This is a genomic window from Paenibacillus sp. FSL L8-0708 (assembly GCF_038009325.1).
In the GTDB taxonomy this organism is placed as follows: Bacteria; Bacillota; Bacilli; order Paenibacillales; family Paenibacillaceae; genus Paenibacillus_AQ; species Paenibacillus_AQ odorifer.
Map to the genome: position 1 here is coordinate 519,043 of NZ_JBBPBC010000001.1, position 56,917 is coordinate 575,959.

Genomic DNA, 56,917 nt, shown 5'->3' on the forward strand with positions numbered 1-56,917 from the left:
CGTCTATGCGGTGCCGCCGGAGTTGCTCTCCGGCGAGGCCGCCCTGCAGCGCGATGCGGCTGCAGCCATGGGCCTGCCTGCCGTAGTATACGGCAGGGATCGGCTGGACCTTGCCGAGTGCAGCGGCATCCTGGATGCGCTGCTCGGCACCGGCGGCGCGGGAGCCCCGCGCGGCGCCTATGCGGAGCTGATTGCCTCAGCGAACAGCAGCGGCAAGGTCATTGTGTCCGCGGACATCCCCAGTGGTCTGAACGCGGACACAGGAGAGACGCATGAGCCTTGCATTCATGCGTCAGTGACGGTATGCCTCGCGTTTCTCAAGCGAGGCCTCCTGCAATACCCCGGTGCAGGCGCAGCGGGGCATGTCAAGGTACGGGCCATCGGCATTCCGACTGCTCTGGCTCTTAACAGCGGTGTGCAGACTCATCTGCTGACACCGGAAGTGCTGCATGCCCATTTGGGTGTCGATCTGGCCCGGCGGCGGTCGCCAGAAGGCCATAAGGGAACTTATGGGCATGTACTCCTTGCTGCCGGCACCTTACGGATGAGCGGCGCCGGACTACTGGCAGCCCGTGCTGCGCTGCGCACGGGCTGCGGACTGGTGACGTGGGCGCTTCCTAAGAAGCTGTTACCTTCCGTCATCGGTGTTGTTCCTGAACTCATGCTGGCTGATGTAAGTGGCAGTGAAGAGGGAAACTGGGAGTCTGAGACCGCGTCTGAGCTACTGAAGTTAAGCGAAGAGCGAGATGTAATCGCTGTGGGACCAGGTCTTGGACGGTTCCCGGGTGATACAGATTGGCTTTGCAGTCTTTGGGAAGGCAGTGATTGCCCGCTGGTTATCGATGCGGATGCTTTAAATATTCTGGCTGACTCCGATTATAAGATTTGGGCGCGGCGGAGTCATTCTGTAATTCTGACACCTCACCCAGGCGAAATGGCTCGCCTGGCTAACCTAACTACGGCTGAGGTCCAACGTGACCGAATCGGTCTGGCTATGGACTATGCCAAGGAGCATGGGGTTACGCTTGTGTTAAAAGGAGCACATACCGTGATAGCAACTCCTGAAGGGCAAGCTTATGTAAATACCACAGGCCATCCCGGCATGGGCACTGGTGGAGCTGGTGATGTGCTAACGGGCATGATTTCCAGCCTGCTGGCTCAGGGACTTCATGCTACGCAGGCAGCAGCTTTTGGGGTATACTTGCACGGATTAGCAGGAGAGGGAGCAGCCCGTCAGCGGAATAATCCGGCGGCTATTATTGCCGGAGATATCATTGAAGCGCTTTGAGTATCCCTAATAAGGCTTATGACAGCAGTAAGCAGAGCAGTGGCAGAAATAGGGCGAATACTGGCAGCAACAGAGGAAACCTTTCTACACCAAGCTGGGTCACTCTGAGAAGGAGTAGTCCAAGGACTCCACCCAGACCCCATAGCAGATACTCTGCACCTTGTTCCGCTGCCAGCCATAGACCTGCACCAAAACCCGTGACGACATATACAGCAAGGGGCAGGATAGGGGATTTGGAGCGCAGAATACGCAGCAGTACATCTGCTACTAACGCCGCAGGCAATCCATAAGCATAAATGGCATAAGGAATCGATAGTGGCCAGCCTTCAGGAATTCCATCGGATTGTGGAAATCCAAGCATAAGTAAGGTAATAAGGACGTAAGTTAGCCCTGCGCAGGCTAATTTGGTTAATGCGTACATGCCACTGCTTAGGCGGACAGAAGAGATATCATAATCATTTATCTTATTCATTTGATATACATTCCTCTCGTGGTGTAATGCATCAGCTGGTGACCATGTCTCCACCATTGACATGAATACATGTCCCGGTAACATACGAAGAATCCGGTCCCGCTAAATAAAGATAGGCTCCTGCTAACTCATATGGCTGTGCGGCACGTTTAAAGGGTGTATCCGTCCCAAATACACTAACCTCATCTGCAGAGTAGCTGGAGGGAATTAGTGGTGTCCATACAGGTCCGGGAGCTACGCTATTGACACGAATGCCAGAGTCTACGAGTGATAAGGCTAAAGAGCGGGTAAAGGAGACGATCGCGCCTTTAGTTGAGGAATAATCTATAAGCTCTTTATTTCCTTGATAGGCAGTAATGGAAGCAGTGTTGATGATGGCTGCGCCTTTTTTTAAATGTGGAAGTGCGGCTTGTGTCAGGTAAAAGAATGGAAATATATTCGTCTGAAACGTTTGGTAGAGCTGTGCTTCCGTGATATCCAGAATACTTTTTTGCGGATACTGGACGCCATGATTGTTGACGAGGATGTCCAGCTTGCCAAAAGTGCGAAGGGTATGCTCCACAGCCTTGAAGCAGTTTTCCTTATGGCGTAAATCAACTTCGATCCGCAAACAACGTTGCCCTAATTCTTCAATTCGCCGCTGAGTGACCTCTGCATCTGAAGCTTCGTATAAATAAGCTATAGCGACATCTGCGCCTTCCTTTGCAAAAGCAATGGCCGCCGCTTTACCAATTCCGCTGTCGCCTCCGGTGATGAGCGCAATTTTTCCTTTTAGCTTTCCGCTGCCGGTGATCTCCGGATTTTCACTGATGGGGCGAGGATTCATTAGACTCTCTAGACCAGGCTGACGGTCTTGGTGTTGTGGGGGAAAAGCAATAGGCTGTTCCTTACATATCGTTTGTTCCCCATAATAGGGGTAGGTGGGGTTCATTTTTACATACACTCCTCCTTGCCTTCTATCTTCCGTATATTTCTATGCATGCGCCTAGAAAAGCGTGCGCTGTTATCCGGTCATGCCTGTGTTTATAACCTAGTCGGGGGAGCGTTTGTCAGAGATGAATGATTGGCGAAACATAGATTATCTTAATCGTGGAACTCCAGTGCAAAAAGAGGTCTATACCCTGTTAAGAAAATTAAATATTATGAGTTTGCTGGCCGACTATAACCCGGTGCTGGTTGGCACAGTGCCGCTTGGAATTCAGGTGAAGGGCAGCGATCTGGATATTATTTGTGAGGTGCATGATTCCGTAAAGTTTACGGACATTGTTAGTCGATATTTCGGAGCCATGGATGAGTTTACTAGTGTATCGCGTGTGGTTGATGGGGTCCCACGAACGAAAATTAACTTTATGGCCGGTGGCTGGCCTATAGAACTGTTTGGGCAGCCGCGACCCACAGCTTTGCAGAATGGTTACTTACATATGATCATTGAAGCGGAAATTCTAGCTCAGCTGGATAATGATTTTCGCCAGCAGATCATTACAATGAAAACAAACGGGTGGAAGACCGAACCTGCCTTCGCGCAAGTGCTGGGCTTGGAAGGTGACCCTTATGAAGCGCTGCTGATGCTGGAAAAGCTTCCGCGGAGTGCTCTTTATGCTCTTTGTCATTCTATACAAGCGAGGGGATAGACATGAATTATCGAGAGATGATTGCGGATGATTATGAAGCTGCCTACCAGCTATGGGAAAATACAGAGGGAATGGGACTTAGTGAAGCGGATTCGAGACTGGAGATTACGTGTTATCTGGAGCGTAATGCTGGCTTCAGCCAGATCTGCGAGAATGAAGACGGCCGGATTGTAGGAACTGCATTGTGTGGACATGATGGGCGAAGAGGTTATATGTATCATGTTGCAGTTAGTAATGACTGCCGAGGCATGGGCATCGGGCGTGAGCTTGTAAAGCGTTGTCTCGGTAATTTACATGCAGCTGGTATCGCAAAATGTCATCTGATGGTGATTGGAACCAATGAACAAGGAAGAGGATTCTGGGAAGGGATAGGCTGGCAGTATAGAGGTGGAATTATGTTATACTCCCAGGATATCTTGTGATACATAAGATGCGAAATGAAAATACTATCTAAGTAAAATATCATTAGATTAGAAGTGGATATATCACAGCAAATGTAACGGTGAACTCCGACTGCCAGTGCAGTATACTATATATGAGTTTGATAATTGCCTATTTGCAGGCAGGAGGTCTTTTATGCGTTTCAAAGATGTGTTTTCAATTATTGGTCCGGCCATGGTCGGGCCTTCAAGCTCGCATACAGCCGGTGCGGCACGGATCGGAAGGGCTGCAAGGCAGGTGCTGGGTGAAGTGCCGCGTGTGGCAGAAGTGACGTTTTTTGGTTCTTTTGCAGCTACTTATCAGGGCCATGGCACAGACAGGGCTATTGTCGGAGGACTTTTGGATTACGCTACCGATGATCATCGGTTACCCGACTCTCTGGAGTTAGCGGCTGAAGCTGGGATGGACGTATCTTTTGAGCAAGGAACGGGATTGTTTCCTCATCCTAACACAGTTAAACTGCATCTTATCGGACAAGAGACAGGAAGTGAGCTGACTTTAACGGGGACATCCATCGGTGGTGGAAACATTGAGATCGTCGATGTGGATGGTTTTGGAGTAAAGCTTACGGGAATGTATCCGACGGTATTGATTCATCATATGGATTATTTAGGTGTTCTGGCGAGTGTTACAGAAGTGATGCGTAACGGACAATTTAATATAGGGCATATGTCTCTGGATCGGAAGAATCGCAGCGGTGCAGCCTTAACGGTACTGGAGCTGGATGAAGCTGCTACTCCAGAGCTTATTGAAGCGCTTAAAGCGCTCACTGCGGTGAAATCGGTGAAATTGGTTAATTTAAACGAGGGTAAGCAAGATGAGAAGGGGAAGGAAAGCTTAACATGAATTTTCAAACACTTAGTCAACTGGCTGTATTATGTGAGGAACGTGGTCTTACCATTGGAGCCCTTATGCTTGAAGAGCAAAGCGCGGAATCGGGACGTTCCAGTGAACAGGAATTTGCCACTATGCGTGAATATTATGGGGTGATGAAAGAGGCTGTTCATCGTGGGATGCATGAAGATACCACTTCGCGCAGCGGTCTTACGGGAATGGATGCCCAGCGTGTAGGAGCCTATAACGCAGCAGATGAACCATGCCTAGGTGAACCCGCTGGTCAAGCAATGGCCTATGCCTTGGCTGTGTCCGAGGTTAATGCCTCAATGGGCCGCATAATTGCTACACCTACCGCAGGTTCATGCGGAATTATTCCGGGTGTATTTCTCAGCTGCCAGGAACGGTTTGGCTGGGATGATGACTATATGGTTTCCGGTTTGTTCGCTGCAGGAGCGATCGGTTATGTCATTGCCAACAATTCGTTTGTATCTGGTGCAGAGGGTGGCTGTCAGGCGGAGGTCGGGTCGGCCATCGGGATGGCGGCAGGAGCTTTAACCGAACTGCGTGGAGGAACGCCTGCACAAGCAGTGCATGCTGTTGGACTGGCGCTTAAGAACACCTTAGGACTGATTTGTGATCCGGTGGGAGGACTTGTAGAGATTCCTTGTATCGTTAGAAACGGATTCGGTGCAGTGACCGCGCTCGCCGCCGCCGATATGGCACTAGCTGGCGTACGTAGCGTGATTCCTTCAGATGAAGTAATCAAGGTCATGCTTGAGGTAGGCTCAGCTATGCCAGAAAAACACCGCGAGACCGCAGGTGGCGGATTAGCACAGACACCTACCGGCCGCAAGATCATGCAGGATTTACGTAAAAAGAAGTGATTTTAGAGCATTTTGAAACGTTCCAACTGTTCCCATAATCCTTCCTTCCGAAGGATTTCTGCTTGTTTGGGTCCCAAAAGGTCAAAGTGGGGGAATGGCGAACGATTATGAATATATTTAGCCGGCAGTCCATTTTCCTCACACCAATATGTTAGTCTGGTCAGGTCACTACAGCCGACCTTGGTGACAGTAGTCATGCCGGGAAAACGCGGGTCTAGCCAGTAATGGGTTAAGAAAGCGATCTCTCCTGCGGAGACAGCCTTTTTCCAGCGGGTTAATTCTTCTCTGTTGATGCCAAAGGCCATTACGTCTCCTCCTTATGTAGTATAGTTGACAACATTATAACCCATTGAAAGGGGATTACATCATGAACGGACAGGTAAGAGCCGATATTCGTCCTGGGCTTGAAGTGGATATTGTGCTTAAGCAGGATCAGCCGACGGGTAAGCTAACACATGGAACGGTAAAGGATATTCTCACGAACTCACCTCGACATCCGCATGGCATCAAGGTGCGTTTAACCAGTGGACAGGTAGGACGAGTTAAGAATATTGTTGCTAACTAACAATAATAAACTTTACCTTTGATTTTTATAAAAAAGCGCCCCTAATCAACAGAAATTGGGGCGCTTTTCTTTTTTATCTGCTCATAAAATCCTCAACGGACTGATCGGCTTTGGTCTGATTACATAACGTACAAGCGCAAACGCAATTATCCGGAGTAGTATGGCCACCTTTAGCACGGGGGAGCAAGTGATCTATAGTGTCTCCATAGGAGCCACAGAAGTAGCAAGTATAGTTGTCTCTGGTCAATATATAAGCACGGAAATCCTTATTGCTGTAAATCCGGCGGATGGTTCGGCGATTCACTACGATAGCGGCATGTTCTCTGACTAGAGTAACTGCAAGCTCGTAGTCAATTTCCTGATGCCAGCGCCGTCCTTTATCACTGTGGCCACGCATTAGAATTTTCCCTTTGGCAGAGGGAATCAATTGCGTTGGATCTTCGGGACTCAGTTTCGCGCCTTGAGAATGAGAATGTTTCCTTCGTTGTTCCAAGCCCCGTATGCGCTGATTTGGGTTGGATTGCGGTGAAGAAGCAACCGTGGAAGAAGGCTTTCCTTGTTTGGAGCGTTCCTTGACAGCCAAAGAAGGGGATTGAATGGTATAAGGTTGTACTGGAATGGGACCTGCTGCAAGAGTGAGATCTATGTTTTGTCGTTGTTTGCGGCACTCCCGACAAGCGCCACGGCGAGACTGACCTTTGGAACGTTTGCCGGTACGTTTAAGAAATTCAGAGAGCGGCTTCTGTTGCTGGCAATAGGTACATTGTTTGGTGGATAAAAGATGGGTATCGTTCATAGATATGTTAGGTTCAGCGCAACTTAGCGCCCGTCCTGTCTCCTTGTTTTTTAGGATCCAATGTATTTTATTTATTAGATTCAATCGGCAGGGTTAACATTTCGTTCTAATCTTAGTATAGCGTAAAATACAATCGTTCACATCGCACTCAAAAAAAGCTTAAATACGGCTTTTTGTGTGATATCTGTCTTGGTGACATTCAGGAAAAACATGTAAAATCGAAAAGAGCTATAAGGAATGCTCTACTTTTTAAACATGGGAAGGGGAACTGAAATGAAGCCAACCAAAAGAAGGCCGTTTACGGTAACATTGCTTTATATTCTTCATATATTTTTGGGGGTTGGAGCGTTAGCAGGAGGCGGGTCAATGGTCATAGATCCTAGTGGTGATCTGATACACATACCCACATCTATGCTGGAAAGATCGCCATTTTCAGATTTTTTAATTCCGGGTATTTTGCTATTCATCGTATTTGGTATCCTGCCTATGTTCGTGTTATATGGGTTGATCAAGAGACCAGAATGGCATTGGGTGAATACTTTGAATCCCTTTAAGAAATTATATAGCTTCTGGGCATTGTCCCTATATATCGGCTTTGGTCTAATTATTTGGATTATGGTACAGACGTATATGCTCGACAGTGTGGTAATCATACATCTGGTCTATATGAGTCTAGGGCTTTTGATCCAAGCTGTTACGCTGCTTCCTTCCGTGCAAAGTTACTTTTTGCTGGACGGCGGTACCGAAAGACGTTAAAATTGCAGTGAACAGAAGGTATTTCATTAGTCTGGGCAAGGAGTGAACCGGATTGACAACTATATACGATATTGCCAAAAGAACCGGTTACTCTCCTACAACGGTATCCAAGGCGTTTAATAATTATTCCGATGTACGGGAGAAGACTCGCCAGGAAATTTTCCGGGTTGCCCAAGAAATGGGATATTTGCCGAATTCCCATGCCCGTACACTGACTACTAAGAAATCATGGACCATTGGTGTATTGTTTGTAGAGAATACGGGATTTGGTATTCGCCATCCCTTTTTTAGCGCTGTGATTGAGAGCTTTAAGAAGGTTGCTGTGGATAAGGGGTATGCCCTCATGTTTATTTCCAAGGATGTTGGGGGTAAACAAAGCGGGTATTTGGAGAATTGCCGAATCCGTGGTGTAGATGGTGTTGTCGTTTTCTTGTCTGATTACGAGGACCCCTATTTCCGTGAGCTGCTAGAGAGTGATATTCCTACTGTGATTCTGGATTTTGAGACTAACCAGTCGCATACGGTATGTTCGGATAATACGGCTGGAGCTCAGCTTGCGATAGAGTATTTAATTTCTTTGGGTCATCGCAAGATTGCTCATATTTCCGGGGGGATGAACACTTTTCCCGGTAAAACTCGGGAGTTAGGGTATAAGAACGCTATGAAGCAGCAGGGGCTTGAAGTGCCGGCGTCCTATGTTGTGAATGGAGCTTTTTATTCTCGTGAAAGTGGTTATAACGCGATGCTGGAGCTTCTTAAGCTACCTGATCGGCCAACCGCTGTTTTTGCTTCGGGTGACATGTTAGCTTTAGGGGCTATTATGGCGGCAAAAGATAGTGGACTTTCCGTACCGCGGGACCTTTCAGTTGTGGGTTACGATGATATTGATCTAGCTGAGTATGTTACACCTGCATTGACAACCATTCGTCAGGATACGGCACTTTTAGGAAGCCGGGCAGCGGACATTCTTTTAGCATCGATTGAAGGGAAACAGTTGGATAAGGAAGCGGTTTTAGTTCCGGTAGAAGTGATCGAACGGGAATCCTGTGCACCTCCGGCTAGCGGGGATTAGGGCTGTATCAAATTCCATAACTACAGAGAGCGGGCTGCTATCCACAGGATAAATCTTGACGTAGAGAAAAGAGTCCTGATAAAGTAGAGGACATCATAGCTTGAATTTTTTCTATGCGGTATTTGCTACAGCGTATTCAGAGGAATAGGGCTATAATGGGCATATTGTTATGCCACTTTTTACCTGCTCTCGTTAGATCATTTTTTTTCGTTATAATCGAAACCGGTTTCGATTATAGGTTTCGAATTGAGAATGAAATCAAAGTTTACCGAGGGTTTCCTTGAATTTTCTCAAACGTTTCAGTGGCCCATCGCTCCGAACCTTAACATCGGATGGTGATCCAGTAAAGACAGTGCTTGTTGTTAGTAACAAAACAATTAGAGGAGATGGATGAAATGGCAAAAGTTCAAACTGTAGTAACTGCAAAAGATACAGGGGAACGCTTAACTCCGAAAGAGGCAATTGTTTTTAGCACAAGAGTAGATTCTGGATCTGCCGATGTAGAGCTTAAGCCAGAGCAGGAGTTCCAAAAGATGATCGGATTTGGTGGCGCTTTCACAGAAGCTGCGGCTTATACGTTGTCACGGCTCAGTCCTGAGAAACGGGCAGAGGTTATTCACAGCTATTTTCATCCGGTAGAGGGGTTAGGCTATAACATGGGTCGTGTTCATATCCATAGCTGTGACTTTGCTCTTGGAAATTATACTTATGTCGCTGATCATGATACGGAGCTGGCTACCTTTGATATCTCTCATGATCATAAGTGGGTGCTTCCGCTGATTAAGGATGCAATGCAGGTAAAAGGCGGGCCGTTCACGATGTTGGCGTCTCCTTGGAGCCCTCCGGCATGGATGAAAACAAATGGTGAAATGAATAATGGAGGATCACTCAAGCCAGAATACGCTGAAGTTTGGGCACGCTATTATACCAAATTTATCGAAGCTTATGGGAAGGAAGGCGTACCTATTTGGGCGGTTTCCGTGCAAAATGAGCCGGCTGCTGTTCAAGTCTGGGATTCTTGTATTTATAGTGCGGAAGAGGAACGCGATTTTGTTAAAAATCATCTCGGTCCAGTGATGCAGCAGGCAGGCCATTCCGATGTGAACATTGTCATCTGGGATCATAACCGCGATATTATGGTCGAACGTGCTTCGGTTGTGTTGTCTGATCCTGAAGCTGCACAATATGTGTGGGGTACAGGCATCCACTGGTATGGTGGTGAGGAGTTCGACAAGGTAGAGAAGGTACATGATCTATTTCCTGACAAACATCTATTGTTTACTGAGGGCTGTCAAGAGGGCGGCGTCAAGCTTGGCGAATGGTTTACAGGTGAACGTTACGGCAGAAATATGATTGGGGATCTCAATGCATGGACAGAAGGGTACCTGGACTGGAACCTGGTACTGGATGAGACCGGCGGGCCCAATCATGTAGGGAATCTCTGTGATGCCCCAATTATTGCAGATACAACAACAGACGAATTGCACTATAACAGCTCTTATTATTATATCGGGCATTTCAGTAAATTTATCGCGCCAGGTGCGGTACGGATTGGCTTTACTTCTGAAGCGGAAGGAATCCTATCCACAGCATTCCGTAATCCGGACGGCAGCATTGCTGTCATATTGATGAATGAGAGCGAAGAAGTTCGCACGGTAACCCTGGGGCTTGGCGAAGAGATTGCCAACTGCGAGCTATCCCCTCATTCTATCGTAACGCATCTGATTTCATAAATAAGTAACAGTTTAGGAGGACATTAACGTGAGTAATTATTATTTCGAATCAGGTAACTTTGTAATGGAGCAGTTTGATACAGGAAAGCCTTTCTCTAGTTTCCTGCCAGGTCTTGCAGGTCTTAAGGGAATTCCAATGTGGACTTTTTATGTGAACCGGGGGCAAGCGATTTGCAGCTTTGGGGTACGCGACAAGAACTCGCCAATCATGGAATTCTCTCCAGCAAATATCTCTTATAAAGACGTAGGAACCACCGGATTCCGAACCTTTATTAAAATAAAAGGCGAGCAAGAGATTTATGAGCCATTTCAATCGGCACGTCCAGATCCTGCCGCCAAGCGGATCATGACCATTTTGCCTAACGGACTGACCCTTGAAGAAAGCCATGCCGGGCATGGGCTGAAGACGACTGTACACTATTTCAATCTGCCTAATGACGATTATGCCGCGTTGGTACGTCGGGTGGAGATTGAGAATATCGGTGGCAAAGAGATTGAGCTGGAGCTGATGGATGGTCTGCCTGAGATCTTGCCTTACGGAGTAGAAAACAGCGGCTACAAGGAGATTGGTAACCTGCTGCGCAGCTGGATGGACGTATACAATCTGGAGAACGGTATTCCGTTCTATAAGCTGCGTTCCAGCACCAATGATAGTGCACAGGTTAGTGAAATCACAAATGGACATTTCTATCTGTCGTTTACTGGAGAAGGAGAAAAAGTCGCGCCAATCGTTGATTTCGAACTTATTTTCGGCGGCAATACCTCTCTTACTTACCCAGACCGTTTTGCGGAATCAACGCTTTCGGAGCTGAGTGAGCTTCCACAATATCCAGTCAATAAAGTTCCTTGCGGCTTCAGTGGTGTGGGTAGACGTTTGGCACCCGGCAGCAGCTTGACCCTGAATACTTTGGTTGGACATGTAAATGACATCGACAAAATCAATAAAAAGGCGGAGCAGTTATGCCGGGATGAATATATCCTGTCCAAATCCCAGGAAGCCGCAGGTCTGACAGAGGAATTAACAGAAGACATTGCCACGCACACTTCATCGGCTGTGTTTGATGCTTATTGCCGTCAGTCCTATCTCGATAACTTCCTGCGCGGAGGCTATCCTTTTATTTTTGACAATGGCGGAGATGGCTTTGTAGTTCATTTATATTCCCGCAAGCATGGCGATTTGGAGCGCGACTATAACTTCTTCTCACTTGCCCCAGAATATTATTCACAGGGGAATGGTAACTTCCGTGACATGAATCAGAACCGCCGGAATGATGTGTTTTTTAATCCGAAGGTGGGCAGCTTCAACATCAAAATGTTCTATAGCTTGATTCAAGCAGATGGCTACAATCCACTAAGTGTTCAAGGAACAACCTTTGAAGTGAAGCCAGACAGCAAAGCGAAGGCTGCGGAATGGATCGGAGAAGCGGCTGCGGATCATCAAGCTGAGCTTGTTAAGCTATGCAACAGCCGGTTCACCCCAGGCAGCCTGATCAATTACATTGCGGATCAAAACGTTACGCTGAAGGTTAGTGAGCAGGAGTTTCTGTCGGGTCTGCTGGCTCTTTCACAGCAAAACATTGAGGCTGCTTTTGGCGAAGGCTTCTGGTCTGATCACTGGACATATAATTTGGATCTCGTAGTAGGTTATTTGGACATTTTCCCTGACAAGAAGCAGGAGCTTTTATTTGGGGATAGTACTTATGCGTTCTATGACAGCCCAGCATATGTGCTGCCCCGTAGTGAGAAGTATGTAATTAGTGACGGAAAAGCCCGGCAATATGGCGCCCTCCTTGAGGATGAGGAGAAGCTGCATAAGCTGAAATGGAAAGCTGGAGATACCCATTGGCTGCGTACCAAAGGTGGGCAAGGTGCTATTTACCACACCAATCTGTTCGTGAAGATGTTGTCTCTTGCTTTGAATAAATTTGCTACGCTTGACCCTTACGGCATGGGTGTGGAGATGGAAGGCAACAAGCCGGGCTGGAACGATGCTATGAACGGTCTGCCGGGATTGTTTGGCTCCGGAATGAGTGAGACATTTGAGCTGAAGCGTACTGTAGTCTTTTTGCTGGATGTGCTGAACGGTGCTGAGAATGTACAGGGAGCTGTAAAGCTGCCAGAAGAAATCGCGGAGCTGCTTGAAGCGGTATATCACGCGGTAACTGCTGTCCTAGCAGGAGAAGTGGAACAATTCAACTATTGGGATACAGTAGCTTCAGCCCGTGAAGCTTATAGAGCAAGTATCCGGTTTGGAATTACGGGTGCTGAAACTGAAGTAACCTTGGAACACATCCGCGAAGCCCTTTCCAAGTTCCAGGTTAAAATTGATGAGGGGATCAACAAGGCGGTAGAAATGGGCAATGGACTTACCCCAACCTATTTCCGTTTTGAAGCGGAGAAATTCCATCAGGTAACAGATGCTGAGGGTCAGCCAGTCATTAGCGGATACGGATTGCCAAAGGCTGTGGTAGAGGAGTTTAAGGCTTATGCCTTGCCTTATTTCCTTGAAGGACCTACCCGCTGGTTGAAGACGATGAAGAACCCGGTGCAGGCAAAAGAAATCTATAATCTGATTAAGCAAACAGAGCTGTATGATCAGGCAACATCTATGTATCAGACCTCTGTTAGTCTAGATGGTGAATCGCATGAAATCGGACGGATGAGAGCCTTCACACCAGGCTGGCTAGAACGGGAGTCTAACTTCCTGCACATGTCCTATAAGTATTTGCTTGAGCTGCTGAAGGGCGGGCTGTATGAGGAATTCTACGGCGAGCTGAAGACGTCGCTGGTGCCATTCCTTGATCCTGCTGTTTATGGACGCAGTACACTGGAGAATTCATCATTTATCGCAACTGGAGGCAATCCTGATCCAAATAACCATGGTAGGGGGTTCGTAGCGAGACTTAGTGGATCGACCGCGGAATTCTTAAGCATGTGGAGAACAATGATGGCTGGAAGCCATGTTTTCAGAATGGAGGATGGAGCGCTTACGCTGTCTCTCGATCCGGTATTGCCAGGATGGCTGTTTGATGAAGAGGGCAAACTGTCTTTCACTTTCCTAGGGAATACGGAGGTAATCTATTCTAATCCAAAACGTGAAAATACCTTTGGCGAGAAGAAGGTTAGCATTCAATCTTTGATGCTTGTATACCGCAATGGAACTGTGACTAAAATATCTGGAGCGTTCGTGCGCGGTGCAGAGGCAGAGGCTCTGCGGCGTGGAGAAATCGTGCAAATTCAAGCAGTATTAGCATAAAAATAGAGGGGCGAGCTGCGGCTCGCCCTTAAATTTTCACTCCATCCGAAAAATGGTACCTATAATCCGAAATTCAAAGCCTTACGGAGACAGGCAAAAGCAAATACAATGGATACATAAACATTGTAAGCGCTTTAGATTAAATACAGATATAGAGCCTGGAGGTCCAAAGGATGGAGAACAAAAAAAGCATGGAAGTAAGCTCAGCGATGAAGCCGTTAATTCCTGGCAATTTCGAAACCGGTAAAGTAAATCGGAGCCCGCTTTGGAAGAGGTTCATTGCCCAGCGTCATTTGCAGACAATGGCTCTACTCGGCATTGCGTGGATGATAATCTTTAACTACATTCCCATGTATGGAATTATCATTGCTTTTAAAGATTACAACATCGTTAAAACGATTGCAGAAGCCCCATGGGTGGGACTTACACATTTCAAAGAGTTCATGGATGATGACAATCTCTCGAATGTAATTAAAAATACGCTCGGCATCAGCTTGTTTAAGCTAATTATCGGATTTCCATTGCCAATAATATTTGCTCTATTTCTGAATGAAGTTCGTTCAATGAAATTCAAGAAGACCATACAGACGATTTCGTATTTGCCCCACTTTCTCTCATGGGTGGTACTCGGAGGGATTTTGGCTACATGGCTTGCTGATATAGGAATTATCAATAACATTTTGCTAGCGCTTCATCTGATTGATCAGCCAATTACATACTTGGCTGAGCCTGGTTACTTCTGGACAATTATTATCTCCTCTGATATCTGGAAAGAACTTGGATGGTCAGCGATTATCTATTTAGCAGCAATTTCCGGTGTATCTCCTGAAATGTACGAGGCGGCGACAATCGACGGCGCGGGCAGATTTCAGAAGATGTGGTATGTTACCTTGCCGGCGATTAAATCGACAATCAGCATTCTCTTCATTCTCGCGGTCAGCGGAGTGCTGAACTCCAACTTTGATCAGATTCTGGTCCTGCGCAACTCACTGAATGATAGTGCAAGTAATGTAATTGATTACTATGTGTACTATACAGGGATTCTCTCAGGCCGCTTCTCTTACTCAACTGCAGTTGGATTGTTAAAATCGGTTATCGCTCTAATCTTGCTGCTGATTGCCAACCAAGTATCTAAAAAAATCAACGATACATCGTTGTTCTAGGATAAGGAGGACCATATATGTTTGCACTTAAGCGTAAAACCAAGGGCGAGGCCCTGTTCGATATCATCAATAACCTCATCATGTTATGTATCTGCTTCATAACGCTTTACCCGATCTGGTACGTATTGGTTAACGCCTTCAATAACGGTAATGACGCCATGCGGGGAGGAATCTACTGGTGGCCGCGGATGTTCAGCTTTGAGAATTTCGAGGCCGTGTTTGCCAGCCCCGGCATCATGCAGGCGATGTGGGTTACTGTCGCCAAAACACTTTTGGGTACTGTACTGCATGTATTTTTCACAGCGATGGTAGCTTATGCATTCTCCAGAAAAAACCTCATTGGCGGTAAGTTCTACATGCTGATGGGTACAGTGACTCTCTTTTTTGGCGGGGGACTCATTCCTACCTTCCTGCTGATGAAGGACCTTCACCTATTGGAGAATTTCCTAGTCTATATTATTCCGGTTATGTTTAGCTTCTTTGATCTTATTATCTTCATGACCTTCTTCCGGGAGATTCCCGATGGGCTGGAAGAAGCGGCACGGATTGACGGTGCTAATGATTGGTCCATCTTTCTAAGAATCGTACTTCCAGTATCCATGCCTGTAATTGCTACCATTGCGCTGTTCCATGGCGTGTATCAGTGGAATGATTACTTCACGGGTATGATCTATATCAATAATACTGATCTACAGCCGATTCAGACGTATTTGTTCCGGGTCGTCGCACAATCGAGCTCTAGTCAAATGATGGTCGCTGTACAAGGCAGCAGCGTTACGAGAAGCGTAACGTCACAGTCCATTAAGCTGGCGACGATGGTAGTGACCACACTGCCGATAGTATTCGTGTATCCGTTCCTGCAGCGTTATTTTGTTAAAGGGATGATGATCGGCTCCATTAAGGGCTGATGTCTAGCAGTGATAACTCCTCCGGTTGCCTACAGCTGTAGGCACTGGGGTTGAGCTTATAATTAACATTCATAGAAAAGGGGTAAACAAGCATGGGCATGAAACGTAAGCCAAAAGCAATGGGAGTTCTGCTTCTCGCAATAATGATGTCATTGTCAGCCGCAGGCTGCTCCAGCGGGAATAATGCTGGCAAGAATGCCGAAGGTAATGCTAACAGCGCTAAAGCTACTAATACGGAGGCAAGTGCTGAACCGACTGCTGCTGCATTATCAGCAGATGAACCGGGATGGAAGATTGATACTTCACCTATTACATTTGACTGGTACCTGAACTTCTCATGGTTCCCTAATAAATGGGGCGTGGACCCAACCTCCCAATATGTAACTAAGAAGACCGGAGTTGATATTAATTTCATCGTTCCGGCTGGTAACGAGAATGAGAAGCTTAACACGCTGATTGCATCCGGTAAATTGCCTGATTTCATCACTTTGGGCTTCTGGGAAGATGCGATTAAGAAAATGGTCGAAGGTGAACTTGTTCTTCCATTGAACAAACTTGCTGATGAATATGATCCGTACTTCTTTAAAGTATCCGATGCTGATAAGCTGGGCTGGTATACACAAGAAGACGGCAATGTGTATGGCTATCCTAACTCTTCTTCCTCTCCTGCCGACTATGAGAAATATGGAGAAAATTACGTATCCAACCAAGTATTCGCTGTCCGCAAGGATATGTATGAAGCTATTGGAAGTCCAGATATGCGCACACCAGAAGGTTTCTTGAATGCGCTTAAATTAGCGAAAGAGAAATTCCCTGACGTAAATGGACAGCCGCTTATTCCACTTGGTTTGCATGAATTTACCGAGAACGGTAACGATTCTTTGGAAGGTTACCTGCAGAACTTCTTGGCAATCCCAAGAGAAAAAGATGGCAAGGTATATGCTCGTGAAACCGATCCTGAATATATCCGCTGGATGAAGGCACTTCGTCAAGCGAATCAAGACGGTCTGCTGGCTAAAGATATCTTTATCGACAAACGCCCACAAATGGAAGAAAAAATTGCCCAAGGCCGTTATTTCGCAATGCTGTATCAACGTACAGACTTTGCAGCACAACTAGGAACGATTTACCAACAGGATCCAACTAAAACGTATATCGCTGTTGACGGACCTTCCAATACGAACTTGGATAAACCAACCCTTGATGGCCCTGGTATCTCCGGTTGGACGGTAACACTGATCTCCAAAGATGTTAAGGATAAAGCACGTGCTATCCGCTTCCTCAGCTACTTGAACAGTGAAGAAGGCAACAAAGACTTGTTCTTAGGCGAAAAAGGTGTCAGCTACGATACGATTGATGGAAAAGATCAATTTAAACCAGAAGTGTTTGATTTGATGAATAAAGACCGTTCGACGTTTGATAAGCAAATCGGATCTTCCTTTACATTCTGGATGCTGCAAAATACGAATATCACAGACCAATGGGCTCCTAAATCGGTAGAACCATTTAAGCAATTGGAAGATTGGACTAGAGGTAAATCCATAGGCTCCTCGGAGTTCCAACAAATCGAACCAACAGGAAACTCTCCTGAAGGTATCATCGCTTCGAAGCTGAAACAGCTGCGCGGTAAAACTATGCCGAAATTGCTCATGGCTTCCTCCGATGCGGAATTCGATAAGATTTGGAATGAGTATTTAGAGAAGAGAAAGAAGGAAGGCGAAGATGTATTTGATGCCTACCAACAAAAGAAATATGAAGAGAATAAAGTGAAGCTGTCCATAAAATAAAAAGTATGACCCAAAATGCCCGCTAACTGCGGGCTTTTGGGTTATTTTCGAATTATAATAAGGAATAGATATTAAGTATTTGAATATTCACTATTTTAGCGAGGTGGACAGGACAGAAGTGTATAAAGTGAATAGGCGAGATCGAACCAGAGCATTATGGCATTCTTTTAGTTATTGGTGGGGGCGAAGATCACTTCAGAGCCGTTTAATTGCAGCTTATGTTTTTATTGTTTTAGGCCCGTGTATGCTGGTTTCTGTCTACTCCTATAAAGCCATTAATAATACCTATCTCCGCGATGCCGTCGAGAAAAATGATTATTTGTCGCAAATGGAGAAGCTGCATATTCATAATCAGATCGAAGCGATGGAACGGGCGGCGCAAATGGCTTATTCTGATGCCGAAGTAGAAAAATTCTTAGCGAATGAAACCGAACCGCAGCTAGTAGATTTGGTTGATTTTAATACAAATGCTTATGTGAATATGACTCGTATTCAATTTAATAATCCGAATATTGAGCATTTACGGCTGTATTCGAGAAGTAATAAGGTGCATGAAATTTGGCCGATTATCTTTCGCGAAGAGCGGGTTTCTTCCACCCCATGGTTTCAGAAAGCGCTTCAATTGAAGGGGCAGGAATACTGGTCTTTTCAGAAAAATGATCCGGATTTGATGCAGAGATACTTGGGAGCACCGACGGAGAGTCTGCCAAAGGTTTCTTTGCTGCGTGAGAAGAGTCGGCCAGCAGACAATCATATCGGCATGGTGCAGGTGGATATGCTGCTTAGTCGATTTACACCCAAGACGTATACAGATGTACGGGATAATCAGACCCAGATGTTTCTTGTGGATAGTGAGCTGCAGCTTTTCACCAGGCCGGACAATTCTTTTTTGCAGGATAATCTAGAGATGGCTGATATGATTGCAGAACGGTATAAGCAGTTCCGGGAAACTGGCGAATGGGACAGTAATTACTCGGAGAATGGTAAATCGTTTTTGTTAATTAACACTCCGCTAGAACGAATTGATGCTTATTTGTTAAATGTAGTGTCAATGGAAGGAGTGATGAAGGATATCTCCCGCACGCGCAACTTAATCATTGGAGCCAATGTTGGTTTTATTACTTTACTAACGCTGATCGCTTATGTGACAAATGCCTTTATTCTAAAAAATCTGCGTAGATTGACCGAAACGATGAAAAAAGTGCGTAGAGGTGAAGCGTACACTGGAATAATGATTCGTGGTGGAGGGGAAGTCGGGGAGCTTGCCCATCATTTCTCCAAGCTGATGAACACCATCAATACGTTGGTGGCTCAGGCAGTGAGCAAGCAGGCGTTGTCTAAAGAGGCTGAACTGCGTACGCTGCATAACCAGATTGACGCACATTTTTTATATAATACGCTGGAAAATATAAAAATGCTGGCTGAAATTGAGAACCAGCGAACGATCTCGGACGCACTGACCTCGCTGGGTGGGATGATGCGCTATAATTTTAAATGGTCCGGAGAGTATGTGAAGCTGCGGGATGAAGTCCGCCACATTGAAAATTACATTGAAGTGATGAATATTCGTTTTGAATATCCGGTTAAGTTAGTGCTTCATATTGAACCTCGATATTTGGAGCTGGAGGTGCTGAAAATGTCACTGCAGCCTATTGTAGAGAACAGTGTTAAGCATGCTTGGTGCGACGAGAAAGAGAATTTACAGGACCCGAACATTCATATTCATATTTCGGAAACGGAAGGTGATATTTGCATAGAGCTTCGTGATAATGGCATCGGCTTAACTCCAGAGCGTTTGGTTGCTTTGAACGAGGCGATTTATGCGAAAGATGAGCGCTGTGAGAGTGCTTCAGAACAGAGGGATGTTGACCGCCGAACAGGTGGTATTGGACTGAGAAATGTACATCAGCGACTGCAAATCTTTTATGGTGATGAATATGGGCTTGTAGTACAGAGTGAAGCAGGGAGTTGGACGATGGTACGTCTGACCTTGCCGAAAGTTCTTTTGACAGGAGAAAAACAACTATGAAGAAGCTACTGATCATTGATGATGAAAAGAATATCCGTTACGGTCTCAAGACTATGATAGAAAGAGAATTTCCGTCCGTGTATACCATCACAATGGCGAGTAATGGCGCAGAGGGTTTCGAGATATTTAAGACCGAAGGTGCAGATATTATTATTACAGATATACGTATGCCAGTGATGGATGGAATTACACTGTTGGAGCAGATATCTAAGCTAAAAAGTGGTGAGAAAAGCCCAGCAGTGCTCATCTTAAGCGGTTATGATGATTTCGAATATGCCAAAAGCGCGATTCGTTATCGCGTAAAGGATTACTTGCTGAAGCCGATTCGCCGAGATGAGTTGTTCGAAATTTTGAAGAATATCGATAAGGAACAGGAAGAACAGGATCTCAGCGCAAGGCAGCTGGAACAGGAAACGGAACACTTCCGCAGGGAACTGCGGTCCAGTCGTTTACGGGGACTGCTAATGCAGCAGGAGGTTCCGCTGGAGCGTGAGCAGCAAGAGTGGCTAAGTGATCTGCAAGCACCTTTTACAGTTGGTGTGTTGAATTACTATTACAATGACGGAACAAGAATGAAGTCGGGGGATGTTCAGGGACTGGCGGAACGATTGATCGGACCGCTTGAAAAGTTTTTCTCGGAAATCACAACGGATTGGGATGGCAAATTAGTCTTGATCGGGAGCAGAAAACAGGATTTTATAGAGCTGTCCAGACAAGCTGAAGCTAAGGAAATAAAGGGATTATCGATTGGGATTAGCAGCGAAGGAGGAAGTCTTGAGGACCTCCGTTCCTGTTATAAGGAAGCATGCCGGGCACTGCAATATACTTTTTTATATCCGCAAGTGAGTTTGTTGGATTATGGGGATGTTGGTCAGGGACGGTCTAACTTTCCGTTACCTAAGGAAGAGCTTCGCAAGCTGCTCAATATGCTGGGAACAGAACGCGAGAAGGAGATGAAGCATCTTCTATCTGTGATTTTTCAAACTGAGCATTTGAAGGAACTGGACCTAGCTTATCTGGAGTCCGTGGGACAGAATGTAAACGAACTGGTGTTGGATGAAGTATTTCGGGTACATGGCGAAGCCTCGGTAGAGGTATTGAAGCTGTATCGCACGGTAGGCAATATGTACAACTATCGTCATTTCCACGAATATTATCGTGCGCTGGAGAACTTACTCTTGAGTGTGAATGAATACATTGTAGGCGTAAGGTCCGCGCATACCGAGCATGCGGATATGGAAGAGGCACTGAGCTATATTGAAGCCAACTACGCCCGTCCACTGAATATGGCTATGGTCAGCAATCATGTATCCTTGAATTATTCTTATTTTAGCGAAGCCTTTAAGGCATATACCGGTGAGAATTTTGTTATTTATTTAAAAAAGGTCCGCATCCGTCATGCTAAAGAGCTATTGGCAAAAGGCTGCAGTAAACTCGCAACAGTCTCAGAAGAGGTAGGCTTCGAGAACAGTAAACAATTTGCCCGTGTTTTTAAAGAGCTGGAAGGGATTTCCCCAGGTGATTATAGAGCGAAAATAGTATCCGAAGAGTGTTGAGGCTATTGAAGATGCATTTAGAAGCGGCCCTCCTATATAATGGATTTGAGAAGATTCATTGGAGGAATGAAGGGTGGAAGAAATACAAGGCAATTTGATTACGGTTCAGACATTAGCAGCGGATTTTCGTCGACTGGGCGTTAAGGCGGGCATGACGATTTTATTGCATTCTTCTTTTAAATCGTTAGGCCAATGGGTAGCCGGGGGCCCGGTCGCTGTTATTTTGGCATTGGAGGAGGTCCTCGGAGAATCTGGCACGCTGGTAATGCCCACACATTCCAGTGACCTGACTGATCCCGCAGGCTGGAGCAACCCACCGGTGCCGGAGGCGTGGTGGCAGAGTATCCGCGAGCAGATGCCGGCTTATGATCCAGACCTGACCCAACTTAGAGGAATGGGGGTTATTCCGGACTGCTTCCGTAAACAAAAAGGAGTAAAACGCAGTGACCATCCGATTCATTCGTTTGCCGCTTGGGGCAAGCATAGAGACGAAATTATGTATGGTCATTCGCTTGAAACGGGTCTGGGGGAAGATTCTCCGCTGGCTCGTATTTACGATTTGGGCGGACATGTACTGTTGCTGGGTGTTGGCAATCTTAATAATACTTCCCTGCATCTTGCCGAATGCCGCGCATCTTATGCTGGCAAGAAGGAAACCCTTGGCGGGGCGCCCATTATGGTGGATGGAGTTAGGCAGTGGGTGGAATTTAAGGAGCTGGATTGGGATTCTGACGATTTCGTTCAGCTGGCAGATCAGTTTGGACAAGAGACGAGACTTATTACATATGGACAGGTTGCTTCCGCAACCGCTCAATTGATTCCGCAACGGGAAATCGTTGATTATGCAGTGAACTGGATGGAACAGAACAGGAAGTAAAACCTCATTGGATAGGGGAAACGGAAGGAGAAGCTGGCATGAGTACAACAACGATATTTTTAACCCGGCATGGTCAGACGGAATGGAACGTGCAGCATCGGATGCAGGGACATATGGATTCTGAACTAACAGCGCTTGGTGTACAACAGGCTGAATGGCTGAGCCGGGGGATGCACACTGAACAGCTGGATGTCATCTATGCAAGCCCCAGCCCAAGGGCGCTGCGCACAGCTGAAATTATTCGAGGAGAGCGGAGTACTCCGCTTAAGACCTCTGAGGCGTTCAAAGAGATTGGCATGGGGGTATGGGAAGGCCGTGATTCTACTGAGCTGGAGAGCGAGTATTCGGAGCAGCATCGCAATTTCTGGCAAGACCCTGAGCAGTTTAAAGTGGAGGGTAGTGAGACCTTCGCAGAGGTGCAGGCACGGGCGCTGGGTAAGCTTCAGGAAATTCTCGTTGAGCATCAAGGTGAGACCATTCTTATTGTCACACATACAGTAGTGATTAAGCTGTTAATGGCCTATTTTGAGGGCAGAGCGCTGCCTAAGCTCTGGGATCTGCCTTACATTTATCCGACCTGCTTATGCAGGGTTGATTTTACGGATGGTGTGCCCGAAATCCTGCTGCATGGGGATACGAGCCATTACGAAGAGAGTGAAGCTGGGATGGAATCATAACACTTCCTGCAAGATCAGATTGGGTTTATAAAAAAGGCGGTTCCTCGGGTGCATTACGCACTCGAAGAACCGCCTTTTTGACTTCAGAGCTGGAAATCAGCTTTTGCTAGTTGATAAACTGGAGAGATTTCAATGTCTTCTCCAGCATCGTAACCGCTTCGGCACGAGTTGCCAGCTTCTGTGGAGCAAAGGATCCATCTGTTGCTCCTTGGATAATTCCCTCAGCAGCGATTTCTGCTACTGCTGCTTGAGACCAAGCTGGAATGCTTGCTGCGTCACTGAATTTAGCCAGTACTGCAGGATCGGCATTTAAGGTTTTCCCTGTGTACTTGATGGCTTTCGCTAATACCGAGGCCATTTCCTGACGAGTGATTGGGCTACCCGGCTTAAAGCTGCCATCGGTATAACCGGAAATCAATCCGGCTTCTGCTGCGGTGCGAATAGCATCAGCATACCAAGCACTTGGGTTTACATCTTTAAATGTGGTCTCACCATTAGCTGTCGCAAGTCCCAGAGAACGCGTAATTAATGCCGCGAACTCAGCACGTGTGATCGACTGTGAAGGAGAGAACGTATCGTTGCTTGTTCCGCTGACGATCAGCTTGGAAGCTAACAGATCAATAGATGATTTAGCCCAGTGTCCGTTAATATCTGCGAACGTTTTGGAAGACTTAACAACGGTGTAGTAGCTGTTGCTGTTCCGTTTAATCGTAACGTCCGTTGTTCCATCTGCTTTAGGAACAAAGATAGCAGGCACGAAGGAGATCTTACCTGAAGCAGGATCGAAGACCACTGCCGTTGCGTTATTTGAATTTAAGACGGCAGGTACATTGATCGTGCGCTTCACGTAAGTGCTGCCGAAATTGTTCAACTGCACACTCTTAGTTCCGGCTTGCGCTGAAACGCTGAATTCGATTACTGGAGCAGCTAAAGTAGCATTACCCAGCTGTGAGGCGATAGCTTGGTTTGTGCTGTTTAGTGTTCCCGAATTCGCTACTAGAATGGATACCGTAATTGTAAAGTCGCTGGTGCCTAATTGAGCGGCAAGTGCTGCGCTGTTTACAACACGGAGTGGCAAGGAATAAGAAGCACCATCCGTAGTAAAGGTAAGAACTGTGTTAGGTTGTGCTGCTGCTTGTTTTACAAGCACACTGCCTGGAAGCACTACTTGAGCGCCGCCTGTAGTGGCTTTAACCGGAATAACCAGCTCTTGGCTACCCGTTGGCAGTTCAGCAAGTTGTTTGGTTAGATCAGCAGCATCAATTGTTGTTACTTGTGCTGAAGCAATTGGAGCCACAGTTGGAGCAACAGTTGGTGATGGTGTAGCTGTAGCTGTTGGTACTGTTGGAGCCGATGTTGGTACTGATGTTGGTACTGATGTTGGTACTGAAGTTGGATCTGGTGTTGGTGCTGGTGTTGGGTCTGGTGTTGGGTCTGGTGTCGGAGTTGTCTCCGGCAGTGGTGCACCTTTTAGATCAACAATCCGGCCTTCAACGGCAGAAGTGTTCGCAGTGACCGTTCCAACCTTCTGCAGATACTTCGTAAATACATCAAAGTCCGGTAGGTACAGCAGATTCACACGGCCTTCTTTATAAGCCTTTTCAAGTGAAGTATAGAAATCTCCACCCTTAGCTGTGAAAGCATTAGTAGCTACTTCATAAGATGCTTTTAGATCTAGAGGAACGTATTTATCCCCGTTTTTCACTTCAATACGCAATACACGTTCGTTCACAGGTTTCGTAGAGTCGTAATAGAATTTCAACCCTGCAACGTGTGGGAAACGTCCGTCTGCTGCCGGCGTTTTGGAAACCCCGTTCTCCATAGCATCCTTAATTTCTTGTCCAGTCAAAGTGATCGTAACCAGATCGTTGTTGAATGGAAGTACGCCGAGTACTTCGCCTTGTGTGATCGGTCCTTCGTTGATGGATTCGCGAATACCGCCGCCGTTTTGCAAGGCGATTACGGCATTAGTGCCCGCTTTTTGAGCTGCATAAAGCATGCCATCGGCAATCAGGTTACCAAGATTAGTTTCCTTTGTGCGCACATTATCACGAACGCCGTTTAGAACAACCTCTGAATTTCCTACTACCTCATTGGTTAGTTCTTGAATACCCGGCTTATACTCGGTATCCAGGATCTTTTTAGCTTCAGGGTCCTCTGCGATAACGTAGTTAGTACCGTTTTTAGCATCGATGGAGATTAATTGGTCTTTCCAATCGGTCAGTACGCCATCTTTGTTAAATTTAACTTCAAGTTGGCCAAGGAAAAGACCTTTTTCACCAGTTTGTACAATTAGCTTCGGTGCTTTTGGATCGGTGTTATCAACAACGGCTTGATTCAGTTGCGTGTGGCTGTGACCCCCAACGATAATATCAATGCCGTTAACGGCTTTGGCTAGCTTGAGATCTTCTTCATAGCCAAGGTGAGAGAGAACAATGATCTTGTTAACTTTCTCTTTTTCAAGCATAGCGACCGTTGCTTCCGCTTTAGCGAAGGCATTCTCAAAGGTCACTTTACCTGGTGAAGCAATGTTCGCCGTATCTTCTGTCGTCAGACCCATGATACCGACCTGTTGGCCGTCTACTTCTTTGATCAGCGCAGGGTAGATGGTTCCAGCATTACCTGACCGGCCGATTTCATTGGTGAACATTTTACTAAGAATATCATCCGCTGAGAAGTTCACATTGGAGGAGACAAATGGGAACTTTGCGTTGCCAATGAATTTGGACAGTACATCGGAATCTTTATCAAACTCATGATTACCGAAAGTCATAGCATCATATTTAACCAGATTCATAAAGGCCAGATCTGCTTGACCCAGATACTTATTGAAGTAAAGCGTTCCGGAGAACACATCACCTGCGTCTACAAGAATAGGATTCTCTGTAGTCGCCTTGGCATCTTTGATTGCTGTTACACGGCGCAAGATGTTGTTTGGCGAGCTGACAGTATCTAATCCTGCATGTGTATCATTGGTGTGCAGAATGGTTAGTGGGAAGTCTTCAGCAGTATTAAAATCAATCTGTGCTAAAACCGCATCATGATCGGATACCCGACCGTTCGATGGTGAGAAGTCGGCATTTAGATGAACGACATCTACTTTAGAAGAAGCCGTTAGATTTTTACTGACAAGAATATGATCTAGCACTTGAGAGTTTCCATCATAGGTGTACGTATACTGCTCATTTAAAGGTAATCTATCGATCAAATTGTCTAGTTCTGTACCTTTTAAGAGGGTTGCAGTTTTAGTAAATTGGAAATCATTCAAATCGCCAAGAGCTACGATATTGGCTTTAGGATTTGCAGTCAGAACCTCTTTGACAAATCCGTTTACGACCGCCGCTATTTTATGGCGTTGTGTTTCACTGGACAATACAGGGGGCTGAACGTTTCCGAAAGGACCGGTATCGCCGCCTTTTGAATTGAAATGGTTAGCGATCACAATTACTGTTTCGCCACCGAATACGAACTGTGCAGCAAGGGGTTTACGTGAACTTGCAAAGGCAGAGTTTGTTGGATCAATTCGTCCTGGATTGTAGGTCAATTGATCTGCCGCTGCGTTATATCCAACGGATTGTGTAGCTGTACCTTTTTGTCCGTTCACACTGTCCGCAAGCTGTACTCTTACTGGATTGTACAGGAATCCTACGCGAATGTTTCCGCCTGGGGCACCGCCATCCATATTGTTCTCCGGAGCGATATCTGTGTATTTATATACAGGACCGCCAGCGGTTTCAATAGCCTTAATCAATTCGGCTGCACTTGCTTCAGTGATACCATTATTGGCTTCACCATTGCTGTCCTGCATTTCGACAACGCCGATAATGTCAGGTTTTTTCATATTGTTTGTGATGGAGTCGGCTAGTTTCTGGATTTTTGTTGCTCCGACACCCGGGTAGAAGTTTTCAATGTTGTACGATGCGATCAACAACTTACTATCATTGACTTCAAGAGTAGTTGTTTCTTGCTTAAAGGTACTTGGAGTGATGGCTGGAAGCTTACCGTTTTCCGGAATCACTTTGAAGTTACCGTTGTTGTATCCGATGACGCCAGTTACATCTCCCGCGAACTTATCTCCGGTGATGACTTCTTGACCCGGATTTCCGTAAGCAATGATGAGGCGCTGAGGATTGTATTGGTTGTATTCTTTGAGAACTAATCCACCAGCTGGTGTGATGACATCAGGTGTTTCATTTTCTACTCTTGTAGGGATGTTATACAGCATTGAATTTCCGCTACCACTTGTCCAGTAAGGACTGATAATCGTAGGGGTAGGGAGCTTGACGAGCATACCTTCTAACGATTCGTAGAAATCAATTGCATCTTCATTAGGCTCAAAATCAGCCATGCCGTCATTGTCAATTATGGAAGACGGAATGGCTCTCCCGCCTTTACCAAGTACGACAGGCTCTGGCACAGTATAACTTGAAGAGGAGTCTACTTTTATTGAAGTCATAGTAATTTGAGTAGAGGTTAAATTACTTGCGTTACCTTCGTTGTATTCGGAAACAGCTCCACTAACTTGGACTAAATCTCCAATTTGAGGCTTAAGGGATGAATTAGTGCTGTATACAAAAATACCTTCCGAAGTGTTTACATTATCGTCTGGCTGAGGGTCTTGCATAAAGAAACCTCTATAAGCGCCAGTGGCGAAGGTGTACCCATATTGGGTAACGATGCCTTCTACATCGGAAACGTTCTGACCTGCATACTCAGAAGTATGAGATTCTCCTTGAATATCATGTATACGAGGGAGTTCAGATGCTTTATATGCAAAGGTATAAACCTTACTTGTCTTGCCATCTGCTACGACAATTGCATGGATGGTAAGATCTTGATTAACTGTAATCGGATCTGAATAAAGCTTACTTGCTGTTGTTGGTTCAGTTCCGTTGGTCGTGTAGTAAATCTGTGCTCCAAGAGTAGGGCTGGATAGGGTCACAGAACTTCCTTTGATGATGCGACCTGCGCCAGGGCTGGCCATAACGGAAAAAGTTTCTTCCACCAAAGCATTTTCATTAAGTGGAATGAATTGATAAGTCGTACTATATTGCTCGATAAACCCAGTGATATTGTCAAAGGTTTTACCCTTAACTAGTTTAGGCAGGGTTGAAAAAATTGTGAATTGTTGTCCACCTTGGCTAGCAGTCACCGTGCTGCCATTTACATTGTCTATGGTCACATTATTCATAGTTACCAGCTGAGCTTCGTGGCTTTCGCCGTTCGCGGCAGACAAGTCGGTTGCTGTAATCAATTTTGGTGCAGGCACCCCAACATTTTGTGCAGCTACATTGTATTGAAGTCCACTTTGGAATTTGATTTCTTGCAGGTTGCTGTAGATATCCATTGTGCCGCTTACTTCAACACGATCTCCAACGTTTGCGAACTCTGGGAAACCATAAAGTACGATCCCGCCGGATTCATCCTGAATATACATTTTTGCTGCATTAATGTGAGTTACGATACCTTCTGTTAAAATATTCTGACCTTTACTAGCAAGGCGTGCTGTTGCAACATCTGTTTTGGCCAGAATGGTGTAATCAAAAGTCGATATAGGGCTGTCTGGCATATTTGGTTCTGAAGCATACGCTTTAATCGTAGTGTCCTCAGTTAAGGTAATAGGCCCTGTGTAAGGTTGGAAATTAGTTGAACCACCTGATCCATAAACAGCTGCATAGACGGATGCTCCAACCGTTGGAGAATTCAAAGATATTTCTGTACCAGCCGGCCAGGCATTAGGGGCTGGTAAAGCTACTGCGGAACTAGTAGTTTCTGGTAATTCAGGTAACGTACCGTAGGTGCTGTTCCGTGGACTTGGTGCTTGGACAACAAAATCCGTAGAGTTGTTATCCGTATCTAGACCGCGGCTGTCAGCCGGTGCACCAGCCGCAGCTTTACGGATAGCGGCTGTCGTATTGGAGAGAGCAGCGGTCGCACTTCCCTCGACATTTGTAGCTGTTCCGTAGCCAACTAAATCAATTGTTGTACCTGATTTATCAACGAGGTCGACTTTGCCGTTTGTACCACTCATAGCAAGGATTCCCTTGCTAACATCAGGAGTAGGCAAGTCGGTAGTTCCTCCCGTTCCAGCGGCCTCCTCAATAAGGAAGTATCCATTTGCCGGGATGGTTCCATTTAAGTCTGTTCCGCTACTAAAGGTTCCGGCCGCTGAGGTATAGCGAACTTTCCATCCAGTCAAATCTATTGGATGATTTGTGGGATTGTATAATTCAATAAAATCATTTTTAAATTCCGCTCCGCCGTTTCCACCACCACCATAGACCTGCGAGATAACAATATTGCTATTATCCGGTGCTGCCTCGGCGGTCTGGACAGCTGGTAACACACTGCCGGCAACCATTAACATTGCCAGTCCAGTAGCGAACCATTTCCTTACTCTTGAAGAAATAATCATTTGGATAAGTCATTCTCCCCTCGAATCTTTTATTTACAACCTATTAAATCTTAGCATTCAAATGTAAAATGAAAGGTTGTCTTTCATGAATATAAATTAAAGTTTGCATCAATTAAATCTAAAAATTGAAATGTTGTGATTTTAGTATAAAAACAGTGCATAAATACAATATTAATTATAAATTTAGTATTTTTATGGTTAATAGATCACCGATATTTTAATTTTATGTTATATATATTGTTGAATTTATTATGGATTGCGACAAATTTATTCTAGAGTTTTGTTAATTTTTACATAGGGAAAACAATAGTGATTAGAATTATATAGAATGTATCGGAACAAAAATAATGCCCCTCCAGCTTCTTATCCAGAAGTGGAAGGGCATTATTGATTTTAAATCTACTTGGACAACACATCACTGCTGGTGCGGAAGCTCAAGCCGTTCAATTCCATCCATATATTTACGCAGTGCCTGCGGAATGTAAATGGATCCATCCTCCAGTTGATGATTCTCCAGCAGCGGAATTAGGATCCTTGGTGTAGCCACTGCGGTGTTGTTTAGGGTGTGGCAGTATTGCAGCTTACCGTCGGCATCCCGGTAACGAATGCCCGAACGACGAGCTTGGAAATCGAGCAGGTTGGAAGCCGAGTGTGTCTCTCCGTATGCATCTCTGCTTGGCATCCAAGTCTCGATGTCATACTGCTTATGTGTCTTCAGGGACATATCTCCTGTGCAGACAGACATGATCCGATAGGGAAGTTCCAAGAGCTGTAGAATATGCTCTGCATTCGCAAGAATCTCCTGCAGCATGCCCTCTGATACGCCCTCATCATTCCGACATAAGATAACTTGTTCGATTTTTGAGAATTGATGAACACGGTACAGGCCACGCACGTCTCGTCCCGCCGATCCTACTTCACGGCGGAAGCAGGCCGACATTCCGGCGAGTCGCATTGGCGAATCCAGTTCGACAATCTCATCGCTATACAGCGAGACAAGCGACACCTCCGATGTGCCTACCAGCCAGCGATTGTCTCCGTTTAGCTCATAGGTCTGATCCATCCCGCCGGGGAAGAAGCCCGTACGTTCCAGCGCTTCCGGACGGACAATCACGGGAACATCCATCACCGTGAACCCGCGGGCAGTTAGTACATCAATGGCCAGCCTTTGTACAGCGAGATGTAACAACAACCCTGCACCCTTCAGCACATAGCTGCGTGGGCCGCCTGCTTTGACGCCACGGGGGATATCGATGATATTGTGGAGCTCGCCTAGCTCTACATGATCACGCGGTTTAAAGCCGAATTCCGGCAACGTTCCGGTTCGTCGCAGTTCTACATTATCTTTATCATCATGGCCAATCGGTGTATCCTGAGATACAGGGTTTGGTGCGAGCAGCATGAGTTCTCCACAGCGCCGGTCTGCCTCAGTTAGTTCTGCCTCATAGAGATTCAGGCGGTTGTTCAGTTCTCTTACTTGTTCTTTAACTGCTTCTCCTGCCACGCTGTCACCCTGTCGTAAAAGTCGTTCAACCTCTTTGGTCAGCCCGTTACGCTGGGCTCTCAACTGTTCCGTATCTTGGCGCAATTCGCGCCGTTTCTCATCCCATTCCAGCAGTTCATCCAGTGGGAAGTCGACTCTTTTCCAAGCCGTAATGTTTCTTACAAGTTCCTGATTGTCTTTGATCCAGTTCATATCCAGCATACCGTTTCGCTCCTTTTTGGTTAAAAAAACGCAAAAAACGCCCTCATCCATGGGACGAGGAGCGTCAGCTCGCGGTGCCACCCAGGTTGATCGAATCTCCTTAACTGCAGGAACAATCCGACCCTCTTTGGTCTTCGCGGTAACGGGCGAAACCCGGTGAACTTAGGGAGTTGTTGTAGACTCCGGTCGCAGACGCCTCACGGTTGGATGCCGATCATTGGCCTGATTGTTGGATTTAATATTGTTGCTTAGTATAACGTAAGAGTGGGAGGAGCGCAAGTGGTTATGGTTTGACAAAAATATCAATTCTACGTTAGGATTAGTATTAATTTAAAGTAATTTTGTCGGGATAATAAATAAAGCAGTGTGAGCTGCTTAAGTGGGATGGAAGAGGTGGAGAAGTGGCTAAAATTGTTGTGATTAATGGAACGCCTTCCCTGGTATCGCGTATCAATGCAGCTATAGAATATGCGGAGGCCAGCTTAACCAATCAGGGCTTCGAGGTTGAGCGTATTAACGTAGCAGAACTACCAGCGGAGGATTTGATTCACACTAAGTTTGAAAGTGAGTCTATCGTCAAAGCCAATGGCCTTGTAGCGGAAGCTGATGCGGTAATTGTGGTTAGCCCGGTTTATAAAGCTTCTTATACAGGCGTGTTGAAGACCTTTTTAGATCTGGTTCCACAAAAGGGATTGGCCGGAAAAGTTGTACTCCCGCTGTTCATGGGCGGCAGTCTTGCGCATCTGCTCACAATTGATTACGCATTGAAACCTGTGTTGTCTGTACTGGGCGCGCGTTACATTCTTGGCGGCGTCTATGCCGTGGATTCTCAAGTGGTTCGTAATGATCACGGAGTGGTAGAGCTTGCTGAGGAGCTGAAGCTGCGCCTGAACGATGCATTAGATGAGCTTGCAGAAGAAACTACACATCGTGTGGAACGCAAGGCATAAGACTAAGTAGCAAGCCTTCTGTGCTTAGTGCTAATAACAAACGTATAAGCGTCTCTTTCATCCCTGATACCAGGGGAGAGGGGCGCTTTTTGCATTATATAAGCTATAGCAAAAAGGCCATCTCACTAAGAAAGTAGAGAATGGCCTCTTTTTTATATAGGGATTATTATATATCCGGTCTTACAAATCGTCGAATCCGTTATCGTCGCCAACCTTACCATAGTTGCGGGACTTAGCTTCGAAGAAGTCAGTTTTGGTAGCATTAAGCGCATCATCGGAGAAAGGTTTGATCCAAGGCATACAGTTAACGTCAACACCTTGGTAAGCTTTTTCCATACCCATCAAAGTCAGACGTTTGTTCGCTGTATATTTGATGTAGTCGCTAAGCTCGTTAAGATCAATACCACGCACGTTAGTAAGTGTGTAATAAGCCCAGTTGGTTTCGAGCTCTACCGCGCGGTCGATGGTACGGTATACATAATCCATGTTTTCTTTGGTGTTCAGCTCAGGGAAGTCTACGAGCAGCTGCTTAAATACTTCTGCGAAGAAGTAGCAGTGCTGATTCTCGTCACGTTGAATATAAGAGATCATTTGGCTGGTTGCCATCATCTTCTGGTCACGGGCCAGATTGTAGAAGAAGGCGAAAGTGCTGTAGAAGAAAATTCCTTCCAAGATGAGATCTGCTACCAGCGCATGGAAAAAGGTCTGTCTCGTAGGGTTATCACGGAACTCTTGATAAATATCAGAGATAAACTGATTGCGTTCCAGCAGGACAGGGTCTTTTTTCCAATATTCAAAAATTTCCTTCTGCTCACTCTCCGACACGATAGAGGATAGAACATAGGAATAGGATTGGTTATGCACCACTTCTTGCTGCCCGATAATAGCGGAGATAGCTTCCAAAGAGGAATCGGTGAAATAACGCTTCACGTCGCTCACGAACATCGTCTGCATCGAATCCAGCACAGCGAGTAGGGAGATATTAATCTTAAATACGCGTTGTTCCTCGGCATCCAGCATCGGGAATTGTTGCGCATCCTTGGACATTGGAATTTCATCCGCGATCCAGTGATTAAGCAGCAGTACCTTATACAGCTTGTACATATGAGGCATGCGAATATCATTCCAGTTCAGAATACCTGAGCATTCACCGTCGATAATGCGTGTGGATTGGTTAGGTGCTTCAGTATTAAAAATCTTTTGTAATTGCATTTCTTATCCCTCCATTTTTTGCGCTGGTAATCTTTCTTTGGTGTCTTGTTCATAGAAAGACGGTGATGGAGTAACGGAGAGGAAGTTTGGAGCTGTAGGAGCGTTAGCGTTCGCCCGAAAGCTTTCCGTAGGAAAGCTCGCATCGAAAGCATATGCTGTCATCGGATGTCATCCGCTAATAGCGGTAAAGATCTAGACCTCTGATGACAACAGCGGCCGGAAGCCCAAACATTCCTCGCAGTTACGAAATTCATCATCGTTTTTCTATTCAGGGCACTAAGATAATTAGCTAGCGCAAGATTCACACTCTTCTATAGTCAAAGCACGGCTACGCACATAATAAGTTGATTTCAAGCCGCCCTTCCAGGCATTCAGATGCAGTTCCAGGAACTCGGTAGCCTTGATGTCAGGACGGACATACAGGTTGAAGCTTTGGCCTTGATCGACGTGACGCTGGCGAGCAGAAGCCATGCGGATCGACCAGTTTTGGTCAATCGTAAATGCTGTCTTATAGTACCAGATCGTTTTGTCGGACAGATCCGGTGCTGGGTTAGCAATCTTATAAGTTGTTTTTTCTTCATAGGAAAGCAGTTCATACAGCGGATCAATGCTGGCGGTGGAGCCGGCAATAATCGATGTAGATCCATTCGGCGCAATGGCGAACATCCAAGCGTTACGTACGCCGTCCTTAGCTACTTCTTCTTGCAGCTCGCGCCATTGCTCAGTCGTTACATATTTACCTTCTTGCTCACCGCTAACATAACCGCGGGAAGTGAAGTATGCGCCAGTCTCCCAATCGGATCCAGCAAATTTCGGATAACGGCCTTTTTCACGGGCAAGCTCCATGCTCGAACGAACCAACAGGTAGTTGATATGTTCATATAAATGATTGTTATATTCTACGGCTTCATCGGATTCCCAACGAATGCCCTTGAGTGCCAATAGGTGATGCAGGCCGAATGTGCCGAGACCTACTGCGCGGTACTGGCTGTTCGTGTATTGTGCCTGCAGAACTTCAATGTTATTAATGTCGATTACGTTATCAAGCATACGAACTTGGATCGGAACAAGTCTTTCTAATACGCCAGCTGGAATCGCCCGTGCTAAGTGAATCGAATTCAGATTGCAGACTACGAAGTCGCCAGGGATTTTGGAAATAACGATCCGGGTCTGGCCATCTTTAGTTACTAATTCTTCTTGCTCAATAACTGTTGCAGACTGATTCTGCATAATTTCTGTACACAGGTTGGAGGAGAAAACCATACCTTGATGACGGTTTGGGTTGGTCCGGTTCACGGTATCGCGGTAGAACATGTACGGTGTACCTGTTTCTAGCTGTGATTTCATAATCCGTTTCATGATGTCGATCGCAGGAACAGTGATCCGGGATAATTCCAGGTTCGCTGTAGCTTCAGCATATTTTTCACGGAAAGTACCTTTGCCAAGCTCTTCATCGTAGAAATCTTCCAATCCTAGTGGACGGCCGTTTTTATCTGTCCAGCCCATGACCTTTTTCACTTCATGAGGGCAGAAGAGGTTCCAATGGCTGCGCGATTCTACAGCTTCCATGAACAGGTCAGGCAGGGAGACGCCATGGAACACGTCATGTGCACGCATACGCTCGTCACCGTTGTTCAGCTTAAGATCGAGGAAAGCGAGAATATCTTTATGGAATACATCAAGATAAACAGCTACAGCACCTTTACGTGTGCCCAACTGGTCTACACTGACTGCTGTATTGTTCAACTGGCGAATCCAAGGGATTACACCGGAGCTTGTGTTCTTGTGGCCACGGATATCCGAACCACGTGCCCGTACTTTTCCGAGGTAAACGCCGATGCCGCCGCCCATTTTGCTAAGACGTGCTACGTCTGTATTGGAGTCAAAGATACCCTCTAGGGAATCGTCTACAGTATCAATAAAACAGCTGGATAGCTGTCCAGCGACCTTTTTGCCGGCATTGGACATTGTAGGTGTAGCAGCAGTCATATAGATGTTGCTCATAGCCCAATAAGCTTCTTTTACAAGCTCAAGACGTTTCTCAGCTGGCTCACGGTGCATCAGGTACATAGCAATAATCATATAACGTTCTTGTGGAAGCTCCATTACACGGCCGTCAAAATCATGCGCCAAATAACGGTCGGATAGCGTAAGCAGACCGATATAGTCAAACAAAAGGTCGCGTGTATAATCGATACACCCGCCTAGTTCGATAATTTGTTCTTTGGTGTAATGACTTAGAAGTTCTTCGCGATAGATTCCTTTTTTCACGAGATCCGTAATTAGTGGATACAATTCACCGTAAGGCTCTTCTGGATAAGCTTTGTAGCGGCGATGAACGGCAGCTTTTTTATAAAGGGTAGTCAGAAGGGCGCGGGCAGCTGCGAACTTCCAGTTAGGCTCTTCTTTTGTTACAAGCTCTAGAGCGCTCATGGTGAAGGCATTGCTGATTTCTTCTCCGCTTACCGAGTCACGACGCAGTTTGGAATTCACTCCACGCAGCAAAGTTTCTTTATTTAGTTGATCGAGACCTTCCAGAATACGGTCAGCGTAGACGGAAAGACGGTTCTCATCAAAAGCCAGTTGGCGATTATCCGGTTTTACTACGAATTGCGGCATGGTTAGTTCATCCCTTCTTATTTCAAATTAATTTTCAATATCAAAAATTGATATATTATAGCGCAGCAGGCTGCCACAGAAAGAACTCCGAGCCGTTCATGCTGGCCGGAATGTCGATAATGCGTTGGTTGGAGCTTCCCCGGTAGAGAAGCGTAGTATCTTTCAGTTCTTCTACAAATCTTCCATCTATTAACACCTGACACTGTTTAAGTAGATTCCACTCCGGCGTACCGGGAAGGGCTGTAAGTTCTTCGTACGTATAACCACTGTAAATCCAGATTGAGAACCCTGGCAGTACAGTGCGAAGCTCATGAATGAACCCCAGCAACTCTTCTGCTGAGAAAAAAGGATCGCCGCCTGCCAGTGTCAGACCATCCAGCAAAGGGTTAGCGGCGATTTCTGCAATGATTTCATGTTGTCGTTCTAAGGTGAAGACTTCTCCATATTTAAAGTTCCATGTCTCGGGATTAAAACATCCCGGGCAACGATGGCGGCAGCCGCTGAGAAAGAGGACGGCCCGCATGCCCTCTCCCTCGTTAATCGACTCCGGATAGTAACCGCAAATATTCATAGATGCTTAACGCGATCCCGAACTTCAGCTTGTTTGGCGGCATTAAAGCGGGTCTGATAGTCGCCGGTTAAATAACCTGTAACTCTGCGCAAACGGCGGATGTGCACGTCATTCTCATTTGCGTTGCAGGAAGGACAGTTTGTCCCAATTACGCCTTCGTATCCACAGCTGGAGCAGCGGTCAATCGGATGGTTAATGCTGAAATAACTGACCTGTTGTTCGAGCGCATATTTAATGATTTTGATAAAAGCCGATGGGTTGTTGCGGGCATTGCCGTTTAATTCGACATAAGAAATAGCCCCGGCATTGCAGTATTCATGGAAAGGAGCTTCCAAGCTGATCTTCTGAGCAGCACCCAGATCGAAGTATACAGGGATGTGAAAAGAGTTCGTATAATATTCACGGTCGGTTACGCCCGGAATGGAACCCAGTACCTTGCGGTCAACTTTGGTGAATTTACCGGACAAACCTTCTGCTGGAGTTGCGAACAGGGTGATGTTAAGATCCAGTTCCTCACTTTTCCGATCGCAATAGTCCCGCATATGACGCACGATAGCCAGCGCCTTGGCATGAACTTCCATATCCTCGCCATGGTGTTTGCCGTACATAGCTTTCATACATTCCGCCATACCGATGAAGCCAAGAGACAGACTGCCATGCTTCAGCAGATCGCCTACAGTGTCATCGGGTGCAAGATGTTCGCCGCCTTCCCAAACGCCTTCTCGCATCATGAAATCGGAAGCTTTAGCTTTTTGTGCGGTTTGGATGTGGAAGCGATGGAGAAGTCCTTCCAGCGCAATATCCATATAATGATTTAGATCTTCATAGAAGCCAGCTTCGTCTGCGACGGTACGTCTGCCTGTTACTGTGCCGTGTGCCAGACCTAGCCGAACCAGATTTAGTGTATTAAAGGAAAGGTTGCCCTTCCCAGAGCAATGATTACGCCCAAAACGGTCACCGAGCACTCGGGTTCGGCAGCCCATTGTAGCGAACTCCGTATCAGGATCACTTGAATCATAATACTGCAAGTTGAGCGGAGCGTCCAGATTAGCGAAGTTTGGATATAGTCTGCGCGCAGAACATTCAGCTGCTTTTAGGAACAGTTCATAGTTAGGATCGCCTTGCTGTTGATTGATTCCTTGCTTGCATTTGAAGATTTGAATCGGGAACACTGGTGTTTCTCCGCTGCCAAGTCCGTTCATAGTTGCGGTTAGCAGAGAACTGATCACAAGCTGACCTTCTGGTGAAGTACAAGTACCGTAGTTGATGCTGGTAAACGGTATTTGTCCACCGGATCGGCTGGACATGGTATTCAGATTATGTACCATACTTTCAGCCGCTTGCAGAGTTTCGATTTCGGTTTCCTTTAGTGCAAAACGGAACGCTCTTGGATATGACTCCGCCAGATCGGTCCGGCTCATCGTAATCTCGCCCAAAGATTCGTCAGCTTGTCCTTCTTCAAAATAATCCAGACCCTTGCGGAACAGCTTGGCGAAGGATTTGGTTACATAAGGTGCCAGATCGTAATCGAGTTTATTGGCGGATACACCACCATATTGAGCATTTTGCTGGGATTGGAAAATAATCGCTACCAGAGACATAGCTGTCATTATTGAGTTCGGAGGACGAACGCTGCCGTTGCCGGTATTGAAACCTTCACGGAGAAGTTTATCAAACGGGATAAAAATACAGTTCGTCGTTCCAATCGCGTATTGATCCAGATCATGCACATAGACGACATTGTCATCAATAGCCTGCACTAGCTGTGGCGGCATCGTAAAATTGCGGGCGTACCATTTTGAATATTCACTGCCGAACTTGCTCATTTTACCGGAGAAACTCTCTCCATTCAAATTGGCATTCTCGCGCAATAGGTCCATATCCCGACTGTCGATAATATCCCGGCCTAAATCAATGAGCTCTTCTAAAAGAACTTCCCGTGCATTTTCTACTCCATTAAATTGTCTCTCCAACAACGTCATTGTACAGCTCTCCTCTCAGTATAAAAGAAAAACATCTATCATCAAATCCATATATCCATAAGAAGTTGGACTGCTATAAGCAGTCGTATATTTGTTCAGATTACATAAAAAAAGCATCCCCTACCCGAGGATGGCAGAAAATGCCCGATGCGTTATGTAAATATCCACACGGATATTTGCAGAGGTCTCTACGTAGATGACCGCATGCGGACACCATCCCTGTTCCTCGCAGGCATCAATAGTTGGTGTCGTCGAAACAGGTAGGTCTCCTGGCTTCCGTGGGATCTCTCGGCGCCTTCCCAAGGGTGTTCCTAACCCTCAGTGGCATCTGCCGGGAGATGTGGATTCTCAAGCTTCCCAGAAGCTTAAGAAGGCCATCCGGTTACAGTGGCGGGACCGCAGCGGATTCTCACCGCGCTTCCCTATTAAGCTCTAAATCCGGTTAAGGATCAAAGCGCCTGTCTCCACTATATTTTGTTGTCGTTAGATAAAAATAACCCAAGATGTTGTGTTTGTAAACAGTTTTTTAGAAAACCCGCGCGGGGAGCGGGTTCTTTAAAAGTACTCCACAAATGATCCACAGGCTGTCCATAAGTAATCCACAATTGATCCACAGGGAGATGCAAAATGATTCATAAATTGTCCGAAAAGATGCCACAAAGAGTCCATAAATATAGTGCAGATGACCCTAGAATTTGCTCATGAGAAAATACTCTTAGCCCCAAGTCATATTTTGGAGTAATCAGAAGAAATAGAAGAGATAAGGGAGGATAATCTTGCTTAGTTTGTGACAGAGCGGTGGAATTGTTACAATGGAAGGAGACAGCTACTATAAAATTTCGAGGAGGTATTCTCATGCCTATTGCTGAAGTTACAGTTATTCCAATTGGAACAGGCAGTACCAGTCTTAGCAGCTATGTTGCGGATATGCAGCGGGTGCTGAAGACAGTAGAAGGGATTACTTATGAACTTACGTCTATGGGTACGATCATCGAAGGGCCTCTGCAACGCATTTTTGCCGCGGTAGAAGCTTTGCATGAGTCTCCTTTTGCCGCAGGTGCAGAACGTGTCTCTACCTCACTTAAAATAGACGACCGCCGCGATAAACCCTCTACTAGCCGTGGAAAGTTAGAGTCTGTGGAGCGTAAGCTACAGGTGGATTAGCAGTTTAGGAGGGCGGAAAACAGGGAGAAATAGGCTTGCGTTTCTGGCTGAAAGTTGTATAATATTTTTTGTTTGACAGAAAAACAGCGTTAAGCTGGTGTAGCTCAGGGGTAGAGCAACGCACTCGTAATGCGTAGGCCGGGGGTTCAATTCCCTTCACCAGCATCCTCAAGAATTCGACAACGGCGCGGGTTCTCGGTTATTTGGGACCGCGCTGTTTTTTATTAAAGACCCTGACTTCTAACATTCTTCTAACCTTTAGTCGAGTAAAGTGGGTGTTACGTCAATTTTCTCTACTTCTTTTCGGGTTCCAAGGATGGAATCGCCGATCCCCCGGAGTACTGCTTCCTGCAGATTGGGGAGAACATGTGAATAAGTATCCAGGGTGATATTTATTGATGAATGGCCTAATCTTTCCTGGACTATTTTCGGATGTACCCCCGCTTTAAGGAGTAAGGTGGCATGAGTGTGACGGAGATCATGGAAGCGGATTTTAGGGAATGTAGGGTGTTCCTTTCGTATCTGATTGAGTATCCGGTAAAAGTGTCTCATCAGTAGACGAGGACCGACTGGAGTTCCGACGCTTGTCTGAACGACGAGACCAGAATCCTTGTAAAACTCGTTAGTTGCAATTTCTTTGACACGAATTTCTTTTTGGCTTGTCAGTAGGCGCACCGTATCCTCGAATAAGGCAATAGGACGGTCACTACCGTCACTCTTAGTGTCGTCCAGCGAATAACCATCCTCATCCAGCGTGTATGCAGTGCGAACGGATATAGTTTTAGTTTTCAAGTCAGTATCTTTCCAACCTACACCGAGGATTTCGCTCTGACGCATGCCAGTTGATGTTGCAAGCTCAAAGGCAACGTAATACTGATCATCCAGGGCAGCGTCCAAAAATATTTTTAGCTGGTGCTCATCCAATACCTCGAATTTCATCTTTTTTCCTTGCGGCAGCGTTACGGTTGATGCCGCATTCATGTTTATTTCCCCCCAGGTAACCGCTCGATTAAGTGCATCCATGATAATGACATGCGCCTTTCTGATCGAGCCAACCGCAAGTGTTTTTAAAAGCGTTTTGTGGTAAAAATCATGAAAATCTTGGGGTTTGAGTTTTGCTAACTTTTTCTTCCCTAAATTCGGAATGATGTGTCTACGAATTAACCAGTTATAGGACGCCCAGGTGCCATATTTCACAGAAGTCTTCTTATCTTCTAACCAAGACTCCATTAATTCCCCGAACGTTTTTTTCGATGGTTCAACAAGTGTTCCATTCTGCAGTTTAGAGAGGATTTCAGGCATTGCATTCTCTGCGTCTCTTTTCTTATCCCAGCCAGAAATCCATTTCTGATTACGTTTCCCTCCGTTGTCTTCTTTGTCAAAATCCACAACGATATAGTATCTTTTTCCTTTTTTTGCAACATGTCCTCTCAAATAAACCCTCCTTCCTAGAAATTTATAGCGTCATCGATAGCTTCCAGCGGTAGTATCAGCCGTGTCACATCTTGGCCATGTCGCCAAGCAACACGGGATAAATTAATCGTCACATATTCAGATTGATTTGGTGGCACAGAGAGATCTCCAGGCTGTACAGTGGCATCATATCGAGTTCGATAAAAGGACTGACTAAGAAGTTTATAATTTCGCTCAACGTTGAGATGAAGCGGCTTATTCCAATCGAATCCTAGCCGTTGCTCAATGACTAAGGCATGAGGTCGGGAGAAGTCGTCTAGTCCGTACAATGAATGTATACGGGGCTGTTGGAGGTATATCAGGTCTAAATCAGAGGCTTCATTAACCGTTAATTCGTAGTTTGATTTAGTGGTCCCGCCATATGTAAAAGTAGATATAAATTCTGAATTGGATATTCGATCTTCAACTTGTTTAAAGCGAAGTTCAACGAAATCCGGAAAACATTGATAATCGCTAACCAGTAAACTAATTAATTCACTTCTGTTCACGGGTAATTTAATCTGCTCAAGCATAAAAAACGGAATCGCTGCGTATAGAGCAAATCGATTTGCATCATTCTCTTGTGCTTCGCGAAACAAATCTGGCATCCAACGTTGATCACCAGAGTGGCGGATAACATGGCATAGTTCATGAAAGAATGCCTTCCTCTGTTCTGTTTGTTCATAACGTCTGTCTATAAAAATTACTTTGTCATCGTTATCGCTAAAGGAGTTGTTGTCGTAATAAACGATGTCTACACCGAAGATCATTGCGATTCTGTCTATATCAAGATCTTGTGGTATGAGTACACCATTAGTCCGGTATTGTTCCTCGATCCATTGTTCAAGAGGAGTTTTAATGTAGTTGGAAAAATTCATGTGATAACCTCCGATTTACGCACATATGTTCTGTTTTTTTGTGAAAAGAAAAGCCATTGCTGGCTTGAAATAATTAGTTTTGCTAAGAAATTAATTGTCTTCCATCCATTGATTAGCCCAGATATGATAGCCTCCAGATATCAATAAACTAATAATCGTAAGGACAACAGAAGTACCTAAATTATCAAACCATGACCCTATTATCCAACCAACAGCCCCACATCCAACTGTTAATATGATTAACAAAACGAATCTAGCTTTTTTATTAACAGCAAGCAGAATTGAACCGAGTAAAATCCCTCCAAAAACCCACCATGAAGAAAAATAGAAACCAGCTACCACAGAAATGATTAAAATTTCTGCAAAGAACCAATTTGCTCCTTGCTCACTTTGCTTAGCTTGATTAACTCCTTTTCTAATTTCATTTTGCACGCAATCACCTGTACTTTTCTCCATCGGCTGGAGTATTTGCTTATAATTTCTGATTTGATTGCTCAGACGCACGCTTTTTCATCTCTCGGTAACGCAAGAGTGCTGCTTCCATTTCTTCAATCTCATCAGGTGTGTAATTATCTGGTCCGCCATAAAATGACATGTTAGTTTCTTTGCGAACAGGTGACGGAGCGTTTGTTCTTCCAAGAAGATAGTCTACTGATGTATCAAGAGCATCGGCAATATTTTTCAAAGCATCTGGATCAGGCTTTCTATCATCAGTTTCATAACGAGACAACTGGACGATCGTGAGTCCACAGAGTTTTGCCATGTCTTTTTGCTTGATGTTTTTCTTTTCTCTAAGATTTTTTATTCTTCCGCCAAGAGTAAGCATAGAAACTCCTTTCTAAAAAAGATAGTGTGACATGTCAATAATATCATTACCATATTGGTAAATAAATAGATTTGCCATAATGGTAAAAATACTGTTGACATTACCGAAATGGTAATTTATAATCAAATCAATAATTACCGAATCGGTAACTTTTGGGGGTGGTGAAGTGAAGAAAGTAGATTTAGAAAAAATAAAAGTTCTGAGGAAAAATGCAGGGTTATCGTTAGAAGAAATGGCTGTCCAATTAGGTTATGAAAGTGCAAATGGCTACTATTATTTAGAAATTGGTCGTGGAAAATTTCCTGCAGAAACACTTGCTAAAGTTGCCCAGATTTTTGGAGTCACAATAGAGGAACTTTTTTTTGAGGAAAAAATTACCGATTCGGTAATTTTGGGTGAAGAGAGGGAGGTGATCTAATTGGAAAAAAATTATGCCAAGGAGGTTAAGGAAACTGAAGATTTTTTTGAGGTACTGAAACTGCTGAAAGAAGGCTGGCTACTGAACCAGACAGCCAGCCAAGGAGATAGGTACAAGTTCCTTATGATCAGGGTTTAAATGGAACGATCTTGTTATCTTTTTCTTCTTGATACTTAACAATTTGATCATCAAGATCCTCAGTGAAAGAGGTGATCTTACTGAAAAAATATACCAAGGAGGTGATGGGATGGACGAACAACAATATCTCGCGCAAGTAAAGGAGATCAAGGAAGTAACCAGTCTCCGTGAAGTCGATTATTACAAGGAAAGAGGCTGGATGCTTCTGCATCAAACATCCAGCAGGTATGTCATAGGTCAAATTCCGAACGATGTTGGTCTGCAACATAACTGAATCCACTGTGAGGGAAGCCTAGGACATAGCTCAAGGTTTCTCCTGTGACACGAACATTGTTTTCATCTACTGGGTGACTAGTGACAGTAGTGTAAATTTTGAGAAGCACCCATCCCTTAGATAGCATGTCGTTCAGTTCTTTAATTATAGAGTCCCTACTATCGCTTATTTGAAAATGAGATGTTCGCAATTCTTTAATTTTACACAGAGATTGGAGTTCAAAAGGTGGCACTACATTCACCTCCTTTCCTGAAAAATTTGGTCAGTCTGGACAACAACCATTTTAGCAGAAAGAGGAAATTTATTCAGCGAAGGAGGCAACTCACATGGAAGCTCAGGATATCAGCGAAATTAAAGAAACGCGTAAAGCGGAGGAAGCAACAAGATTGATTAATGATGGCTGGATACTCGATTACCGTGAACATGGTCAAGGATATTCGCGTTATGTACTTATCAAAGTTAAGTAAGGAGAGATATGGATGAATCAAACTGGAGCTCCATTCTCTGAAACAGATATACTCACGATTCCAGAACTGGCAAGACGCCTGAAAATGGACAAGAACAGAACTTACGACATTGTCTCCGTTAAGGGTTGCCCGCTTTATGATATCGGCGGAGAACGAGGTAAACGGATCATCTGGGGAGATTTTCTCTATTGGTTCAGGAAAAACTTCAAGGATTCCGGAGAATGAGGAAACCCGCCGAGCTGTACCGGCAACGGCGGGTGGGGGAATCGGCAAGGGGATTTGCTTAACAACATCATACATCAGGCCTCTGTCCGATAGCATCCTACTAAATTGGACAAATGAGGTGAAACCAGATTGGCAATTGGACATTTTCCTGATGCGCTCAAGGATGTCATACAGCGTAAGGGAGACACTTTAGCAAATGCTGGACGAGCTGCTCACGTTGATGGCTCTCAGATAGGAAAAATCGTTAAAGGAACACGTAAAGCTTCCGAGCCGGTCATGAGAGCGGCGGTTGAACATTACGATGATAGTCAGCTTTTCCTGGCTGCGGCGGCGGAAGTCACCGGTGGTGCTTCTGCCCCTTGGCTGGATAATGTGGACTTACATCGAGCCAGCGTGTTATTCAAAACGCTCGAGGAGATGAGGGAAGTGCTAGATGCTTCTGGACATGCTCCAATAAGCAAAACGAATGATCAGATCAATGATATCGAACGTCTGCAGATCAAGCGACTGCTTATGGAGACGGTAGAGGCAATCACAGCGCTGACCCATCTGGCTGCCGTGCTATGTAAAGAGTATTCCTTTAGCTGGCTAGGCACTTGGAAAGAGCATCGAGCTGAGCTGAAAGCTAAAAAATATTTGAAATGAGGTTTTGTTATGGAAAGAGAACGATTGGTTGCTGAGGCAAGGGAAGCAGGACATCATGCAGCTCATAATCTGCAGATGATCCAGAGAAATCCAGATATTATGTTGCCGGAAAAGATCGAGGATGCAGAGGGATATCTGAACAGCATGATTCGTTTTGCGGAAATGGAAATGAAAAATGACCGCCGGTCAGGGCAGTCACTTGGTTTGAAATCTCGGTTAGAGAATCTCTTGTTGTCTATTTTAATCCCGAAGCGCGAAAAGCGCAAGGAGGGGGCAGCTTGACGGAGCAGCAGATTAGAAGTTTCGGCCAGGCCCTGGCTGAACGCTTTAAACAGGTGAGCGATGAAAGGGCAGCTGCTGAAAGGCGGTTCCGCAAAACGTTTTACTCTCCAGCATCAACCCGCTTTGAAGTTCTGGAGTTAGAGCGTAAACGGGATATTGCCCAAGCTACTTATGATACATGGGACGAGATTACCACTAATCTTCCCTCTGAAATTCAAACCGCTTTTAAAGAACACTACCAAAAAATAAATCCTATGGAGGCTAAATAATATGAAATCTACTGGAATTGTACGCAAAATTGACGAGCTTGGACGGATCGTTATACCGATTGAACTGCGCAGAACTATGAATCTGGAAATCAAAGACCCTGTGGAGATCTTCGTGGACGACGAGAAAATCATCTTCCGAAAATATGCACCGGGATGTGCGATTACAGGCAGTCAGGAAGATTTGGTCCCATTCGAGGGGAAGCTGTACAGCCGCGCAATTATTCAGCAAATGGCAGCAGCAGTAGGAATTAAATAGGACAAGCAAGGGCTTCGGCCCCTGTCTTGGAGTATCGGAGCTTAGAAGTAACCTTCCTCCCTCCGGTATTCCAAGATGCGGCTGACGCATCCAAGGTGGTGGCGGATCACATAGGTCAAGGGAGCTGAAAAGGCCGTCTTTATTGGTGCAGTTATTCCCTCGCCCACCTTGCAAATACATAGAAAGGAGAAAGCTCATGCAAATCATTCAAAAGTTAACAGTGGTTAGTAATCCTACACGAGTATTTGAAGTTGGAACCGAGATTGATAGCAGTGAAGTAATTGAGATTAAGCAGGTTGGTTCTGAGTATGAGGACCATGTCCATTCTGAGTATGTCGTTCTGGACGAAGATGGCCACATGATAGCCAGTGTCGAGAACGCTCCTGTAATCGTGGAATATCGTCAGATCGTTGAGCATGAAGAAAACGAAAAATAGCCCACAGGCATGGGCTATCACTGTTCTTTGATAACTAAATTATTCACTTGCCCTCATCTTAGCAGGTGAGGGCGCATTACACAAGAGGGAGTGGTTGGCATGGGTATGGCAACATCTTTTGACCCAAACGGGAAACCAGTCGAAATCAGTATCGTACCTAGAAACCCTTCATGCCCTGCAGTAATTAGCTTACGGACTGAAGGGTATTCTGTTCAGCTCCATTTGCCAGATGAAATTATTGCGGAGCTGGCTTATATGGTCAATACACACATCGACAATATCAAATACCCTCAGTTGGTACCGCAGGCTGAGAAGGAGGAAATCGCTTGAAGCGTATTGTTCTGGAGCGCTTGACGCTACGTAATTTTAAAGGGATTAAGGAATTCAATGTTCCGGCTGATGGCCGGGACATTGACATTTTTGGTGATAATGCCACAGGAAAGACCACGATATTCGATGGTTTCCTTTGGCTGCTGTTCGGCAAAGACAGTGAGAATCGCACAGAACAGAAATTCGAAATCAAAGAGCTGAACATTGTCGGTATGGTTCAACAGCACAAGCTGGAGCATGAAATTGAAGGCTCTCTCCTGGTAGATGGCCACCGCCGGATTTTTCGTCGGGTATTCGCCGAGAAGTGGACAAAGAAGCGTGGCGCACCGGTTGAGAGCTTCGAGGGCCACACTACTACTTATTATGTTGACGGCGTCCCACTCAGCATGCGGAAGTTCCAGACTGAGGTCGATTCCATCATCAAGGAAGATTTGTTCAGGCTGCTAACCAGCCCTTCATATTTCAATGAAGTGTTGAAGAAAGAGGATCGACGCAAGGTGCTGTTGGAGGTTTCTGGTGATCTGACGGATGCCGAGGTCATTCATAGTAATGAGGAGCTGGCTGAGCTTCCTACAATCTTGGCTGGTCGTGAAATGGAGGATCATAAGAAAGTCATCATCGCTCGAAGCACCGCTATTAACAAGGAAATTAAGGAGCTGCCAGTCCGTATCAACGAGGTTAAGCGGCAGATGCCGGATGTGGCCGAACTGGAAGAAGAGTTTATAAAGGAAGATGTTGCCCTTTTGCGTAGTCGAATCGAGTCCCGAGAGGCAGAGGTGTCTCGCATTCTCTCCGGCGGCGAGGTTTCTGTGAAGGAGAAGCGGCTGCGCGAGCTTGAGGCAGAGCAGATCGGAATCAAATCCCGGCTGGAATCATCAGTGCTGAATATGGTGACCGAGAAGCGGAATGCAGTCAACTTGAAACATTCGAAGCTCGACCAGTACCACCGGAGCATCGAAGACAAGCAGCAGCGGATTAGACAGAATGAACGTCTGGCTGCTGGGCGCCGTCAGGAAGCCGACAGGCTCAGAGCGGATTTTGCTGCTCTGAAAGAAGAGGTCTTCGAGCATCATCATGATGCAAATTGCCCGACTTGCGGACAGGCTCTTCCGGAGGAGCAGATCAAGGCGACGCATGAAAAGGCGGAAGCAGATTTCAATCTACGCCTGGCAGAGCGGAAAGCCCGCATTAATACAGATGGGAAGGCTGCTGTTGCAGAAGCTGAAAAATTTGATCAGGAAGTCAAACGGCTTCAGGTCGATATTGACGAGCTGAATAACACTTTGGCCACCTTGCAGGCGGAGATCAGCGGAGCAGAAGCTGAATTGGCTGAGCTGCGAGCGGGCGTCAAGGACCCAGCAGCAGATCCGGAGTATGCCGGCAAGATTGCCGAAGCAACCCAGCTTCAGCAGGAAATCGTAACTTTGCGGCAATCTAGCCAATCGGCGGCTGCAAGTGTCCGGGAAGAGATTAGCCAACTGCGGAGGGAAGTCGAGGATATGGAACGGGACCTGGCTAAATTCGACGGTGTTAAGCGCGGGCAGCAACGTGTCGCCGAGTTGGAGCAGCAGGAGAGAAGTTTGGCCGGTGAATATGAGCGGCTGCAGCACGAACTGTTCCTTTGTGAAGAGTTCACCCGTACCAAAGTCAACCTGCTCGATGCCAAGATCAACAGCAAGTTCAAGCTGGCGCGGTTCAGACTCTTCGAAGAGCAGGTCAACGGCGGGCTGAAGGAAGTCTGCGACACTCTATACAAGGGCGTTCCGTATGAAGGCGGGCTGAATAACGCCGCACGAATCAATGTCGGCTTGGACATTATTAATACACTCAGCAAGCATTACAGAGTTTCAGCTCCGATCTTTGTCGATAACGCTGAGGCGGTCACTAAGTTAATCAGTACTGATGCTCAGGTGATCCGACTGGTTGTAAGTGAAGCAGATAAGAAGCTGCGCATTGAAACGGCAGCTGTGCAGGAGGCGATGTGAATGCATGACATTCAGGCAAGTATTAAAGCACAGGCGAAGTATTGTGAGGAGCATGAAGCTCCTCATTTCGCGCCAAAGACTGGCCGCTGCTGGTCTTGTAATCAAAATATTTATGCACCTGGTCACCATGTATGGAAAGGGAAATTCGATGGACGTGAGTCCGCTGGGATTTCTGTTGAAAAAGCAGGTCAGGAGCTTGTTACTGGATGCCCACACTGCAACAGAACGTATTGCGATTAAGGAGGAGATTTAATTGAGTACAGCACAACTTGCTTTAGTAAAACGCGACACCGTCGATGTGGTGGCGGAGAAAGTAAGGCAGTTTCAGGAACGCGGGGAAATTCACTTCCCCGCAAACTATAGTCCGGAGAACGCTATGAAATCAGCATGGCTTCTCCTTCAAACTGTTCAGGATAAAAATTATAAGCCAGCTCTTGAAACTTGCTCGAAGGACAGTATCGCTAACTCTTTGCTGGATATGGTTGTTCAGGGTCTGAATCCAGCTAAGAAACAAGGTTATTTCATTGTTTACGGTACAAAGCTTACCTTCCAGCGAAGCTACTTTGGGACGATGGCAGTCACTAAGAATGTAACAGGAGCTTCTGACATCGATGCCCAGATCATCTACCAAGATGATGAATTTGAATTTGAGATTGTTCGTAGTCGTAAGAAAATCACAAAGCATAAATCAGCGTTTAAAAACATCGATGATAACAAGATTATTGGAGCATATTGCACGATCTATTGGGAAGACGGTAATGAGTACACCGAGATTATGACCATGAGTGAGATTCGTCAATCATGGAAGAAGTCGAAGCAAGGACCCGACAAGGAGAACAGCACGCATAATGAATTCCCTGGTGAGATGGCAAAGCGTACTGTCATTAATCGAGCATGCAAGGCTTATATGAACACCTCCGATGATAGCAGCTTGATCATGAAACATTTCAAGGCACAGGATGAAATGATTGCTGAAGCTGAGGTGGAAGCAGAGATTGCAGAACATGCGAACGGAGAGATTATTGATATCACACCCGAAGCAGCAGCTGATAAAAAGGCTACTGAAGCTCCAAGAGCAGAGAAGTCAAAAACTCCTGAGACCAAACGACAACCGACTGGAAATAAGGCTCAAGCTGGTAATGATCCTAACAATTTTGCTGATGATGTTCCTCCTCTTGAACAAGAGATGCAGTTCTGATGATTGACATTCAATGTCTCGGCTCTAGCAGCGCCGGTAACGCCTATCACATATCTGACGGGCATACCGTGCTTCTGCTGGAAGCCGGTTTTCCTTATAAGTCGATACAACGGGCGCTTAATTTTAGAATGTCGGACATTGCCGGTTGCCTCATTACACACGAGCACCTGGACCATAGCAAGGCTGCTCCTGACATCATGAGAGCAGGCATCAACATTTATACCAGTCAAGGTACGGCAACTGCTAGAGGGTTGTCAGGACATCGCCTGAAGGTCATAAAGGCGTTGGAGCAGTTCACAATTGGTACTTGGACAATTCTACCGTTTGATATTCAGCACGATGTGGAGGAGCCGTTAGGCTTCCTGCTAGCCAATACAGAGGGAGATAAACTAGTCTTCCTGACTGATACCTACTATTGCCGGCATCGCTTCAAAGACCTTACTCACATCATGGTGGAGTGCAATTATTCCTTAGATATCGTTAACAAGCGGGTGGCTGCGGGTCACTTGCATCCTGCTCAAAAGAAACGGCTGCTTCGTTCTCACTTCGGATTGGAGAATGTGAAAGAATTCTTGAAAGCCAATGATACCCGTAATGTTGAGGAGATTTGGTTACTGCATCTATCTGACGGTAATAGTGACGCAGAGCGCTTTAAGAGAGAGATTCAGGAGACTACCGGAGCTCTTGTTAGGGTGGCAGATCGATGATCAACGATAAACCTATGATGCAGAGCATGATGGGAGAGCGGATCTGGAAGCTGATGAAGGTAGATCAAGAAGAGTTTAAGCGGGAAACTCGAGATTACTTCGTTCGAGCTTATCCAGGCTGGACGGTGAAGCGGGTGAAGTATCCGATTGTTTACCTCCAGGATGATAGAGATTGATATGAATGATTTATAGGGGATGATTGAATGCCCGAAGGCAGTTACCCGTTTCCGACATACTCAGGGCTTTTGCAGCCACAACATTACAAACAAATAGGCAGCGCGATATGGCTTTTCCTGTGGTGTATCAGCTCCACGACATCGGAGAAGGAAAGAGGGGGAACTGTCTGGGGTATCGTCCTCGGGAACAAGCCGATCCGCAGCAGTGAGTTGGAGGAAACTTTCGGAGTGACCGGAAGAACAATCCGCGATTGGATTAAAAGATTAGAGGAGCATGGTTACATACGAGTGACCCGCGCTCCATATGGACTTATTTTCAGTGTTCGGAACTCAAAAAAGTATCAAAATAGACCGGAAGTAAACTTCCACTCTGACGATGGAGATAGGAAAAAAACTTCCGATCTGGAGGATGGAGATAGGAAGAAAACTTCCGATCACCCGGAAGAAAACTTCCGATCTAATAAAGATATTATAAAGATTTTGATTGATAGATGGATTGATGGCTTGGAAGAAGATGATCAAAAAGAGTTGAGTTCAAAGTCCGGGGTACTTTCAACCGCTGTGGGTGCCGTCTCCACAGGCAAAATAGACTTTGATAAACCGACAGTCGAACAGCGTGTCCTTCAAATCGAGCAGTATTACTTGCAGCGTAACGGGCTACTTAGTCCCGTTCCTACCGATTGGGAACATGTTCGTGAGATTGCGAACGAGGCCATGCCGCTGGATCTCGTATACTTTTTTATCGACCTGGCAATAGCCCGAAAGAAAGCCAAACGGAGGAGACCTTCGGATAAGATCCGGACTTTCTCGTATTGCAAAACCGTGATTTATGGCTGCTGGGATGAATTGTCCTCATTTCTTGAGCGGTACCTAACTCCCCCTGCATCTTCACAGCAGGGAACAGTCGCCCTGGGAGCCTCAAGAGAGCGTCGAAAAAGCCAACGACAGCAAGAAATTGACGAGCTTGAACAGTTCATCGAGGAGGAGAAGAAGCGTGGAAGTGGTTGAAGTTGCTCAGCTTTACCGAGAGATCAAGAAGCATTTCCCGTTTTTTGATGCTTCTGTCGAAAAGGTGAAAGCAGATTATAAATATCTCAAAGATTTTCCGGTGGAAACAGCCCAAGAGAATATTGATCGCTATATTCTGACTGAAACGGTAGAGCCAAAGATTGCAAACATCCGTGGCCGCCTGGGCGATTTGCAAGATAGCCAGCGCAGCAAGGAAGCTGCTGCAGAACATTTCGCCAATCTTGATGAATGGGTGTCTAGTCATAAACCACCACCTGAAGGTTATTGGGAAACAGTAATGCGGAAGCTTCGAGGTGAAACGAATGCTTGATCGTGAGGTTTTTTTAGTAGCAGCAGGGATTGAAATGCCAGTTGACCTTCAAGCCGAGCAAGCGGTACTAGGTGCGTCCTTGATAGACCAGTCGGCGTATGAAGCTTCGGCAGATATATTGCAAGGCGGGGAATTTAGCGACGAAGGACATGCACGGATATACAGAGCGATGCGTCGTCTCAGCGATGCGGAACAGCCTATTGATCTGATCAGCCTGACTTCACAATTGCAGGACAGCGAGGAAATCGACAAGGTTGGTGGGGTTAGTTACCTGTCGAAGTTGGCACATGCAGTGCCGACAACAGCGAACGCAACCTACTATGTTGAGCGAGTACAGGAGATGTTCCTTCGTCGTCAAGCGATTGATACGGCCCTAGATCTACTTCGCAATGCTGGGGAGGAGCAGGATGTTAAAGGGTTCGTTGCAATGGCTGAGACTGCTGTATCTAAACTCTCAGACCAGACGGTTCCAGTACGTGAGTTTATTGGGATCAAAGATGCATTGATGCAGGTCTGGGAAGAGGCAGAGCAGCGGTACAACGTCCGTGATATAAACCGCGGAATCACAGGGATTGAGTCTGGGTTTACTGATCTCGATAAGATGACTGCCGGATTCCAGAAAAACGACTTAATTATCGTAGCGGCACGGCCTTCGGTTGGTAAAACGGCTTTTGCACTGAACATTGCTCAAAATGTCGGAGTACGAGCGAAGGAGACCGTCGCTATCTTCAGTTTGGAGATGAGCGCCGCGCAGCTTGTACAAAGAATGATCTGTGCTGAAGCCCAGATCGATGCTAGTCGTATGCGAACAGGGAAGTTTGAAGGTGATGATTGGGAACGCATGGCGATGGCCGTTGGGCTATTGTCAGAGGCGGACATTCACATTGACGATACCCCTGGTATAACGGTGAATGAGATTCGTGCCAAGTGCCGGCGGTTGAAGAAAGAAGGCAAGCTGGGAATGATTGTGATCGATTATCTGCAGCTCATCCAGGGTAGAGGGCGCAGCGGTGCGAACCGGCAGGAAGAGGTATCACAGATTAGCCGAACCTTGAAGCAAATAGCCCGGGAACTTGAGGTGCCAGTTATCGCTTTATCCCAACTTAGCCGAGGTGTTGAGCAGCGGCAGGACAAGCGTCCAATGATGAGTGACCTTCGCGAATCGGGAGCAATTGAGCAGGATGCAGACATTGTAGCGTTCCTTTACCGTGACGACTATTACGACAAAGAAACCGAGAAAAAGAACATCATTGAAATCATTATTGCTAAACAACGGAACGGTCCCGTAGGCACTGTGGAACTGGTGTTCATGAAGAATTACAACAAATTTGTAAATTACGAACGAGCGCAGAATGAGCCAGCACCACGGAAAGACATTGAAAAGCGCCAATGGGCGCAGTAAGGAGCCGATATGGAAGAGCGATTTTACGGATTTTGCTTCCCAGAACCGGGCACCTGGCATACTCCTTCGGTGACACTGAACACTCCGGAGGAAGTCTATCGCTATACGCAACTCCATGGTAGAACCGGAATATTTCGAGAGATCCGTGTCACCGATTCTGATGATTTTATGGTGGTGCAGATGATTGACGGTAAATACACCTGGCCAGAAGAGTGGAAACAACTGAATAAGGGGGAAGCAAGCAATGAAACAGGGGAAACGACCGACCAGGAAGCAGAAAATAATGTTAGCAGGTCTTGAAAGGGTAGACCCGAAGAGCTGGCTTATAGAGCGCGACACGCCTGAAGAACTGATTTTAGTTAGTCGTAAGACAGGCAAACCGAAGACGATTAAAAAAGGTGTGTAATGAGCAGGCGGAATTATTGGCACGTTTATAACTGGCTGCGTCGGTATTATATCGAAACAGGCGTAATAGTGGAAAGAGTGGACCTTCTTGCAGAGTTTGCGGATCTGGATCCCGCGGATGTAGATGAAGGAATTGGAGAGTTTGAGCTTGCGATCGGCAAGCGGAAAAGGGAGGCGGTACTGGATGGCCAAAAGCACGCATAAGCCCATTGATCCATTCTTCCAGCAGCGGCATTCCTTTTCTATTTGGGATGACGGCGGCTGGCTGGCGGGGACAGTATATGTACTCGATCATGGAATGCTTCCACGCAAGCGGAGAAGGGGGCGTCGAAAGAATGATAGAGTTTACGGTTCTCGGGGAGCCAGTCGCACAAGGTAGACCTAAGTTTAGCACCGTAGGGGGCTTCCCGCGGGCGTATGACCCGGCCAAGTCCCGGGATTACAAAGATTATGTTCGGCTGGCGGCGCGCGAGTTTGCGCCGGCTGCTCTGCTGGAGGGCGCTCTGGGGATCGCAGTAATTGCCTATCGCTCAACTCCGAAGAGCTTTAGTAAGAAAAGGGCTGAGGCCGCAGAGCGCGGAGAGATCTTACCTATATCCAAGCCGGACGCTGACAACTACTTAAAGGGCGTTAAGGACGCGCTGAAGGGAATCATCTGGAAGGATGACAGCCAGGTCGTAGATGCATTTGTTAAGAAGCGGTACAGTTCAAAGCCGCGGATTGAGATCAAAATTAAGGAACTCCAATAAACCAGAGGGGACGGGATCGCAATGATTAAGGATTATGCGAAGTTTAGCGCAACAGTAGCAAAGGGGATTAAAGTCGGAGATACGGAGGTTGAAATTAAGCTGCTGCTTCCATTAAGAGTGATGCAGGAAAATTTTTTGTTCCTAAGCAGCAATCAAGGCGAAAAAATCAATGTATTCATGGGAGATCCGCAGGCCGCATTTGACTTTGACGAGGAGGATGGGGATATCTTCCGGGAAGTAACTGGACGCCGGGTTATCACCGATTCTTCCGGTGTTGTTGTGGACATTGGTAAGCGGGAAGAGAAAGACCCGAACCAGGGTACTCTATTTGGTCAGGAGGGCGAAGGAATCCCAACTGCTGAGGCTTCAGAGGTAGATGGTGCCTCTGTTACTCACCAGGAAGACGGAGAGCCTGATCCTGGTCATGCGAATGAAGAAGAGGACGATAGCATGGAGCCTGAGTGGCTGAACGGTGATGGAGACGAAAGTGGGTCGGAAAGTGAAGAAGATAGCGTTCCTTCCGGAGAGAACCTCACTGAAGCAACTCAGGACAAAAATCTTGGTTCCGAAGGCGATGACAATCTGGAAGAAGTGAGTAAGGAAGCGCTGGAAGCCTTCATTCTGACCAACCGCCCCGTTTATGATGACATCGAGATTGACGGCACGCCTATTCTGTTTCCCGAGCTGCTACAGGAGCGAATCGAACTGAAGAAGACCTGGAAGGAAATCGCTCAGGAGAAGGGGATCAGCCCATCTGTACTGTCAACTAAGTACGGTACCTACAAGAAGCGTGTTGAGAAAAAAATGAAGGATAGTAGAGGAGCAGCGTAAGCTGCTCCTTCTCTTACAAAGGAGGGGTTGCCGATGCGAACAGGCTTGAAAAAGATAAGTAAGGAGCACTACAAGTTCCTGCTCAGCATTCACGCCGATGTAGTGTTGGAGGCTGCTATTGAGAAGCGGCTGCGTCGGCTAATTGATCAAGCACTTGATCAGGGGGATGAGGCTGCTTTTCGGCTCTATGCAGCTGAACTGGCCAGGAAGATGGTGGCGGACAATCAATAATATTGACATGATCCCACACAGCCAAGGCTCAGGAGATCCGGGAGACGTGGGACAGCATGTCAACAATTACGATGGATGAAACAGAAGGTGCAGAGCTCAAATCAGTAGGGGGCTGAATTGAAAGGGGGCTTATCTGTTGGGGGCTTTGGCGATACAGGAAGCGGCGCTGCCATGTAAGGACAAAGAAGTCTATATTCAATCAGGGCTTCCGTGGGTTCACACATTAGCACGTAAATACAGTCCAAATAAGGATTGTCTGGAGGATCTAATCAGCGAAGGTACGATAGCACTCCTGGAGTCCTATGAACGTTATGTGCCACGTCAGGGCGTTATGGTATCCACCTTCGCTTACAAGGCAATCCGAGGGAGAATGTTCAATTATCTTCGAGATCAATCTGGCAACATCCGTCCACCCGATAAGGCGTTTCGCGTAGGGTATCGAATATTGAAGGGTGAATTGCAACATCTTTCTGAAGCTGAGATTGCTGAGGCATTAGAGATTAGCGTGCTGCAGGCAAGATTTGGCCTTCAAGCGATGCGGACTTTTCGACAAAAGTCCATGGACCAGATGTTTTCGGAGGGAACGGTTACGTTTCACGATATTCACGGTGTTGAAGATGATTTTTCATTGTTTTGGCTCCGTGAGTTCATAAATACCTTGCAGGATGAGGAAAAACAAATTTTCATCGATCTTATGAACCACGGACATAGAGTTATGACAAGGAAGCATAGTCTTCATTTAATCGAGGCTCATGAAAAGGTCAGAGAGATTAAATTAAAATTTAAATTATTCATGGGAATAGAAGAAAGCGAGGGGAGCTTCATGAGTACGTCTACTACCGCAAGTCCAGTGAAAACTAGGAAACTCAATATAGAAGAGGCCAAGCAGCACGGTGTCAAAACTGTATTAGACAGCGTGGAATGGTTTACCGATACTACCTCACCGATTACGCCAACCATCGGTGTCACTTCAACCGGCCTCAATTTAAACCCTGCAGCTTCAAAGCAACTTGATGTTGTCCTGAAGGAATTTGTTCAAGTAGGTTACAATGCTGAACTCAAGCGGCTGGTCATCCGTAAGGCGGAAACTGGCATCCGGTTGTCAAAGGGCTATGGAGATGTGAATGGAGCTGCTGCAGCTACCAGCAAGCGCCTGAGCGATTGGTTGAAAGGGAAGAATATTGAACGGAAAAGATATGTTTTGGAATATGACGATACGGCTGCTGTGCATTACATCCAAGTGGAAGTTGCTGAGGAGGCATGAAAATTGGGACGAGCTAAAAATTGGACACAGGAAGAACTCGAGTACCTTCAAGATCGCTGGGGAACATGTAGCTTGAAATCTATATCCCTTCGGCTTGGCCGTAGCATAGAAGCTATTAAGCTGAAGGCAGGGGGGATGGGGCTGAAGGATTCGCGTATGAGCTTTGACGGCATTACCGTGAATCAGCTGTCCCTGGCACTTGATAAATCCTATAACCAAATTGTTAGGTACTGGATTCCACAGTATGGATTCCCTGCAAGACGGAAGATATTTGCCAGTAGCGCCAGGGTATTGGTAATAGGATACGAGGATTTCTGGAAATGGGCGGAGCAGCACAAAGAATTGCTTAACTTGGCCAAAATGGAGCCGAATCTTCTTGGAGCTGAGC

General features: G+C 46.1%; 62 protein-coding genes, 1 tRNA gene and 1 riboswitch (2 of these 64 running past the window's edge). Of the genes, 48 read left to right on the forward strand and 15 right to left on the reverse strand.

From position 1 onward, the window contains the following. Positions 1 to 1,288: the 3' portion of an NAD(P)H-hydrate dehydratase gene (locus tag NYE58_RS02320; RefSeq protein WP_341000995.1), read on the forward strand. The gene continues 362 nt to the left of window position 1, outside the view; 1,288 of the gene's 1,650 nt are visible here — the last part of the coding sequence; its start codon lies off the left edge, out of view; the stop codon is at positions 1,286 to 1,288. A gap of 16 nt (positions 1,289 to 1,304) precedes the next feature. Here the strand turns inward: NYE58_RS02320 and NYE58_RS02325 are convergent, their stop codons facing one another. Both NYE58_RS02325 and NYE58_RS02330 read right to left on the reverse strand, forming a co-directional pair. Continuing rightward, positions 1,305 to 1,760, reverse strand: coding sequence for a hypothetical protein (locus NYE58_RS02325; protein WP_076142073.1), 456 nt, complete (start codon positions 1,758 to 1,760; stop codon positions 1,305 to 1,307). Between the two features lie 31 nt (positions 1,761 to 1,791). Continuing rightward, positions 1,792 to 2,691: an SDR family oxidoreductase gene (locus NYE58_RS02330; RefSeq protein ID WP_076142074.1), complete on the reverse strand. Its 900-nt coding sequence runs from the start codon at positions 2,689 to 2,691 to the stop codon at positions 1,792 to 1,794. 124 nt (positions 2,692 to 2,815) lie between these two features. Between NYE58_RS02330 and NYE58_RS02335 the strand changes: the two genes are divergently transcribed. From NYE58_RS02335 to sdaAA, 4 genes are all read left to right on the forward strand, one after another. Further along, positions 2,816 to 3,391: a DUF4269 domain-containing protein gene (locus NYE58_RS02335; protein ID WP_341000997.1), complete on the forward strand. Its 576-nt coding sequence runs from the start codon at positions 2,816 to 2,818 to the stop codon at positions 3,389 to 3,391. A gap of 2 nt (positions 3,392 to 3,393) precedes the next feature. Then, positions 3,394 to 3,813, forward strand: coding sequence for a GNAT family N-acetyltransferase (locus NYE58_RS02340; protein ID WP_341000998.1), 420 nt, complete (start codon positions 3,394 to 3,396; stop codon positions 3,811 to 3,813). Between the two features lie 154 nt (positions 3,814 to 3,967). Beyond that, positions 3,968 to 4,678 (forward strand): L-serine ammonia-lyase, iron-sulfur-dependent subunit beta, encoded by a 711-nt coding sequence (gene sdaAB, locus NYE58_RS02345; protein ID WP_076124558.1) that lies wholly within the window; start codon positions 3,968 to 3,970, stop codon positions 4,676 to 4,678. After that, positions 4,675 to 5,553, forward strand: coding sequence for an L-serine ammonia-lyase, iron-sulfur-dependent, subunit alpha (gene sdaAA / locus NYE58_RS02350; RefSeq protein ID WP_341000999.1), 879 nt, complete (start codon positions 4,675 to 4,677; stop codon positions 5,551 to 5,553). The genes sdaAB and sdaAA overlap by 4 nt, the downstream gene beginning before the upstream one ends. Positions 5,554 to 5,555: 2 nt before the next feature. Here sdaAA and NYE58_RS02355 read toward each other — a convergent pair whose 3' ends face one another. Further along, entirely contained in the window at positions 5,556 to 5,858 is a 303-nt protein-coding gene (locus NYE58_RS02355) for a hypothetical protein (RefSeq protein WP_076124555.1), read from the reverse strand. 62 nt (positions 5,859 to 5,920) lie between these two features. Here NYE58_RS02355 and NYE58_RS02360 point away from each other — a divergent pair, with 62 nt between their 5' ends. Beyond that, a complete protein-coding gene (locus tag NYE58_RS02360) occupies positions 5,921 to 6,118 on the forward strand; it encodes a YwbE family protein (RefSeq protein WP_036682616.1) in 198 nt (65 codons plus the stop codon). 73 nt (positions 6,119 to 6,191) lie between these two features. On the opposite strand, the gene NYE58_RS02365 is transcribed toward NYE58_RS02360, so the two are convergent. After that, the gene (locus tag NYE58_RS02365) at positions 6,192 to 6,914 is read right to left on the reverse strand and encodes an HNH endonuclease (protein ID WP_341001000.1); all 723 of its coding nucleotides are present in this window, start codon (positions 6,912 to 6,914) and stop codon (positions 6,192 to 6,194) included. 273 nt (positions 6,915 to 7,187) lie between these two features. Here NYE58_RS02365 and NYE58_RS02370 point away from each other — a divergent pair, with 273 nt between their 5' ends. The 11 genes from NYE58_RS02370 to NYE58_RS02420 all read left to right on the forward strand — a co-directional run bounded on the left by NYE58_RS02370 (position 7,188) and on the right by NYE58_RS02420 (position 22,728). Continuing rightward, the gene (locus tag NYE58_RS02370; protein WP_280753297.1) at positions 7,188 to 7,670 is read left to right on the forward strand and encodes a hypothetical protein; all 483 of its coding nucleotides are present in this window, start codon (positions 7,188 to 7,190) and stop codon (positions 7,668 to 7,670) included. A gap of 52 nt (positions 7,671 to 7,722) precedes the next feature. Next, positions 7,723 to 8,742, forward strand: coding sequence for a LacI family DNA-binding transcriptional regulator (locus NYE58_RS02375; RefSeq protein WP_341001001.1), 1,020 nt, complete (start codon positions 7,723 to 7,725; stop codon positions 8,740 to 8,742). 395 nt (positions 8,743 to 9,137) lie between these two features. Further along, positions 9,138 to 10,475, forward strand: a complete 1,338-nt coding sequence (locus tag NYE58_RS02380) for a glycoside hydrolase family 30 protein (RefSeq protein ID WP_339170963.1) — start codon at positions 9,138 to 9,140, stop codon at positions 10,473 to 10,475. 28 nt (positions 10,476 to 10,503) lie between these two features. Beyond that, a complete protein-coding gene (locus NYE58_RS02385) occupies positions 10,504 to 13,731 on the forward strand; it encodes a cellobiose phosphorylase (protein WP_341001003.1) in 3,228 nt (1,075 codons plus the stop codon). A 173-nt stretch (positions 13,732 to 13,904) separates the two neighbouring features. Beyond that, positions 13,905 to 14,894 carry an ABC transporter permease gene (locus tag NYE58_RS02390; protein ID WP_445671750.1) on the forward strand — a complete coding sequence of 330 codons (990 nt, stop codon included), beginning with the start codon at positions 13,905 to 13,907 and terminating at the stop codon, positions 14,892 to 14,894. A 17-nt stretch (positions 14,895 to 14,911) separates the two neighbouring features. Further along, the gene (locus tag NYE58_RS02395; RefSeq protein WP_036682603.1) at positions 14,912 to 15,802 is read left to right on the forward strand and encodes a carbohydrate ABC transporter permease; all 891 of its coding nucleotides are present in this window, start codon (positions 14,912 to 14,914) and stop codon (positions 15,800 to 15,802) included. 92 nt (positions 15,803 to 15,894) lie between these two features. Next, entirely contained in the window at positions 15,895 to 17,589 is a 1,695-nt protein-coding gene (locus NYE58_RS02400; RefSeq protein ID WP_036682600.1) for an extracellular solute-binding protein, read from the forward strand. A gap of 118 nt (positions 17,590 to 17,707) precedes the next feature. Continuing rightward, the gene (locus NYE58_RS02405; RefSeq protein WP_081387132.1) at positions 17,708 to 19,618 is read left to right on the forward strand and encodes a cache domain-containing sensor histidine kinase; all 1,911 of its coding nucleotides are present in this window, start codon (positions 17,708 to 17,710) and stop codon (positions 19,616 to 19,618) included. After that, positions 19,615 to 21,174 carry a response regulator gene (locus NYE58_RS02410; protein WP_341001004.1) on the forward strand — a complete coding sequence of 520 codons (1,560 nt, stop codon included), beginning with the start codon at positions 19,615 to 19,617 and terminating at the stop codon, positions 21,172 to 21,174. Before NYE58_RS02405 ends, NYE58_RS02410 begins: the two co-directional genes overlap by 4 nt. A gap of 73 nt (positions 21,175 to 21,247) precedes the next feature. Further along, the gene (locus tag NYE58_RS02415) at positions 21,248 to 22,051 is read left to right on the forward strand and encodes an aminoglycoside N(3)-acetyltransferase (protein ID WP_076276015.1); all 804 of its coding nucleotides are present in this window, start codon (positions 21,248 to 21,250) and stop codon (positions 22,049 to 22,051) included. A gap of 38 nt (positions 22,052 to 22,089) precedes the next feature. Beyond that, positions 22,090 to 22,728, forward strand: a complete 639-nt coding sequence (locus NYE58_RS02420) for a histidine phosphatase family protein (protein ID WP_341001005.1) — start codon at positions 22,090 to 22,092, stop codon at positions 22,726 to 22,728. 106 nt (positions 22,729 to 22,834) lie between these two features. Here NYE58_RS02420 and NYE58_RS02425 read toward each other — a convergent pair whose 3' ends face one another. Together NYE58_RS02425 and serS are read right to left on the reverse strand one after the other, a co-directional pair. Further along, the gene (locus NYE58_RS02425) at positions 22,835 to 29,143 is read right to left on the reverse strand and encodes a 5'-nucleotidase C-terminal domain-containing protein (protein ID WP_341001007.1); all 6,309 of its coding nucleotides are present in this window, start codon (positions 29,141 to 29,143) and stop codon (positions 22,835 to 22,837) included. Between the two features lie 415 nt (positions 29,144 to 29,558). Then, positions 29,559 to 30,848, reverse strand: coding sequence for a serine--tRNA ligase (serS, locus tag NYE58_RS02430; protein ID WP_076276018.1), 1,290 nt, complete (start codon positions 30,846 to 30,848; stop codon positions 29,559 to 29,561). Positions 30,849 to 31,249: 401 nt separating this feature from the next. Here serS and ssuE point away from each other — a divergent pair, with 401 nt between their 5' ends. Then, positions 31,250 to 31,798: an NADPH-dependent FMN reductase gene (gene ssuE, locus NYE58_RS02435; RefSeq protein ID WP_036682586.1), complete on the forward strand. Its 549-nt coding sequence runs from the start codon at positions 31,250 to 31,252 to the stop codon at positions 31,796 to 31,798. A gap of 180 nt (positions 31,799 to 31,978) precedes the next feature. On the opposite strand, the gene NYE58_RS02440 is transcribed toward ssuE, so the two are convergent. The 5 genes from NYE58_RS02440 to NYE58_RS02460 form a co-directional block, all read right to left on the reverse strand. Further along, entirely contained in the window at positions 31,979 to 33,010 is a 1,032-nt protein-coding gene (locus NYE58_RS02440) for a ribonucleotide-diphosphate reductase subunit beta (RefSeq protein WP_036682584.1), read from the reverse strand. A gap of 3 nt (positions 33,011 to 33,013) precedes the next feature. After that, positions 33,014 to 33,172 carry a hypothetical protein gene (locus NYE58_RS02445; protein WP_179086978.1) on the reverse strand — a complete coding sequence of 53 codons (159 nt, stop codon included), beginning with the start codon at positions 33,170 to 33,172 and terminating at the stop codon, positions 33,014 to 33,016. Positions 33,173 to 33,295: 123 nt separating this feature from the next. Next, entirely contained in the window at positions 33,296 to 35,629 is a 2,334-nt protein-coding gene (locus NYE58_RS02450; protein WP_076142084.1) for a ribonucleoside-diphosphate reductase subunit alpha, read from the reverse strand. Positions 35,630 to 35,684: 55 nt separating this feature from the next. Continuing rightward, positions 35,685 to 36,200 (reverse strand): anaerobic ribonucleoside-triphosphate reductase activating protein, encoded by a 516-nt coding sequence (gene nrdG / locus NYE58_RS02455; RefSeq protein WP_341001009.1) that lies wholly within the window; start codon positions 36,198 to 36,200, stop codon positions 35,685 to 35,687. Next, a complete protein-coding gene (locus NYE58_RS02460) occupies positions 36,197 to 38,182 on the reverse strand; it encodes an anaerobic ribonucleoside triphosphate reductase (protein ID WP_076124534.1) in 1,986 nt (661 codons plus the stop codon). The genes nrdG and NYE58_RS02460 overlap by 4 nt, the downstream gene beginning before the upstream one ends. A gap of 242 nt (positions 38,183 to 38,424) precedes the next feature. Continuing rightward, a riboswitch (cobalamin riboswitch) is annotated at positions 38,425 to 38,659 on the reverse strand. Between the two features lie 378 nt (positions 38,660 to 39,037). Between NYE58_RS02460 and NYE58_RS02465 the strand changes: the two genes are divergently transcribed. Together NYE58_RS02465 and NYE58_RS02470 are read left to right on the forward strand one after the other, a co-directional pair. Next, positions 39,038 to 39,346: an MTH1187 family thiamine-binding protein gene (locus NYE58_RS02465; RefSeq protein WP_036682575.1), complete on the forward strand. Its 309-nt coding sequence runs from the start codon at positions 39,038 to 39,040 to the stop codon at positions 39,344 to 39,346. 93 nt (positions 39,347 to 39,439) lie between these two features. Beyond that, positions 39,440 to 39,511, forward strand: a tRNA-Thr gene (locus tag NYE58_RS02470). Between the two features lie 93 nt (positions 39,512 to 39,604). Here NYE58_RS02470 and NYE58_RS02475 read toward each other — a convergent pair. The 4 genes from NYE58_RS02475 to NYE58_RS02490 all read right to left on the reverse strand — a co-directional run bounded on the left by NYE58_RS02475 (position 39,605) and on the right by NYE58_RS02490 (position 42,502). Next, on the reverse strand, positions 39,605 to 40,780 hold the full coding sequence (locus tag NYE58_RS02475) for a site-specific integrase (protein ID WP_076139083.1): 1,176 nt from the start codon (positions 40,778 to 40,780) through the stop codon (positions 39,605 to 39,607). Between the two features lie 14 nt (positions 40,781 to 40,794). Next, positions 40,795 to 41,676, reverse strand: a complete 882-nt coding sequence (locus NYE58_RS02480) for an ImmA/IrrE family metallo-endopeptidase (RefSeq protein ID WP_076139082.1) — start codon at positions 41,674 to 41,676, stop codon at positions 40,795 to 40,797. 90 nt (positions 41,677 to 41,766) lie between these two features. Further along, positions 41,767 to 42,132: a hypothetical protein gene (locus NYE58_RS02485; RefSeq protein WP_076139084.1), complete on the reverse strand. Its 366-nt coding sequence runs from the start codon at positions 42,130 to 42,132 to the stop codon at positions 41,767 to 41,769. Positions 42,133 to 42,148: 16 nt separating this feature from the next. Continuing rightward, positions 42,149 to 42,502, reverse strand: coding sequence for a helix-turn-helix domain-containing protein (locus NYE58_RS02490; RefSeq protein WP_076139081.1), 354 nt, complete (start codon positions 42,500 to 42,502; stop codon positions 42,149 to 42,151). Positions 42,503 to 42,668: 166 nt separating this feature from the next. Between NYE58_RS02490 and NYE58_RS02495 the strand changes: the two genes are divergently transcribed. The 28 genes from NYE58_RS02495 to NYE58_RS02630 form a co-directional block, all read left to right on the forward strand. Then, on the forward strand, positions 42,669 to 42,920 hold the full coding sequence (locus NYE58_RS02495) for a helix-turn-helix transcriptional regulator (protein ID WP_076139080.1): 252 nt from the start codon (positions 42,669 to 42,671) through the stop codon (positions 42,918 to 42,920). Next, a complete protein-coding gene (locus NYE58_RS02500; RefSeq protein WP_179088993.1) occupies positions 42,921 to 43,058 on the forward strand; it encodes a hypothetical protein in 138 nt (45 codons plus the stop codon). Positions 43,059 to 43,167: 109 nt separating this feature from the next. Beyond that, complete coding sequence (locus NYE58_RS02505) at positions 43,168 to 43,332, forward strand: hypothetical protein (protein ID WP_179088992.1); 165 nt, start codon at positions 43,168 to 43,170, stop codon at positions 43,330 to 43,332. Between the two features lie 326 nt (positions 43,333 to 43,658). Next, positions 43,659 to 43,799 (forward strand): hypothetical protein, encoded by a 141-nt coding sequence (locus NYE58_RS02510; RefSeq protein WP_179088991.1) that lies wholly within the window; start codon positions 43,659 to 43,661, stop codon positions 43,797 to 43,799. Positions 43,800 to 43,811: 12 nt separating this feature from the next. Then, entirely contained in the window at positions 43,812 to 44,024 is a 213-nt protein-coding gene (locus tag NYE58_RS02515) for a hypothetical protein (RefSeq protein ID WP_076139079.1), read from the forward strand. 129 nt (positions 44,025 to 44,153) lie between these two features. Beyond that, positions 44,154 to 44,669: a transcriptional regulator gene (locus NYE58_RS02520; RefSeq protein ID WP_076139078.1), complete on the forward strand. Its 516-nt coding sequence runs from the start codon at positions 44,154 to 44,156 to the stop codon at positions 44,667 to 44,669. Positions 44,670 to 44,678: 9 nt separating this feature from the next. Then, a complete protein-coding gene (locus tag NYE58_RS02525) occupies positions 44,679 to 44,951 on the forward strand; it encodes a hypothetical protein (protein WP_076139077.1) in 273 nt (90 codons plus the stop codon). Continuing rightward, positions 44,948 to 45,220 carry a hypothetical protein gene (locus tag NYE58_RS02530; protein WP_076139076.1) on the forward strand — a complete coding sequence of 91 codons (273 nt, stop codon included), beginning with the start codon at positions 44,948 to 44,950 and terminating at the stop codon, positions 45,218 to 45,220. The genes NYE58_RS02525 and NYE58_RS02530 overlap by 4 nt, the downstream gene beginning before the upstream one ends. A gap of 1 nt (position 45,221) precedes the next feature. Further along, complete coding sequence (locus NYE58_RS02535) at positions 45,222 to 45,476, forward strand: AbrB/MazE/SpoVT family DNA-binding domain-containing protein (protein ID WP_076139119.1); 255 nt, start codon at positions 45,222 to 45,224, stop codon at positions 45,474 to 45,476. Between the two features lie 196 nt (positions 45,477 to 45,672). Next, positions 45,673 to 45,912, forward strand: coding sequence for a hypothetical protein (locus NYE58_RS02540; protein ID WP_340888022.1), 240 nt, complete (start codon positions 45,673 to 45,675; stop codon positions 45,910 to 45,912). Between the two features lie 99 nt (positions 45,913 to 46,011). Beyond that, entirely contained in the window at positions 46,012 to 46,242 is a 231-nt protein-coding gene (locus NYE58_RS02545; protein WP_076138548.1) for a hypothetical protein, read from the forward strand. Further along, the gene (locus tag NYE58_RS02550; protein ID WP_076138549.1) at positions 46,239 to 48,227 is read left to right on the forward strand and encodes an AAA family ATPase; all 1,989 of its coding nucleotides are present in this window, start codon (positions 46,239 to 46,241) and stop codon (positions 48,225 to 48,227) included. Before NYE58_RS02545 ends, NYE58_RS02550 begins: the two co-directional genes overlap by 4 nt. Then, positions 48,228 to 48,467 (forward strand): hypothetical protein, encoded by a 240-nt coding sequence (locus tag NYE58_RS02555; RefSeq protein WP_143766785.1) that lies wholly within the window; start codon positions 48,228 to 48,230, stop codon positions 48,465 to 48,467. A gap of 13 nt (positions 48,468 to 48,480) precedes the next feature. Next, a complete protein-coding gene (locus NYE58_RS02560) occupies positions 48,481 to 49,425 on the forward strand; it encodes a recombinase RecT (RefSeq protein WP_076138551.1) in 945 nt (314 codons plus the stop codon). After that, entirely contained in the window at positions 49,425 to 50,132 is a 708-nt protein-coding gene (locus NYE58_RS02565) for an MBL fold metallo-hydrolase (RefSeq protein WP_076138552.1), read from the forward strand. Before NYE58_RS02560 ends, NYE58_RS02565 begins: the two co-directional genes overlap by 1 nt. After that, positions 50,129 to 50,308, forward strand: a complete 180-nt coding sequence (locus NYE58_RS02570) for a hypothetical protein (RefSeq protein WP_076138553.1) — start codon at positions 50,129 to 50,131, stop codon at positions 50,306 to 50,308. Before NYE58_RS02565 ends, NYE58_RS02570 begins: the two co-directional genes overlap by 4 nt. Before the next feature lie 27 nt (positions 50,309 to 50,335). Next, positions 50,336 to 51,316 (forward strand): hypothetical protein, encoded by a 981-nt coding sequence (locus NYE58_RS02575; protein ID WP_076138554.1) that lies wholly within the window; start codon positions 50,336 to 50,338, stop codon positions 51,314 to 51,316. Next, positions 51,303 to 51,647, forward strand: coding sequence for a hypothetical protein (locus NYE58_RS02580; protein WP_076138555.1), 345 nt, complete (start codon positions 51,303 to 51,305; stop codon positions 51,645 to 51,647). The genes NYE58_RS02575 and NYE58_RS02580 overlap by 14 nt, the downstream gene beginning before the upstream one ends. Continuing rightward, the gene (gene dnaB / locus NYE58_RS02585; protein WP_179088960.1) at positions 51,640 to 53,049 is read left to right on the forward strand and encodes a replicative DNA helicase; all 1,410 of its coding nucleotides are present in this window, start codon (positions 51,640 to 51,642) and stop codon (positions 53,047 to 53,049) included. Before NYE58_RS02580 ends, dnaB begins: the two co-directional genes overlap by 8 nt. A gap of 9 nt (positions 53,050 to 53,058) precedes the next feature. Beyond that, positions 53,059 to 53,349 (forward strand): hypothetical protein, encoded by a 291-nt coding sequence (locus tag NYE58_RS02590; protein WP_179088953.1) that lies wholly within the window; start codon positions 53,059 to 53,061, stop codon positions 53,347 to 53,349. Next, positions 53,333 to 53,455 (forward strand): DUF6906 family protein, encoded by a 123-nt coding sequence (locus tag NYE58_RS02595; RefSeq protein WP_341001010.1) that lies wholly within the window; start codon positions 53,333 to 53,335, stop codon positions 53,453 to 53,455. The genes NYE58_RS02590 and NYE58_RS02595 overlap by 17 nt, the downstream gene beginning before the upstream one ends. Further along, positions 53,455 to 53,658, forward strand: a complete 204-nt coding sequence (locus NYE58_RS02600) for a hypothetical protein (RefSeq protein WP_076138556.1) — start codon at positions 53,455 to 53,457, stop codon at positions 53,656 to 53,658. The genes NYE58_RS02595 and NYE58_RS02600 overlap by 1 nt, the downstream gene beginning before the upstream one ends. After that, the gene (locus NYE58_RS02605; protein ID WP_143766786.1) at positions 53,639 to 53,833 is read left to right on the forward strand and encodes a hypothetical protein; all 195 of its coding nucleotides are present in this window, start codon (positions 53,639 to 53,641) and stop codon (positions 53,831 to 53,833) included. Before NYE58_RS02600 ends, NYE58_RS02605 begins: the two co-directional genes overlap by 20 nt. Then, the gene (locus tag NYE58_RS02610; protein ID WP_076138557.1) at positions 53,790 to 54,203 is read left to right on the forward strand and encodes a RusA family crossover junction endodeoxyribonuclease; all 414 of its coding nucleotides are present in this window, start codon (positions 53,790 to 53,792) and stop codon (positions 54,201 to 54,203) included. The genes NYE58_RS02605 and NYE58_RS02610 overlap by 44 nt, the downstream gene beginning before the upstream one ends. Positions 54,204 to 54,224: 21 nt before the next feature. Further along, the gene (locus NYE58_RS02615) at positions 54,225 to 55,034 is read left to right on the forward strand and encodes a hypothetical protein (protein WP_076138558.1); all 810 of its coding nucleotides are present in this window, start codon (positions 54,225 to 54,227) and stop codon (positions 55,032 to 55,034) included. A 33-nt stretch (positions 55,035 to 55,067) separates the two neighbouring features. Continuing rightward, positions 55,068 to 55,265 (forward strand): IDEAL domain-containing protein, encoded by a 198-nt coding sequence (locus tag NYE58_RS02620; RefSeq protein ID WP_076138559.1) that lies wholly within the window; start codon positions 55,068 to 55,070, stop codon positions 55,263 to 55,265. A 136-nt stretch (positions 55,266 to 55,401) separates the two neighbouring features. Further along, positions 55,402 to 56,529, forward strand: coding sequence for a sigma-70 family RNA polymerase sigma factor (locus NYE58_RS02625; protein WP_076138560.1), 1,128 nt, complete (start codon positions 55,402 to 55,404; stop codon positions 56,527 to 56,529). 3 nt (positions 56,530 to 56,532) lie between these two features. Then, positions 56,533 to 56,917, forward strand: partial view of a sigma-70 region 4 domain-containing protein gene (locus tag NYE58_RS02630; protein WP_076138561.1) — the beginning only. Its footprint extends 392 nt past the window's final position; the window shows 385 of its 777 coding nt (coding positions 1–385); the start codon lies at positions 56,533 to 56,535; the stop codon falls past the right edge of the window.

Excerpts from the sequence above, each read along its gene's own strand:
- NYE58_RS02325 (WP_076142073.1), bottom strand. The coding sequence starts at position 1,760 with ATGAATAAGATAAATGATTATGATATCTCTTCTGTCCGCCTAAGCAGT.
- NYE58_RS02330 (WP_076142074.1), bottom strand. The coding sequence starts at position 2,691 with ATGAACCCCACCTACCCCTATTATGGGGAACAAACGATATGTAAGGAA.
- NYE58_RS02335 (WP_341000997.1), top strand. The coding sequence starts at position 2,816 with ATGAATGATTGGCGAAACATAGATTATCTTAATCGTGGAACTCCAGTG.
- NYE58_RS02340 (WP_341000998.1), top strand. The coding sequence starts at position 3,394 with ATGAATTATCGAGAGATGATTGCGGATGATTATGAAGCTGCCTACCAG.
- sdaAB (WP_076124558.1), top strand. The coding sequence starts at position 3,968 with ATGCGTTTCAAAGATGTGTTTTCAATTATTGGTCCGGCCATGGTCGGG.
- sdaAA (WP_341000999.1), top strand. The coding sequence starts at position 4,675 with ATGAATTTTCAAACACTTAGTCAACTGGCTGTATTATGTGAGGAACGT.
- NYE58_RS02355 (WP_076124555.1), bottom strand. The coding sequence starts at position 5,858 with ATGGCCTTTGGCATCAACAGAGAAGAATTAACCCGCTGGAAAAAGGCT.
- NYE58_RS02360 (WP_036682616.1), top strand. The coding sequence starts at position 5,921 with ATGAACGGACAGGTAAGAGCCGATATTCGTCCTGGGCTTGAAGTGGAT.
- NYE58_RS02365 (WP_341001000.1), bottom strand. The coding sequence starts at position 6,914 with ATGAACGATACCCATCTTTTATCCACCAAACAATGTACCTATTGCCAG.
- NYE58_RS02370 (WP_280753297.1), top strand. The coding sequence starts at position 7,188 with ATGAAGCCAACCAAAAGAAGGCCGTTTACGGTAACATTGCTTTATATT.
- NYE58_RS02380 (WP_339170963.1), top strand. The coding sequence starts at position 9,138 with ATGGCAAAAGTTCAAACTGTAGTAACTGCAAAAGATACAGGGGAACGC.
- NYE58_RS02390 (WP_445671750.1), top strand. The coding sequence starts at position 13,905 with ATGGAGAACAAAAAAAGCATGGAAGTAAGCTCAGCGATGAAGCCGTTA.
- NYE58_RS02395 (WP_036682603.1), top strand. The coding sequence starts at position 14,912 with ATGTTTGCACTTAAGCGTAAAACCAAGGGCGAGGCCCTGTTCGATATC.
- NYE58_RS02400 (WP_036682600.1), top strand. The coding sequence starts at position 15,895 with ATGGGCATGAAACGTAAGCCAAAAGCAATGGGAGTTCTGCTTCTCGCA.
- NYE58_RS02410 (WP_341001004.1), top strand. The coding sequence starts at position 19,615 with ATGAAGAAGCTACTGATCATTGATGATGAAAAGAATATCCGTTACGGT.
- NYE58_RS02420 (WP_341001005.1), top strand. The coding sequence starts at position 22,090 with ATGAGTACAACAACGATATTTTTAACCCGGCATGGTCAGACGGAATGG.
- NYE58_RS02425 (WP_341001007.1), bottom strand. The coding sequence starts at position 29,143 with ATGATTATTTCTTCAAGAGTAAGGAAATGGTTCGCTACTGGACTGGCA.
- serS (WP_076276018.1), bottom strand. The coding sequence starts at position 30,848 with ATGCTGGATATGAACTGGATCAAAGACAATCAGGAACTTGTAAGAAAC.
- NYE58_RS02440 (WP_036682584.1), bottom strand. The coding sequence starts at position 33,010 with ATGCAATTACAAAAGATTTTTAATACTGAAGCACCTAACCAATCCACA.
- NYE58_RS02445 (WP_179086978.1), bottom strand. The coding sequence starts at position 33,172 with ATGACAGCATATGCTTTCGATGCGAGCTTTCCTACGGAAAGCTTTCGG.
- NYE58_RS02450 (WP_076142084.1), bottom strand. The coding sequence starts at position 35,629 with ATGCCGCAATTCGTAGTAAAACCGGATAATCGCCAACTGGCTTTTGAT.
- nrdG (WP_341001009.1), bottom strand. The coding sequence starts at position 36,200 with ATGAATATTTGCGGTTACTATCCGGAGTCGATTAACGAGGGAGAGGGC.
- NYE58_RS02460 (WP_076124534.1), bottom strand. The coding sequence starts at position 38,182 with ATGACGTTGTTGGAGAGACAATTTAATGGAGTAGAAAATGCACGGGAA.
- NYE58_RS02465 (WP_036682575.1), top strand. The coding sequence starts at position 39,038 with ATGCCTATTGCTGAAGTTACAGTTATTCCAATTGGAACAGGCAGTACC.
- NYE58_RS02480 (WP_076139082.1), bottom strand. The coding sequence starts at position 41,676 with ATGAATTTTTCCAACTACATTAAAACTCCTCTTGAACAATGGATCGAG.
- NYE58_RS02485 (WP_076139084.1), bottom strand. The coding sequence starts at position 42,132 with ATGGAGAAAAGTACAGGTGATTGCGTGCAAAATGAAATTAGAAAAGGA.
- NYE58_RS02490 (WP_076139081.1), bottom strand. The coding sequence starts at position 42,502 with ATGCTTACTCTTGGCGGAAGAATAAAAAATCTTAGAGAAAAGAAAAAC.
- NYE58_RS02505 (WP_179088992.1), top strand. The coding sequence starts at position 43,168 with ATGGACGAACAACAATATCTCGCGCAAGTAAAGGAGATCAAGGAAGTA.
- NYE58_RS02510 (WP_179088991.1), top strand. The coding sequence starts at position 43,659 with ATGGAAGCTCAGGATATCAGCGAAATTAAAGAAACGCGTAAAGCGGAG.
- NYE58_RS02515 (WP_076139079.1), top strand. The coding sequence starts at position 43,812 with ATGAATCAAACTGGAGCTCCATTCTCTGAAACAGATATACTCACGATT.
- NYE58_RS02525 (WP_076139077.1), top strand. The coding sequence starts at position 44,679 with ATGGAAAGAGAACGATTGGTTGCTGAGGCAAGGGAAGCAGGACATCAT.
- NYE58_RS02535 (WP_076139119.1), top strand. The coding sequence starts at position 45,222 with ATGAAATCTACTGGAATTGTACGCAAAATTGACGAGCTTGGACGGATC.
- NYE58_RS02540 (WP_340888022.1), top strand. The coding sequence starts at position 45,673 with ATGCAAATCATTCAAAAGTTAACAGTGGTTAGTAATCCTACACGAGTA.
- NYE58_RS02545 (WP_076138548.1), top strand. The coding sequence starts at position 46,012 with ATGGGTATGGCAACATCTTTTGACCCAAACGGGAAACCAGTCGAAATC.
- NYE58_RS02555 (WP_143766785.1), top strand. The coding sequence starts at position 48,228 with ATGCATGACATTCAGGCAAGTATTAAAGCACAGGCGAAGTATTGTGAG.
- NYE58_RS02565 (WP_076138552.1), top strand. The coding sequence starts at position 49,425 with ATGATTGACATTCAATGTCTCGGCTCTAGCAGCGCCGGTAACGCCTAT.
- NYE58_RS02570 (WP_076138553.1), top strand. The coding sequence starts at position 50,129 with ATGATCAACGATAAACCTATGATGCAGAGCATGATGGGAGAGCGGATC.
- NYE58_RS02575 (WP_076138554.1), top strand. The coding sequence starts at position 50,336 with ATGCCCGAAGGCAGTTACCCGTTTCCGACATACTCAGGGCTTTTGCAG.
- dnaB (WP_179088960.1), top strand. The coding sequence starts at position 51,640 with ATGCTTGATCGTGAGGTTTTTTTAGTAGCAGCAGGGATTGAAATGCCA.
- NYE58_RS02590 (WP_179088953.1), top strand. The coding sequence starts at position 53,059 with ATGGAAGAGCGATTTTACGGATTTTGCTTCCCAGAACCGGGCACCTGG.
- NYE58_RS02595 (WP_341001010.1), top strand. The coding sequence starts at position 53,333 with ATGTTAGCAGGTCTTGAAAGGGTAGACCCGAAGAGCTGGCTTATAGAG.
- NYE58_RS02600 (WP_076138556.1), top strand. The coding sequence starts at position 53,455 with ATGAGCAGGCGGAATTATTGGCACGTTTATAACTGGCTGCGTCGGTAT.
- NYE58_RS02605 (WP_143766786.1), top strand. The coding sequence starts at position 53,639 with ATGGCCAAAAGCACGCATAAGCCCATTGATCCATTCTTCCAGCAGCGG.
- NYE58_RS02610 (WP_076138557.1), top strand. The coding sequence starts at position 53,790 with ATGATAGAGTTTACGGTTCTCGGGGAGCCAGTCGCACAAGGTAGACCT.
- NYE58_RS02615 (WP_076138558.1), top strand. The coding sequence starts at position 54,225 with ATGATTAAGGATTATGCGAAGTTTAGCGCAACAGTAGCAAAGGGGATT.
- NYE58_RS02620 (WP_076138559.1), top strand. The coding sequence starts at position 55,068 with ATGCGAACAGGCTTGAAAAAGATAAGTAAGGAGCACTACAAGTTCCTG.